We start from the raw sequence: 47,438 nt of genomic DNA, 5'->3' as shown, positions 1-47,438 counted from the left end.
GTTCCGTTCGGGGCGGGTCCGTTCGGGGCGGTTCCGTTCGGGGCGGGTCCGTTCGGGGCGGGTCCGTTCGGGGCCGGGCCGGTCGGCGGACCGGGCCCGGCCCCGGCGGGCTCACCCGGCGGGCTGCTGCTGGGTGGCGCAGTGGATGCCGCCGCCGCCCGCGGCGATGTGGTTGACGGAGACCTGGGTGACCTTCCGGCCGGGGTGGAGGTCGCCGAGGATGCCCGCAGCCCGGTCGTCGGCGGCCTGGTCGCCGAAGCGCGGCACGATGACGCCGCCGTTGCAGACGTAGTAGTTGATGTACGTGGCGAGGAAGTTCTTGCCCGCGCCCCGGATCCGCTCGACGTCGGGCTCGGGGAGGTCGACCACCTTGAGCGTGCGGCCCTTGGCGTCGGTGGTGGAGCCCAGCACTTCCAGGGCCTGGGCGGAGGCGGTGGTCCAGACGTCCGGCGGGGTGTCGGCGGTGGGGCGGTGCAGGACGACGGTGCCGGGCTCGGCGAAGCGGGCGAGGGCGTCCACGTGGCAGTCGGTGATGTCCTGACCGGCGACGCCCTTGAACCAGATCACCTTCTCCACGCCGAGCAGTTCCTTGAGGTCCGCCTCGATCCGGTCGCGGGACTTCCCGGGGTTGCGGTTGTCGTTGACCCAGGAGCTCTCGGTGGCCATCAGCGTGCCGTCGCCGTCGACCTCGATGCCGCCGCCCTCGCCGGTGATCGGCGCCTGGACGCGGGTGATCCGGTAGTGGTCGAGGAGGTAGCGGGCGACCTTGGCGTCGTTGGCGTGGGTCTGCTTGCCGCCCCAGCCGTTGAAGTCGAAGTCGACCCCGGCGAGCCCCTGCGGCCCGGTGACGAAGGTCGGGCCGGTGTCCCGGGCCCACAGGTCGTCGACCGTCAGCTCCAGCACCTCCACCGAGGTGCCGCAGGCCTGCCGGGCCTGGTCGGCCTGGTCCGGGCGGGCCAGCAGGACCACCGGCTCGAAGCCGGCGACGGCCTGGGCGAGGCCCGCGATGTCCTGCCGGACGCCGGCCAGCTGGTCGCCCCACACCTCCTCCAGCGCCGGCCAGGCCATGAAGGTGCGGGTGTGCGGGGCGGACTCGGCCGGCATCGCCCACCGGCCGGCCGCCGGGCTGCCGGAGGCGGCCGCGCCCGGGGCCGTGGCGCTCGGGCCGGGCGGCTCCTCCCCGCCGCCGTCGGAGGAGCAGCCGCCGGTCAGGGCCAGTGCGGCGAGCGCGGCCCCGGACTGCAGGATCGAACGGCGGGACGGCCGGGGGTGAGCCATGGGGCCTCTTCCGGTAGGTGTCTGGTCCGGCTCCGCAGGCTACTGACTGGAGGGTCAGGGTCCGGCGCGGCACGCCTCCGCCGATCGGGGGAATCCCCTCCTGGGGCCCCGCTTCACACTCCGGCCCACCTCCCGCTCGCGCCGCCGGACCCGGGCCGGCTCACAGTGCGCGGCGCGCGGCGGCGATCCGGTCGGGATCCCAGCCGGGCCGGGGGACGGACTCCAGCAGCAGCCGGGTGTAGGCGTGCCGCGGGGCGTCCAGGACCTCGGTGGTGGGGCCCGCCTCGACGATCCGCCCGTGGCGCATCACGACCACCTCGTCGGTGACGCAGCGGACGACGCCGAGGTCGTGGGTGATGAACAGGTAGCCGACGCCGGTCCGTTCGCGGATGTCGGCGAGCAGGTTGAGCACCTGCGCCTGGACCGAGACGTCCAGGGCGGCGACCGCCTCGTCCAGCACCAGCACCGCCGGTTCGACGGCCAGCGCCCGGGCGATGGCGACGCGTTGGCGCTGGCCGCCGGAGAGTTGACGGGGCAGCGCGTCGGCCGCCCTGGTGCCGAGGCCGACCTGGTCGAGGAGTTCCCGGATCCGGGTCGTGTGGTCGGTGCCGGGGAAGTGCAGCCGCAGGGTCTCCCGCAGGACGGCTTCCACGCTGGTGCGCGGGTCCAGCGAGAGGTACGGGTCCTGGAAGACCATCTGCACCTCGCGGGCGCGGGCCAGCCGTTCGGCCCGGCCCCGGGCCCGCCCGGTCCTGGCCCGGCCGCGGACCAGCACCTCGCCCGCGTCGGCCTGTTCGAGGCCGACGACGATGCGGGCGGTGGTGGTCTTGCCGGAGCCCGACTCGCCGACGATGCCGAGCGAGCCGCCGGCCGGGAGGCTGAACGACACCTCGTGGACGGCCCGTACGCTGCCGAAGGCCCGGCACAGCCCGGTGACCTGCAGGACGGCCTCAGTCATCGGCGGGGTTCCCTTCGAGCGGGTGGTGGCAGGCGACCGGCCACGGCCCGGGGGCCTCCTCGTGGCACAGCCCGGTCGCGTACGGGCAGCGGGCGGCGAACGCGCAGCCGGTCAGGTCCTGTCGCAGGTCCGGCGGTTGGCCGTCGATGGCGGCGAGCCGGCCGGGCCGGGCGTCCAGCCTCGGGGTGGCGGCGAGCAGGGCGGCGGTGTACGGGTGTCGGGGCCGCTCGAACAGCGCCTCGGCGGGGCCGCTCTCGACGATCCGCCCGGCGTACATCACGTGGACCCGGTCGCTGATGGCGGCGGCGAGCCCGAGGTCGTGGGTGACGAACAGCAGGCCGGTGCCGAAGCGTTCGCGCAGCTGGCCGAGGAGCGCGATGACCTCGGCCTGGCTGGTGACGTCGAGCGCGGTGGTGGGCTCGTCGGCGAGCAGCAGGACCGGGTCGCCCATCAGCGCCCCGGCGATCATGACGCGCTGGAGCATGCCGCCGGAGAGCTGGCCGGGGTAGCGGCGCAGCAGTTCCGGGCCGAGGCCGACGGCGTCTAGGAGTTCGGCCGCCCGCCGGTCGGCGTCCGCCTTGCCCAGGACGCCGGTGCGGCGCACGCCCTCGGTGAGGAAGTCGCCGATGCGGCGCAGCGGGTTGACGGCGGCGCGGGGGTCCTGGAAGACCATCGCCGCCCGGCCGGTGCGCAGCGCGCGCAGCCGGTCGGGGCCCATGGTCAGGACGTCCTCACCGTCGACGAGCACGCTGCCGCCGGTGGTGGCGCCGGGCGGCAGCAGGCCGAGGGCGCTGCGCGAGGTGAGGCTCTTGCCGGAGCCGGACTCGCCGACCAGGGCGACGGTCTCGCCGGGGGCGACGGTCAGGTCGACCCCGTCGAGGACGGGCCGGGCGGCACCGGGCAGGTGGAGCCGCAGGCCGCGGATGTCGAGGGCGTTCACGCGCTCCTCCGGGTGGTTCACGGGGTCCTCCGGGCTACGCGGTCGGCCCAGCGCTCGCCGACGACGTTGAAGGCCACGACGGTGAGCACGATGAGGACGCAGGGCAGGACGGCGGAGAGCGGGTAGCCGTGCTGGATCGCGGTCTGGCCGTCGAAGACCATCCGTCCCCAGTCGGGGGTGAGCGCGGGCACGCCCAGTCCGAGGAAGGAGAGGCCGGCCAGGTCCATCAGGGCGTACCCGAAGTTGATGGTGGACTGGGCGAGGACGACGGGTGCGATGTTGGGCAGGACGTGCCGCAGGCAGATCTGCGCGGCGGAGTGGCCCTGCACCCGGTAGGCGCTGACGTAGGGCCGTTCCCGTTCGGCCAGCACCAGGGAGCGGGTCAGCCGCGAGACGTACGGCAGGTAGGCGATCGCCAGGGCGAGGACGGGGGCGAGCAGGCCCTCCCCGTACACCGAGACGATCAGGATGGCGAGCAGCATGCCGGGGAAGGCGAAGACCAGTTCGGTGCTGCGGGACAGGACGGAGTCGAGCCAGCCGCCGCGCCAGCCGGCCACCAGGCCGACCAGGACGCCCGCGACGGTGGAGAAGGCGACCACGCCGAGCGGGCCGAGCAGCGAGGTGCGGGCGCCGAGCAGGAGCCGGGAGAGGGTGTCCCGGCCGGCCGCGTCGACGCCGAGCAGGTGGTCGGGCGAGGGCCCGGCGAGGGCGTTGCCGAGGTCGACGGCGTTCGGGTCGTCCGGTGCCGCCCAGGGGGCGAGCAGGGCGGCGAGCACGACCAGGGCGACGAAGCCGAGGCAGGCCAGGTGGAGCGGGGCGCGGGCGGACCTGAGCCGGCCGAGGCCTGGTCGGCGGGTGAGGACGGCGCTCATGCCTCGGACCTCCTCGCGCCGAGGGTGACCCGGGGGTCGACCAGCGGGTGGAGCAGGTCGACGACCAGGTTCACCGTCATGAACAGGGCGACGATGAGCAGCGAGATGGCCTGGACGGTCGGGAAGTCCTTGGTGCTGGTGGACAGTTCGAGGAGCTGACCGATGCCGCCGATGCTGAACGCGGACTCCACCAGGATCGTGCAGACCAGCAGGGTGGAGACGATCAGGCCGCCGGTGGTCAGCACGGTGCCCAGCGAGTTGCGGAACACGTGGCGGCGGATCACCTCCCGCTCCGGCACGCCGCGGCTGCGGGCGACGGCCACGTGCTCGCCGTCCAGGGCCTCCAGCATCGCGGAGCGGGTGACCCGGGCGAGCATCCCGATCAGGTACAGCGCGAGGGCGACCGCCGGCAGGGTGAGGTGCCACAGCAGGTCGGCGAAGCCGTCGCCGGTGCCGCTGGTCGGGAACCAGCCCAGCTTGACCGCGAACAGGCCCTGCAGCAGGACGGCCGCGACGAAGGAGGGGGTGCCGACCGCGAGCGTGGTGGTCAGCAGGATCGTCGAGTCGGTGGCGCCGCCGCGCACCGCGCCGATCCAGCCGAGCGCCAGGCCGATCATGACGACCACCAGCAGCGCCATGGCCACCAGGGTCAGGGTGGCGGGCAGCCGGTCGGCGAGCAGCGTGGACACGTCGGTGCGGTAGGTGATGGAACGCCCGAAGTCGCCGTGCAGCACCTGGCCGAGCCAGCGGAGGTAGCGGACCAGGAAGGGGTCGTCGAGGTGGTACTGCTCGTTGATCGCCTGCAGGGCGGCCGGCGAGGCCGACCGGCCGGACAGCAGGAAGCTCGCCGGGCTCCCCGGCGCGAGGTACATCGCGCCGAAGACCACGAAGGACGCGCCGAGCAGGGTGGCGGCCATCTCGGCCAGCCGCCGGGCGGCGAATCTCAGGAAGTTCACCGCGCGGCTCCCACGTCGGCGGCCCACGGGTAGTACATGTACGCGATGGTGGTGGGGGCGCCGGTGATGCGCTTGTTGAGGAAGACGGCGGTGGGCCACTCGGCGACCGGGATCCAGAGCAGCTGCTCGGAGGCGGTCCGCTGGAGCTCCGCCTCGATCGCGCCGCGCTCGGCCGGGTCGTACTCGGCGGTGGCCCGGTCGACGAGGTCGTCGTAGCGCTGGTCGCTGTAGCCGGCGAAGTTCTGGTAGGCGCCGGTCTTGAAGTTGGTGAGCAGGTCGAGCGGGTCGGTGACCGAGTCGTAGTAGGTCTCGGGGAACAGGTCCAGGCCCTCGCGGGCCTTGGGGTCGGTGAACAGCGAGGTGAACGCGTTCGGCGCGATCGTCCGCAGCCGGACGTCCAGGCCGATCCTCGCCCCGGCGGCCTGGACGGCGGTGGCAAGCAGGGACACGTCCTGGCCGATGGTGCTGGTGGCGACGGTGATCGTCTTCCCCTCGGCGCCGGCCTCCTTGACCAGGGCCTTGGCCCGGTCGACGTCCTGGGCGGTCGGCGTGAGGTGCTCGAAGGCCGACTTCCGGACGGACTCGGGGGCGCCGGCCCAGGCGGCCCGGGTGGTGAGGGAGCCGGTGACGGTGCCGGCCCCGGCGAGGCCGGTCCTGACGAAGCCGGAGCGGTCGAGCGCGAGGGAGAGCGCCTGGCGGACCCGGAGGTCGCCGAGCGGTCCCCGCATGCTGGTGACGTTGAGGTTGACGGTGCTCAGGCCCTCGCCGAAGTACAGCGTGCCCGCGCCGCTCCCGCGCAGCCGGTCGTAGCTCTCGGTCGGGATCAGGTAGCCGCCGTCGACGTCACCGGTGAGCATCGCGTTGGTGCGCGCGGACGGGTCGGTGAGGAAGCTGAAGACGACCTTCTTCGACTTGGCCTTGGTGCCCCAGTAGCCGTCGAAGCGCCGGAGTTCGATCGACTGGCCCTTGGCCCAGGTACCGAGCTGGTACGGCCCGGTGCAGTCGAGGCTGCCGCCGGTGCCGTAGTCCTTGCCCGCTGCCTCCACCCCGGCCTTGGCCGCGACCACGCCGGCGGCCGTCGCCATGTACTGCGGGAACTGGGAGTCGGGCTGCTTGAGCTTGACGGTGACCTGCAGCGGGCCGGTCCTGGTGACGGCGTCGACGTTCTGGAACACCTGGGCCCAGGCCGCCGCGTTGTCCGGGTTGGTCTGCCTGCCGAGGCTGTACACGACGTCGTCGGCGGTCATCACCGAGCCGTCGTGGAAGTGGACGCCGGAGCGCAGGTCGTAGACCCAGGTGGTCGGGTCGGGGTTGGACGCCTTCTCCGCCAGGCCGGGGGCCAGGGTGAGCTGGGGGGTCCACCGCATCAGGCTCTCGCAGACGTTCGCGAGCACGGTGTTCTGCGGGTAGTCGAAGGCCTGGACGTAGTCGAGCGTGGGCGGCTCGGCGTAGGTGGCCCAGGTGAACGAGTCGAGCTCGCCCTTGGCGGGCGGGGTGTCGGCGGACAGCTGAACCGCCGCCTGGCCGGAGCCGCCGCGGGGCGGCCCGGAGCACGCGGCGACCAGGGCGGCCGTCGAGAGCAGGGCGGTGGCGAGGACGAACCGACCGCGGACGGTGGCGCGTCTCGCGGGCGCGGTGGGAGTCATGAGGGTGTTCTCCGTTCGCTGACGGGGGTGAGGTCAGGCGCGGGCGCGGGCGCGGGTGGGGGCGGGGTCAGGCCGGGCGGGCTCAGGCGCGGGCGGCCGGGATCTGCTGGGTGATGCAGTGGACGCCGCCGCCGCCGTAGGCGATCACCCGGGCCCGGACCCCGACGACCTTCCGGTCCGGGTAGGCGGCGGCGAGCACGGCGAGCGCGCCCTCGTCCTCGGGGTGGTCGGCGACCGGCACGACGACACCGCCGTTGGCCAGGTAGAAGTTGAGGTACCCGACCTCCACCTCGCGGCCGTCGACCTCGACGAAGGCGGCCTGGGGCAGGTCGACGATCTCGAACGGCCGGCCCTGGGCGTCGGTGGAGTGCTCCAGCACGGTGCGGTTGGCCCGCATCCGCACGAAGTCCGGGTGCGCGGGGTCGGCCGGGAGCTGCACCACGACCTTGCCGGGGGCGACGAAGGCGCAGACGCCGTCCACGTGCCCGTCGGTCTCGGTGTCCAGCGCGCCGCCGTACGGCAGCCAGACCACCTTGGTGACGCCGAGGCGCGCCTTCAGCTCCGCCTCGATCTCCTCCCGGGACAGGTCCGGGTTGCGGTTGGGGTGCAGCAGGCACTGCTCGGTGGTGATCAGCGTGCCCTCGCCGTCGACGGTGATCGCCCCGCCCTCCAGGATCATCTCGGAGCGGATCGCCGGGGTGCCGAGGTGCTCCAGCAGCAGGCCGCTGATCCGGTCGTCGGCGTCCCAGGGGCTGTGCTTGCGGCCCCAGGCGTTGAAGCGGAAGTCCACGCCGGCCCGGCGGCCCTCGCCGTCGAGGACGAAGATCGGCGCGGAGTCGCGGAACCAGGAGTCGTCCGTCGGCAGCTCCACGACGGTGACGCCCTCGCCGCAGCGGGCGCTCGCCTCCTCGCCGTGGCCGGGCGGGGCCACCATGGTGACCGGCTCGAACTCGGCGATGGCGCGGGCGACCGCCGCGTACTCGCCCTGCACCTCGTCGAGGGTGTCGCCCCACAGGTCCGGGCGGACGGGCCAGGCCATCAGGCAGCCCTCGTGCTCGGTCCACTCGGCCGGCATGCGGTACGTCACGGGATACCTCTTCTGTTCGGGTCCTGGGGTCCGGCCGGGGACGGTCGGGGACGGTCGGGAGGGAGAGTGGTGGGAACGCGAGTCCCCGGCGGCCCGTCTCCGTGGGGGGTACCGGACGGGCCGCCGGGAAGTCTCAGCGCACTGGCGGGACGGCCGGCTGGGACTGGGTGGCGCAGTGGATGCCGCCACCGCCGGAGGCGATGGTGTCGATGTCCAGCTGGACGACGTCACGGCCGGGGAACTCGGCCTGGAGGATCGTGCAGGCCAGGCCGTCGGCGTAGGCGTCGCCGAACTGGGGGACGAACACCGCACCGTTGGCGACGTAGAAGTTGGTGTAGCTGGACAGGAAGTCCTTGCCGCGCCCGCGGATCCGCGCCCGGTCCGGGCCGGGGAGCTCGATCACGGTCAGCGGGCGGCCCTGGGCGTCGGTGGCGGTCCGCAGCACCTGCTTGGCCTGCTCGTAGACCTGGACCCAGATCCGGTCGGTGCCGGGGCCGGGCTTGTCGAGGATGACCCGACCGGGTGCGGTGAAGCGGGCCAGGCAGTCGATGTGGTCGTCGGTGATGTCCTGGCCGGCGAGCCCGGCCAGCCAGATCACCTTGTCCATCCCGAGGCCGGTCTTCAGGGCCCGTTCGACCTGGTCCTGCGACATGCCGGGGTTGCGGTTGGGGTTCACCAGCGAGCTGACGGTGGCCAGCAGGGTGCCCTGGCCGTCCGTCTCCAGCGCGCCGCCCTCGCCGACGAAGGGGGCCCGGACGCGCTCGACGCCGTACTCGGCGAGGAGGGCGGCCGCGACCGCCGCGTCCTCGGTGTAGCGCTGGTAGTACGGGGTCCCGGACTTGCCCCAGCCGTTGAAGTTGGTGTCGACACCGGCGACGGCGCCCGGCGCGACCACGAAGGTCGGGCCGAAGTCGCGGATCCACAGGTCGTCGTTGGCGATCTCGACGACGGTGATGCTGTAGTACGCGCCGGCTCCGCAGTAGTACCGGGCGTCGGCGGCCTGGCCCGGGCGGGCGACCATGACCACCGGTTCGTAGCGGGAGATCTCGTACGCGACCCGCGCGATGTCGTCGCGGACCGCCGACAGCTGGGTCTGCCAGATCGAGGACAGGGCCGGCCAGGCCATGAAGGTGCGGACGTGCCGGTCGCTCTCGGCGGGCATCCGCAGCCTCGCGGTGGCGCCGGCCGTGGTGGCGGTGCCGGCCGTGGTGGCGCCGGCCGTTGAGGCGTCGGTGGTGCCGGCGGCCGTGGCGGCCCGGGCGGTCGCCGGCAGGACGGCGCCGAGGGCGACCAGGGGGACGGCGGCGGCGCCGAACCGGAGCAGGCCGCGTCGGGAGGGGGTGGGGGATCGCATAGCACTCCCTGGATGAGGGGGGGGAGGTGTGGGGGTTGCCCCGCAGGGTTGCCCCGCATCCTCTACCGTACTGAAAATTCAGTCAAGCTTTTGGCTCAAAGCCAGGGCAACTCCCTGAAACGATCATCAGGAACCTGTCTGACCAGCCAGGAGGCCCGGTAGAGTGAGCGACCATGTCGGACCGTCGGACGGAAATACTCAAAGCAGCGACCCGGGTGATCGCCCGCCGTGGCGTACGCGGACTGCGCGTGGGCGAACTGGCGGCCGAGGCCGGGGTGTCCACCTCGCTGATCTACTACCACTTCACCGACCGGGCCGGCCTGCTGCGCCGGACGCTGGAGTTCATCAGCGACCGCGCCGACCACTACACCGCCGACGAGGACCCCGCGCCGCGCACCGAGGACCCCCGCGCCGACCTCGAACGGGTGCTGCTCCGGGAGCTCCAGGACCACCCCGAAGTCCGCGAGAACTCCACCGCATGGGGCGAGTTGAGAGCCACCGCGGTCTTCGAACCGGACCTCCGCGAGGACCTGGCGAGGACCACCCACACCTGGGTGCACGACATCGCCGAACTCCTCGCACGGGCCGACCCGACCGGCACCGCCCCCGCGCACGCGGCCGCCGCCGAACGGCTCACCACCCTCGTCGAGGGCCTCAGCGTCCGGTGGCTGAGCGGCTCGCTGCCCCTCGACCACGCCCGCCGGCTGCTCCGCAGCGCGGTCGAGACCGAACTGCCGTAGCGCCGGCCGCCGAGGCCCGGAGCAGCGCGTCACCGCTATCCTGACCCTACCTCTAAACTTCGCGATGCCGTCAGCGCTGCCGCCCACGCCGCCCAGCGCCGTGGCCGCCCGGGGGGACGCCGTCGTCGCCATACGGCCCCCACCCTCCCCGTCCGCCAGAGAGGCCACCGCATGTCCGCCGACCGATCCCCCTTCACCCTCCAGCCGGTCTTCCAGGAACTGACCGCGGACGACCCGCGCGAGGTCGGCGGCCACCTGCTGTACGCCCGGCTCGGCGCCGGCGGCATGGGCCGGGTCTACCTCTCCTACACCCCCGGCGGCCGGCCGGTGGCGCTCAAGGTGGTGCGGCCCGAACTCGCCGGGGACCCGGACTTCCGGGCCCGCTTCGCCCAGGAGGTGGCCAGCGCCCGGCGCATCCACGGGCTGTTCACCGCCCAGGTCGTCGACGCGGGCGTGGACGCCGCCACCCCCTGGCTGGCCACCACCTACGTGCCGGGCCCCTCGCTCCAGCAGGTGGTGCAGCGCTTCGGCCCGCTCCCGGAACGGACCGTCCTGCTGCTGATGGCCGGGATCGCCGAAGCCCTCCAGGCGATCCACGCCACCGGCGTGGTCCACCGCGACCTCAAGCCCGGCAACGTGCTGATCGCCCCCGACGGCCCCCGGGTGATCGACTTCGGCATCGCCCGCGCCGCCGACGCCGTCCCGCTCACCGGCACCGGCCTGCGCATCGGCTCCCCCGCCTACATGGCCCCCGAGCAGGCCACCGGCCGGCCCGCGACCGCGGCCACCGACGTGTACGCGCTGGGCGCCCTCGCCGTCCACGTCGCGGGCGGCACCCCGCCCTTCGGGGACGGCCCGGACCTGGGGGCGCTCTACCGCACCGTCCACGAGGAGCCCGACCTCGGCCGGGTCCCGGAGGGCCTGCGCGAGCTGCTGCTGCGCTGCCTCGCCAAGCGGCCCGAGCACCGCCCCACCACCGCCGAGGTGATCGCCGCCGCCCGTAGCCACCCGGCGGTGGGCGGCCACCTCCGCTTCGCCGAGGACTGGCTGCCGCAGTCGCTGACCAGCCAGATCGACCGGCACGCCGACCTGCCCCAGGTGCCCGCCGAGGCCGCCGAGGCCACCGCCCGGCCGGGCCTGGACTCCGCGCTGACCGTCCTCGCCCCGGCGGCCGCGCCGACGCCGACGGTGCTCGCACCCGTGCCCGCGACCACTCAGGCGCCCTCGCCGGGGTCCGCCCAGCCGCCCTCGCCGGGATACGCCCGGGTGCCCGGCCAGGCCGGCGGCGACCCGGTTCCGCGCGGGGGCGCCCACGGCCGGGGCCGCCGCGGACGCTCTCTCGGGCGCACCGCGCTGACCGCCGCCGTCGCCCTGACCGTCGGCGCCGCGGCGGCGGTCCTGCTGCTCGACGACCCGGACGCGGTGGAGGCCGCGGCCGACGAGGCCCCGATCGCCGGCCCGACGACGCCGGGGGCGCCCACCCCGGCGCCGGGCACGCCGACGGCCCCGCCCTCCCCCACCCGCTCCGCCACCGCAGCCCCGACCGCCACGCCGCCGCCCGCACCCGCCGCCGACTACGCCGCCGACTACCGCGGGACCGAGCTGACCTCGGCGGACTCCGGCTACGAGTTCGACCTCGCCACCGGCACCGTCGTCCCGGTCGACAGCGTCACCTGGTACGTCAGCCGCGGCGAGAGCGAGTTCCTGGTACCGGAGACCGCCGACTCCTTCATCGGCCGGGACGCCGGACTGGGCGTCGCCGACTGCCTCAAGGGGCTCGGCAGCCGGCCGGCCGGACGGATCCCGTTCGCGGCCGTCGGGCCGCGCGGGGCCTTCTGCGTCCGGTCCGCGGACGGCCGGGACCTCGCCGTCGTGCGGGTGCTGTCGACCGCGCCCGGCGACGGCCCGGTCCGGGTCTCCGTGGACCACTACCGCCGCAACGGCTGAGAGCCGTCGTCGGCCCCCACCGGTGGTGGGGGCGACGACGGCTCTCCGCAGCACGCCCGGGTGCGGCGCTCAGGCAGGCCGCTTCACCTCCGGGGACGCCGGGGTTGCCTGGGTCGCCGGGTGCGCCGGGGACGGCGCGCCCGCGGGCGGCTGCACCGCCGGGCCCGCCGCCGGCTCGGCCGCCGCTCCGCCCGCCGACTCCTCCCGCATGGCCGCCGTCTCGCTCTTCAGGATGCGCATCGACTTGCCCAGCCCGCGCGCCATCTCGGGCAGCTTCTTGGAGCCGAACAGCAGCACCAGGACGGCCACCATGATCAGTAGGTGCCAGGGCTCCAGACCATTGCGCAGCATCGCCGCTCACCCGGCCTTTCGTCGTCGTGACCGGGGCCGCGCGGTCGGCGGCCCGGGTCGTCTCGGGGTGGTTCGGGTGACTTCACCGTAAAGCTTGACTGATTTTTCAGTCAATGCGAGAGTTCGGTTCCGGCGATACCGGACGAACCGGTCCACGGGCTCCATCCCGATCCACGGATCCACCCCGGTCCCCGCGCCCCAGCCGGCCCACCCCCGCCGTTCCACCCCCAGCCCCACCGGAGGACACCGTGTCCCAGTCCCCCCTCGCCCGCCGCACGGTGCTGCGCTCCCTCGCCGGAGCCGGTGTGCTCGCCCTCGGTCTGACCGCCTGCGCCGCCGAAGGCGACGACCCGGCCGACCCGGCGTCCCCGGCCGCCCCCACCACCGCCCCGGCCGGGGACGCACCCGCGCAGCCCCCGGCCCCCGCGCACGGGCGCCGGCTCGGCGGCGAATGGGAGAAGCACGAGCGGACCTTCATGGCCTGGCCCGCCTCCGAGCACGTCTGGGCCGAGCAGCTCGGCGCCGTCCGCAAGGACATCGCCACCGTCGCCCGGGCCGTCGGCGAGCGCGAACCGGCGGTCCTGCTCGTCCGCCCGGGCCAGGAGTCCTCGGCCCGCAACGCCTGCGGCTCGGACGTCGAGCTGCTCTCCGTCCCGGTGGACGACCTGTGGGCCCGGGACACCGTGCCGGTGTTCGTCGAGGAGGGCGGCAAGGTCAAGGGCGTCGACTTCAACTTCAGCGGCTGGGGCGGAAAGCAGGAGCACACCAACGACGCTCGGATCGCCCGCGCCGTCCTGCAGAAGTACGGGATCGAGCGGCTCGAAACCCCGATCACGGCCGAGGGCGGCTCCTTCGAGACCGACGGCCAGGGCACCCTGATGGTCACCGAGAGCTCCGTCGTCAACGACAACCGCAACCTCGGCCGCAGCCGCGACCAGGTCGAGGCGGAGCTCAGGAAGGCGCTCGGCGTCACCAAGGTGATCTGGCTGGCGGGCGTCAAGGGCAAGGACATCACCGACGCCCATGTCGACTGCCTCGCCCGCTTCGTCGCCCCCGGCGTCGTCTTCCTGGACCGGGCCTTCCCCGGCACCCCGCCGGACGTCTGGTCCCGCTCCGCCGACCAGGCCCGCGCCGTCCTCGCCGAGGCCACCGACGCGACCGGCAGGAAGCTCAAGGTGATCGAGGTCGACCAGCCCGACCCGGACAGGATCACCGGGCGCGGCGACGCCTTCGTCTCCTCGTACATGAACTTCTACATCGGCGACAAGGGCGTCTACCTGCCGAAGTTCGGCGACGCCCGGGCCGACGGCCACGCCCAGGAGCTCTTCGGGGACCAGTTCCCGGGCCGCGAGGTCGTCCCCCTGCAGATCGACACCATCGCCTCCGGCGGTGGCGGCATCCACTGCTCCACCCACGACCAGCCCGCCGGCTGACCCCACCGCCCCGCGCCCCCGGCAACCCCGTGCGGCCGAACCGCCTCTACTTCCTCTGGCGTAGCCCCACTCGTCTCCCGGCCGTCGCCAACTCGTCTTTCTTCGCCAGGACTTGAGCCCGGAGGGGCCCGACGGCATCCTGGGCGCTCGGCAGGGCCGGGCGTTCCTCCAGCGGTGCTGGACGGGCCCTCCAGCCGTCGCCAGCAGGCTGGCGGCGACTGCCGGGAAGTGATCACTGCGGAGGAGGAGGCCAGATGCGGGTTGGCGATGTCTTCATCGAAGGAATCGGGATCTACCTGCCGGAGAAGTACAATGCGGCCAGGGCCGTCGAGGAGGGCGTCTACTCGGCCGAGGACTTCGCCGCGAACGAGATCGACGAGGTGCCCGTCGCCGGGGACATGGCGCCGCCGGACATGGCGGTGCGGGCCGTTCGGCACGCCTTCGACCGGTCCGGGGCGAACCCGGCGGACGTCTCCTTCGTCCTGTACGCGACCGGGTTCCACCAGGGCCCCAACGGCTGGAGCCCGGCCTCGTACATCCAGCAGAACACCATCGGCGGCTCGGCGCCGGCGGTCGAGCTGCGCGCCCACTGCACCGGCATGTTCAGCGCCCTGCAGCTGGCCGTCGGGCAGCTGCGCTCGGCGCCGGAGAACGCCTCGGTGCTGGTGGTGGGCGCGGACAACTTCGCCCAGCCGCTGGTCGACCGCTGGTCCCACCTGAACGGGATGGTCCTGGGCGACGCCGCCGTGGCGGTGCTGCTGACCAAGCGGCCCGGGTTCGCCCGGCTGCGGTCGGTGGGCCTGCAGGCCGTGCCGCAGCTGGAGGAGCTGCACCGCTCCGGCGTGCCGATCTGGCCGCCGACGGCCGTCACCGGCCAGCCGATGGACCTGCGCACCCGCAGCGCCCACTTCGTCCAGAACTCGCCGGTCGCCGGGCAGTTGAAGGACCTGCTGGTCGACGGGCAGCAGGAGCTGAACGACCGCACGGTGGCCGACGCCGGGCTGGCCTCGATGTCGGAGATCTCCTGGATCGGGCACATCAACGCCAGCCGGGCCGTGGTGGCCGACCGGCTCCTGCCGCTGTTCGGCTTCACCGAGGAGCGCTCCACCTACCGGCTCGGCCGCGACCTGGGCCACGTCGGCACCGGCGACCAGATCATCGGCTTCGACCGGCTGATCGAGCAGCAGCTGATCAAGCCGGGCGAGACCTACCTGATGGCGGGGGTCGGCCCGGGCCTGCACTTCGGCACGGCGGTGCTGGAGTACCTGTCGACACCGCCCTGGTCGGCCTGAGTGGCCGGCCCCGGCCGCCCGCCCGCGGCCGACCCGGACGTCGCCCGCTGGCGGGCGGAGCACGGCGCCGCCGTCGGTGACACCGTCACCGACAGCGGCCTGCCGGTCCGGCCGCTGTACGGCCCCGGCGACCTGCCGGCCGACCACGCCGCCGGCCTCGGTGTGCCCGGGGCCCCGCCGTACACCCGCGGGGTGTACCCCACGATGTACTCCGGGCGGCGGTGGAGCATCCGCCCGCTGGCCGGGTTCGGCACCGCCGAGGACACCAACCGCCGGATGCGGATGCTGCTGGCGGAGGGCGCCACCGCCGTCAACACGGTGTTCGACTACCCCACCAACCGCGGCTACGACAGCGACGACGCCTGGGGCAGCGCGGACGCCGGGCTCGGCGGCGTGGCCGTCGACTCGGTGGGCGACATGCTCGCGCTGTACGACGGCGTGCCGCTGGACCGGGTCAGCGTCTCGCTGGTGCTGTCCCACCCGGTCGCGGCGGGCGCGGTGCTGGCGATGTACCTCGCCGCCGCCGAGCAGGCCGGGTACGACCCGGCGTCGCTCTCCGGCACCCTCCAGAACGACTTCATGATGGAGACGGTCGTCCTGACCGCGCCGAACACGCTCGCCCCGCACTTCTCCTTCCGGCTGGCGATGGACGTGGTCGAGTACTGCGCCCGGAACCTGCCGCGCTGGCACCCGGTCAGCTTCACCGGCTACAACTACCGCGAGGCCGGCGCGGACGCGGTGCTGGAGGTCGCCCTGGTCGTCGCGAACGCGGTGGCCACCATCGAGGAGATGCGGGCGCGCGGCCTGGCCGTCGACGAGGTGGCCGGTTCGCTGTCGGCCTTCTTCACCGCGGCCGGGGACTTCTTCGAGGAGGCGGCGAAGTTCCGTTCGGCGCGCCGGGTCTACCACCGGGAGCTGACCGGGCGCTTCGCCCCCGCCGACCCGCGCAGCACCCGGCTGCGGTTCCACGTGCAGACCGCCGGGTCCTCGCTGACCGCGCAGCAGCCGCTCAACAACGTGGCCAGGGCCGCGCTGCAGGGCCTGTCCGCGGTGCTGGGCGGCGCGCAGTCCCTGCACCTGTGCGCCTACGACGAGGCGCTCTGCATCCCGTCCGAGGACGCCGCGCTGACGGCGCTGCGCACCCAGCAGATCCTGCTCGCCGAGACGGGCGCCGCCCGGACGATCGACCCGCTGGCCGGCTCGTACTTCGTGGAGAGCCTGACCGACGAGTTCGACCGCCGGATCGGCGAGACGCTGGGGAAGATCGACGCCCTGGGCGGGATCGTGGCCGCCGTCGAGCAGGGCTGGGTGCACACCGAGATCCTCGACCGGGCCTACCGCGACGTCGGCGACGTCGACAGCGGCAAGCGCGTGGTGGTCGGGGTGAACACCGCGGACACCGGCTCCGCGCAGTCGGTCGGCACCTTCGCGGTGCCGGAGACGTTGCCCCGTCAGCGCGCCCGGCTCGACCGGTGGCGGCGCTCCCGGGACGAGGCCGCCGTGGCCCGCGCCCTGCGGCGGCTCGACGCCTGCGTGGTCTCGGAGGGGAACACCATGCCCGTGCTGATCGACGCGGCCCGGGCGGGCGCCACGCTGGGCGAGTGCTGCCAGGTCTTCCGGGACCGGCACGGGGGCTGGCAGCAGCCGCTGAGCTGAGCGGCAACCGTTGAGCCGAGCGGCACCCGAGCGGCACCGAGCGGCAACCGAACAGCAGTCGACGAACCGAGGGGTCAGTCATGCCGATCAAGGTCGTCATCTTCAAACCGGGCCTCGACTCGCACTACCGGGGCGCGCTGGTCGTCTCCCGCTACCTCACCCAACGCGGGATGGAGGTCGTCTACCTGGGCAACCAGCTGGCGGACGGCGCCGTGCGGGCCGCCGTGCAGGAGGACGCGGACGTGCTCGGGATCTCCAGCCTGTCGGGGAACCACCACGCCATCGTGCCCGCCGTGTTCGAGGCCCTGCGCGCGCAGGGCGCCGAGTCCATCCCGGTCGTCCTCGGCGGGATCATCCCGGACGAGGACCGGCCCGCCATGGAGAAGGCCGGGGTCCGGGCCATCTTCGGCCCGGGCACCCCGCTGGAGCGGATCGCCGAGCAGGTCTCACTGGTCGCCGGCCGCCCGGTCGGCTAGGGCCCGTCTTCAAACCCCCGTCGTCCGCCCGCCAGGGCGGGCGGGGCGGCGTTGGGGTGCGTGCATCGCAAGGCGGAGGAGGGAGTCCATGCGGAGCATCGGCGACCGACGACAACGCGGCGAGGCGCGTGCCCCGGCGTCGCCCCGCAGGCGGGGGTTTGAAGACGCGCCCTAGGGCCTCCTCCGGTACGAGAGCGCCGCCCGCCCGGATCCCGGGCGGGCGGCGCTGTCGTACCCGGTCCGGCCGCGGTCAGACACGCCCCAGGGCGATGCCCTCCAGCAGGTCGCCGAGCAGCCCGGGCGAGGGCATCGCGGCCATCTCCCGGCGGATCCGCTCGGCCCCCTCCCGGAACCGCTCCTCGGTGAGGATCTCGCCGAGCGCCTTGCCGATCGCCGCCGGGTCGTCGCGCTCCCGCTCGTCGACGATGCCCCGCCCGCCGCCACTGGCCTCGACCCGCTCCGCGTTGGGCACCAGCAGCGGCCCGTCCTGGGCGAGGACCAGCTGCGGCACGCCGTAGTAGAACGCGGTGAGCGCCGTGCCGGAGCCGCCGTGGTGGATGATCGCGTCGCCGTACGGGAGGCAGAGGTTGACCGGCAGCGGGTCGGCGACCCGGACCGTCGAGGGCAGCGGCCCGAGCGTCTCGCGGAAGCGCTCCTCCAGGAAGAGCACCGCCTCGACCTCGTCCACCTCGTGGACGGCGGCCGCGATGCTGTCCACGATCGAGTCCAGCTTGCCCTGCTCGGCCAGCCGTCCGGTCCCCCAGGCGCCGAGGCTGACGAACACCCGGCGCTCCGGGCGCGGCCCGAGCACCCAGTCCGGCAGCGGCGCCGTCCCGTTGTACGGCACGAAGCGCACGGGCTCGGCCGGGGTCACGTTCGGGGACTGCACGCTGGGCGGGCAGGGGTCCACCACCAGCACCGGATCGGGCAGGCCGTCCGGCGAGCCCAGCCGGACGCACAGCTCGTGCAGCGCCAGCTTGCCGGGCGCGAGCAGCGAGGAGCTCATGTTGTCCAGGCCCCAGCGGTGCACCACCACCGGGACGCCGAGTGCGCCGCCGACCACCAGCCCGCCCCACTCCAGCGGGTCGGTGATGATCAGGTCGGGCCGCCAGGCCCGCGCGAGCTCCAGGTACTCGTCGATGTAGGTGTCCAGCCGGGCCAGCCAGCGCTGCCCCATCTGCGCCCACGGCGGCTCCTCGCTCGGCCCCTTGCTGCCCGAACCGGCCACGGCGAAGGGGGACTTGGCGACCAGCGGCCGGCTCCAGCGCTCGGCGCCGCCGTCCGCCGGGCCGACCCGGCGGCTGGGCAGTCCGGCCCGGCCCGCCGCCCTGGCCACCTCCGCGTCGCCGACCACCAGCACGTCGTGGCCGGCCAGCCGCAGACCCCAGGCGACCGGCACCATCGGCATCAGATGGGTGAGCACCAGGGCATTCACGATCACACGCACAGCAGCTCCTCGATCGGTACGGTCATTGCTCTCCGGCCCCGGGCACCGGGCTCCGTTCCCCGGCTCGTCAGGCTCCGGCCCGCCCGGGGAGGTCCGGGACGGCCAGCACCGGGCTGCGCCGGGAGGTCACGAACTCCCGTACCGATTCGGCGAGGTAGTCCACCATCTCCGGGGTGAGCCGGGGGTGGACGCCGATCCAGAAGGTGTGCTCGGTGACGGTGTCGCTGTTCTCCAGCGTCCCGGCGACCCGGTAGTTCGCGTGGGCGTAGGCGGGCTGGCGGGTGAGGTTGCCGGCGAAGAAGCGCCGGGTGCCGATCGCCCGCGCCTCCAGGAAGGCCACCAGCTCGGCCCGGGTGTAGGGGGCGTCCGGCAGCACCGTGATGACGAAGCCGAACCAGCTCGGGTCGCTGCCCTCGGTGGGGCGGGGCAGCAGCAGGCCGGGCAGCCCGTCCAGCGCCTCGCGCAGCCGGGCCCAGTTGCGGCGGCGCAGCCGGCCGAACTCGTCCAGCTTGGTCAACTGGGTCTCCCCCAGGGCCGCTTGGAGGTCCGTCGACTTCAGGTTGTACCCGATGTGGGAGAAGATGTACTTGTGGTCGTAGCCGGGCGGCAGCGTCCCCATCTGGTGCTCGAAGCGCTTCAGGCAGGTGTTGTCCTTGCCGGGGAGGCACCAGCAGTCCCGGCCCCAGTCCCGGTAGGACTCCACCAGCCGGGCCAGTTTGACGCTGCGGGTGAGCACGCAGCCGCCCTCGCCGGTGGTGATGTGGTGCGCCGGGTAGAAGCTCACCGTGCTGAGGTCGCCGAAGGTGCCGGTGAGCCGGCCGCGGTAGGTGGAGCCGAGCGCGTCGCAGTTGTCCTCGACGAAGTGCAGCCCGTGCTCGCGGGCGAGTTCGGCCAACTCCTCGGCCTGGTACGGGTTCCCCAGCGGGTGGGCGATCATGATGGCCCGGGTGCGCGGCCCGATCGCCGCGGCGACCCGCTCCGGGGTGGTGTTGTAGGTGCCCAGTTCGATGTCGACGAAGACCGGCACCAGGCCGTTCTGGATGATCGGGTTCACCGTGGTCGGGAAGCCGGCCGCCACCGTGATCACCTCGTCGCCGGGGCGGAGCCGGCGCTCGCCGAGTTCGTGCGCGGTGAGCGCCGAGAGGGCGAGCAGGTTGGCCGAGGAACCGGAGTTGACCATGTGGGCCTTGCGCAGGCCGAGGCGGCGGGCGAGCGCGCGCTCGAAGCGCACCGAGATGTCCCCGGAGGTCATCCGCAGGTCGAGGGCGGCCGAGACCAGCGCGACCCGGTCCTCCTCCGCCAGCACGGCGCCGGCCGGCAGCAGCGGGGTGACCCCCGGCACGAACTCCTGCTCCACGCTGATCTCGCGATGGTACTCCCGGACCTGTTCGATCAGTAGATCGCGGCGATCGTTCACCGTCATTCCTCCAGGCAGTAGGCACGGCCGCGGGTTCGCCCGCCTCGCGGGGCCCGTTTCGCGGTCGATGGTGCGGACGGTCGGTCGAAGCCCGTTGGAGTCCCCCCGGGCCGGGGCTCAGCGGAGGCCGGCGGCCCGCTGGATCCCCTCCACCAATTCGGCCTGGCGGAGGGTCAGTTCGCTGTAGCGATCGAGGTTCCGGGCGCCCCGCGCGGCCTCCGTGAAGACGCGCACCAGCTCGGCCCACTGGTCGTCGGCGGGCAGCGTGATCTCCTCGGACCCGCCCTTGGTCTCCACCCGCAGCACCGGCCGGTGGTCGGCCGGCGGGGTGTACGCCCGGTCCAGGACGATCCGCCCCTCGCTGCCGGCCAGCTCGTACGCCGAGCGGTAGCCGTGCGACATCCCGTACGTCAGCTGGGCGCTGACGCCCTCGGTGGAGACCAGCAGGGCGGCGCCGGCCACGTCCACGCCGGAACCGGGGTCGCGCACGGCGACCGCGCCGGCCACCCGCAGGTCGGGGCCGAGGAAGAGCTGGGCGGTGCGGACCGGGTAGCCGCCGACGTCGAGCAGGCAGCCGCCGCCGAGTTCGGGCCGGTAGCGGATGTCGTCGGGGTGCAGCGCCGGTATGGTGAACACCGCCCGCACGCCGCGCAGTTCACCGATCACACCCTGTTCGAGCAGGTCCCGGACGGCCTGGTGCTGGGCGTGGAACTGGAACATGAAGTTCTCCAGCAGCACCAGCCCGCGGGCGGCGGCGAGCGCGGCGAGCCGGCGGGTGGCCGACGCGTCGACGGTCAGCGGCTTCTCGCAGAGCACGTGCTTGCCGGCCCGCAGCGCCGCCTCCACCCACGGCTCGTGCAGGGCGGCCGGCACCGGGACGTAGAGGCCGTCGACGTCGGCCCGGTCCACCAGGGCGCGGTAGCCGGTGACCGCCTCGCAGCCGAAGCGCTCGGCGAACCGGCGGGCCTTGCCCTCCTCCCGGCTGGCCACCGCGACCAGTTCCACCGAGGGGTCGGCGGCCAGCGCGGGCAGGGCCCGGCGCCACGCGATGTCCGAGCAGCCGAGCACGCCCATCCTCAGGGCGGGCGGCTCGAGTCGGTTCTGGTCCATGGTCGCCTCCGCTGTGACCGGGCCCGCGCCGTCCGGCTTGGCCTGTGTTCGGGCCAGCCTGGGGGCGCCCGCTGGAGGCGCCGTCCAGCCCGGACGCCCGCCGTCGCGAACCACCCGGCTTGAACGGCCCTCGAACGCGAGCCCCAAGCATCGTCCCGCCTGGGGCTGGTGTGCGCTCCACCGGGAGCGCACAGCTGCGGACCCATGCTTTCCGTGTCCAGCCGGGGCAAGAGGCTCCGGAGCCTGCCCGGACTGCGTGCCGCGGCGGTGAGGAGAAGGCAACCGTGAGGGCTCTGTTGTTGTCCGGAGGGACAGGCACCCGCCTGCGCCCGCTCACGTACTCGATACCGAAACAGCTTGTCCCGGTGGGGAACAAGCCCGTGCTCGGACACTGCCTGGAGAACATCCGCGACTGCGGGATCGAGGAGGTCGGCGTCATCGTCGGGCCGCACGCCGAGCAGGTCGCCGCCGTGTTCGGCGACGGCTCGGCGATGGGCCTGCGGCTCACCTACCTCCAGCAGGAGCGGCCGCTCGGCCTGGCGCACTGCGTCACGGTCGCGGCGGACTTCCTCGGCGAGGAGGACTTCCTGATGTACCTCGGCGACAACGTGCTGACCGAGGGGGTGGCCGAGGCCGCCGGGGCGTTCCGGGCGGACCGGCCGGACGCCCAGGTGCTGGTGACCAAGGTGGCGAACCCGTCCGACTACGGGGTCGCCTCGCTCGGCGCGGACGGCCGGGTGAACGCCGTGGTGGAGAAGCCCGAGCGGCCGCCGAGCGACCTGGCGCTGATCGGCGTCTACTTCTTCACCGCGGCGGTGCACCGGGCCGTCCGCGCGATCCGCCCCAGCCGCCGCGGCGAGCTGGAGATCACCGACGCCATCGGGGAGCTGATCGCCACCGGCGGTGACGTCCGGGCCCTGGAGTACACCGGGTTCTGGCGCGACAGCGGCACCGTCGAAGGGCTGCTGGACTGCAACCGCGCCGTCCTGGACACCCTGCGCCGGGACGTCCGCGGCAGCGTCGACCGGCATTCGGTGCTCACCGGCGACGTCGTCCTGGCCGAAGGCGTCGAGGTGGTCCGCTCCCAGCTGACCGGGCCGGTCACGGTGGCCGCGGGCACCGTGGTCCGGGACAGCCGGCTCGGCCCGTACACCTCGGTCGGCCCGGGCTGCACGCTGGACTCCACCGGCATCGAGAACTCGATCGTCCTGGAGGGCACCACCATCACCGGGGTGCGGGGACTGGACGGCTCCCTGATCGGCCGGCGGGCCGAGCTGCACGCCGAACCGGCCGCGGCGAGCCAGCGGCTGATCGTCGGCGACCTGGCGAAGGTGCGGGTGGCCCGATGACCCTCGCCCCGCTCGCCGCCACCGGCTCCCGGCACGGCTCCGACGTCACCTACCGCACCGAGCTGATCCGCCGCTTCACCCGCTCCGCGGCCACCACCGACAGCCCGGTGACCCCCAACCGGGCGATCCTCTCCTGGCTGGAGGAGAACCGGCGGATCTTCCGCCACGAGGTCACCCGGATCCCCTTCGCCGACCTGGCCGGCTGGCGCTTCGACGCCGCGAGCGGCGACCTCGGGCACGACAGCGGACGGTTCTTCACCGTCGAGGGGCTGCGCATCCACACCGACGTGCACGACTGGATGCAGCCCATCATCAACCAGCCCGAGATCGGCATCCTCGGCTTCGTGGCCAAGGAGTTCGACGGCGTCCTGCACTTCCTGATGCAGGCCAAGATGGAGCCGGGGAACATCAACTCGGTGCAGCTCTCGCCGACCGTCCAGGCCACCCGCAGCAACTACACCGGGGTGCACCGCGGCCGGCCCATCACCTTCCTGGAGCACTTCGTCCCGCCCACCGCCGGGCAGGTCCTGGTGGACTCGCTGCAGTCCGAGCAGGGGGCGTGGTTCCTGCGCAAGCGCAACCGCAACATCGTCGTGGAGATCACCGAGGAGCCGCCCGAGCTCCCGGACTTCCGGTGGCTGACCCTCGGCCAGATCCACCGGCTGCTGGGCTTCGACGACGTGGTCAACATGGACGCCCGCACCGTGCTGTCGTCCATCCCGCTCGGCCCCCGGGTCGAGGACCAGGGCGCCTACCAGTCGCTCACCGACGTGCTGAGCTGGCTCACCCGGGTGCGGGCGACCAGCGAGCTCTCCCAGCGGTACCGGCCGCTGCGCGAGGTCGAGGGCTGGCAGCTGACCGAGGACCGGATCGGGCACCGGGACGGGCGCTACTTCCAGGTGATCGCCGCGGCGGTGAGCGCCGCCAACCGCGAGGTCGCCAGCTGGACCCAGCCGCTGTTCGAGCCGATCGGGCTGGGCGTCACCGCCTTCCTGGTCCGGCCGATCGGCGGGGTGCTGCACCTGCTGGCGCACGCGCGGGTGGAGGCCGGGCTGGCGAACGTCGCCGAGATCGCGCCGACCGTGCAGTGCTGCCCGGACAACTACGCCGGCCTGCCACCGGAGCGCCAACCACGCTTCCTCACCGAGGCGTTGACCACCACCGGGAGCCTGGTGCGCTACAACACCGTGCTCTCCGAGGAGGGCGGGCGTTTCTTCGAGGCCCGTTCGCGGTACCGGATCGTCGAGGTCCCGGAGGACTTCCCGCTGGACGTCCCGCCGGACTTCGCCTGGATCAGCGTCCACCAGGCGAGCACCCTGCTGCGCTACGACGGCTACCTCAACGTGCAGGCCCGCACGCTCATCGCGGCCCTGCTCGCGACGCTCTGAACCGCGCTCCCACCACTGACGAGGAGGAACACCCGTGCCGTTCACCGAGAAGGAGACCGCCTACCTGCGGTCCCAGCGCATCGGCCGGCTCGCCACCGTCGGCCCCGACGGCCGCCCGCACAACGTCCCGGTCGGGTTCCGGCTGAACGACGACGGCACCATCGACGTCACCGGCCGCGACCTCGCCCGCAGCCGCAAGTACCGGGACGTGGCGAAGCACCCCGCGGTGTCCTTCGTCGTCGACGACATCGCCGGTACGGACCCGTGGGTGGCGCGCGGGATCGAGATCCGCGGTGAGGCCGTCGCGCTCCCCACCGGCGGGCGGGCCCACAACCCGAACCTCGCCGACGAGCTGATCCGGATCACCCCGGCGCGGGTCATCGCCTGGGGCGTCGACGCGCCGTGGCAGGCCGGCAGCAACGGCCGCGACGTCGGCTGAGCGACGACGGACCGCCGGGCCCGGTCCCCGCCCTCGCGGCGGGGCACCGGGCCCGGCGGTCCAGTCGTGCGTCGGGTTCCTCGTGCTCCGGCCCCCTCGCACTCCGGCTTCGGAGCCGGGCGCCTCAGAGGTGGGCGGCGACCGCCCCCGGGGTCAGCGTCTGCTCGCGCAGCCGCTCCTCGGCGGTCTCCTCGATCCGCGCCATCATCCGGCGCAGCAGCGGCGGCGCCATCAGCGAGGTGACGATGGCGACCAGGATGACCACGGTGTACATCTCCTGGCTGAGCACCCCGAGCTTGAGCCCGACCATGGCGACCACCACTTCGATCACGCCCCGGGCGTTCATGCCGGCGCCGAGCGCCAGGCCCTCCCAGTGGCTCATCCGGCTGAGCCGCGAGCCCAGGTAGGCGCCGCCGAACTTGCCGGCGATCGCGACCGCCAGCACCGCCACCCCGGCGAGCAGCACCGAGGGCCGGCCGAGCGCGGTCAGGTCCATCCGCAGCCCGGCGGTCGCGAAGAACACCGGGGCCAGCACGGAGACCACGACGGTCCGCACCGGGGCGAGCTTCTGCGGGTCGCCGAGCCGGGTGCCGCTGAGCGCCAGTCCGCACAGGAAGGCGCCGAAGACCGCCTCCAGGCCCAGCGCCTGGGTGCCGGCCGCGGCGAGCAGCAGGGCGGTGACCAGGAGGGCCGGGTGGGCCTCGATCCGGGGCCCGGCCGCCTTGCTCGCGCGGCGCAGCACCAGGGCCGCCGCCACGACGACCGCCAGGTTGGCCACCGAGTGCAGGATCTGGCCGCCGGACACGCCGACGGTGGCCATCGCCGAGACGACCGAGAGCAGCAGCCAGCCGGCGATGTCGTCGACGGTGACGGCGCAGAGGATCAGCTGGCCGATGTTGCGGTGCACCAGGCCGAGTTCCATCAGGGTCTTGGCGATCACCGGGATGGCGCTGACGCCCATCGCGACCCCCACGAACAGCGCGAAGGTGGGCCGGTCGGAGACGGTGCCGAGGAGCGAGCCGGGCAGCAGGTAGGCCAGTCCGATGCCCAGGCCGAGCGGCACCAGGATCCCGGGGACGCTGACCCGGACGGCGGTCGCCCCTCGGCGCCGGACCAGGCCGAGGTCCATCTGCAGGCCGGTCACCCCGACCATCAGGATGACGCCGATCTGCCCGAAGGCGTCGAGGAGGTGGAATCTCGCGGGGTCGTGCGGGAGCAGCCAGGCGGAGAACCCGGGTGACAGGTGCCCGAGCAGGGAGGGTCCGAGCAGCACGCCGACGAACAGTTCGCCGACGACGGCGGAGAGCCCGATCCGGGTGAAGAGGCGTCCCAGCGCGACGGCGAGCCCGAGCAGCAGGCCCACTTGGAGGAGGAAGACCATCAGGTCATGGGCGGCGAGCGGCGCGACCGGTCCAGCGGCCAACGGCATGGTGACTCCCTTGCGGGGCGGGGTGGTTGAGGGCACGGCGGATCACCGGAGGCCGGTGGCCCGGCGGATCGCCGAGCCACCGGCCCCGGGTGACGGATCAGGGAGCGGGTCGTGCAGGGGTGGTGCGGGAGGGGCTCAGGAACTGACCGAGAGCCTCTGGTTGATCAGGGCGAGCAGGTCGCGCACGGTGCCGATCTCGCCCAGCTCGTCCTCGGGGAGCTGCACGGCGAACTCGCGCGAGATCCGGCTGGTGGTCTCGATGAGGGCCAGGGAGTCGTACCCCAGCTCCTCGAAGCGGAGGTCCAGGATGTCGCCGTCCAGGTCGACGGACTCCTCCTCTCCCGCGCAGTCGCGCATGATCCGCTTGAGGTCCTCGATGGTGAACGCGCTCACGATAATGAATCCTCTCGTCGCATTTCCAGTGGTCAGGGCTGTGGCTGAAGAGTGTTGACCGGACGTCAGATCTGGCGTACGGCAAGGGCGGTGTTGAATCCCCCGTAGCCCCGCGCGACCACCAGGGCGGTGCGCAGCCGGGCCGGACGGGCCTCGGTCACCAGGTCCAGCCGGTACTCCTCGGCCGGCGCGGTGACGTTGACGGACGGCGGGATCACCCCGTCCCGCAGCGCCAGCAGGGCCAGCGCGACGTCGACCGGCGCGCCGCCGGAGCTGAGCCGGCCGAACATGGTCTTCGGCGCGGTCACCGGCACCCCGCGCGGGCCGAACAGGCCGGTGATCGCCTCGGCCTCGGCCCGGTCCAGCTCGGGCACCCCGGAGGCGTCGGCGAACACCACGTCGACCTCCTCGGGGGTCAGGCCGGCCGAGTCCAGCGCACCGCGCATCGCCGCGGCCAGCCGGGACGGCCGCCCCGAGCCCGGCCGCGGGTCGAAGGTCGCGCAGTAGCCGGCGATCTCGCCGTACAGCTGCGGGGCGCCGCGCTCGCGGGCGGACGCCGCGGGCTCCATCACCAGGATCGCGCCGCCCTCGCCCAGCACCTGGCCGCTCGCCCCGGTGTCGAAGGGCAGGAACGCCCGCTCCGGGTCCGGCTGTTCGCTGAGCAGGCCGGACGGGAGCTGGGCCACCAGGCCCCACGGGCAGAGCGAGGCGTCCATCCCGCCGGTGAGCACCAGCCGTACGCCCTTGGACAGTTGGCGCCGGGCCTGGCCGAGCGCGTCCAGCCCGCCGGCCTGCTCGGCGACGGTGACCCCGGTCGGCCCGGACATGCCGTGCCGGATCGACAGCTGGCCGGTGTTGACCGCGTAGAACCAGGCGAAGGACTGGTAGGCGCTGACGTACTCCGGGCCCTGCGCCCAGAGCTTCTCCAACTCCCGCTGGCCGAACTCGAATCCGCCCGAAGAGTTGGCCGTGACCACGCCCATCTCCAGGTCGTCGAACCGCTGCGGGTCGACCCCGGCGTCCTCCAGGGCCCAGCCCGAGGCGGCCAGCGCCAGCTGGGTCATCCGGTCGGTCTGCGGGACCAGCCGGCTCGGCACGTGCTCCGACACCTCGAAGCCCGGGATCTCACCGGCCAGCCGGACGGGGTAGCCGGAGGCGTCGAACCGGGTGATCGGGCCGATCCCGCTGGTGCCGGCCAGGGTGCTGCGCCAGACCTCCTCGGTGCCCAGGCCGTTGGGGGCGGCGATGCCGAGCCCGGTGATCACCGCACTCATGCGCCCACCTCGCTACGCTCGGCAGGGGCATTCGCCCACACGCACCTCTTGATGATTCGCTCGCTTCGCTCACTCATGCGCGCACCGCCCCGGGGCGGGTGAGCACCATGGCGCTCTGGAAGCCGCCGAACCCGCTGCCCACGGTGAGCACGGCGTCGAGGTCGCGCTCGCGGGCGGTCAGCGGGACGTAGTCGAGGTCCAGCTCCGGGTCCGGTTCGGTCAGGTTGGCGGTCGGCGGGATGGTCCCGTGCTCGATCGCCAGCGCGCAGGCGGCGATCTCGATCGAGCCGATCGCGCCCAGCGAGTGCCCGATCATCGACTTGATCGAGCTGACCGGGGTCCGGTAGGCGTGGTCGCCGAGGGCGCGCTTGAAGGCGTTGGTCTCGTGCCGGTCGTTCTGCCGGGTGCCGGTGCCGTGCGCGTTGACGTAGTCGATCGCCTCCGGGGCGAGCCTGGCCTCGGCCAGGGCCGCGTCGATCGCCGCGGCCATCTCCCGGCCGTCGGCCCGCAGTCCGGTCATGTGGTACGCGTTGCTCCGGGCGGCGAAGCCGGAGATCAGCGCGTAGATCCGGGCGCCGCGCCGGCGGGCCCGCTCGGCCTCCTCCAGGACCAGGACGGCCGCGCCCTCGGCGAGCACGAAGCCGTTGCGGGTGCGGTCGAACGGCCGCATCGCGTGCTCGGGGTCGTCGTTGTGGGTCGAGGTCGCCTTGATCGCGTCGAAGCAGGCGACCGTGATCGGCGAGATCGGGGCGTCCGTCCCGCCGGTGACGACGATGTCCGCGCTGCCCTCCCGGATCAGGTCGCAGGCGTAGCCGACGGCGTCCAGGCCCGAGGTGCAGCCCGCCGACACCATGTTGACCGGCCCCTCCGCGCCGGCCGTCCAGGCCACCTCGGCCGCCAGCGAGCTGGGCACGAAGTAGTCCGGCAGGTGCGGCATCGCGTAGGTGTGGTCCACCTCCCAGCGGCGGCCGCTGTCGCTGACGACCGCGTACTCGGCCTCCAGACTCATGGTGCAGCCGACGGCGCTGCCGAGGCAGACCGCCATCCGCTCGGGCCGTTCCTGGGCGAGTTCGAGTCCGCTGTCGGCCATCGCCTCGCGGGTGGCGACGACCGCCAGCTGCGCGGCGCGGTCCAGCCGGCGCACCTCCTGGAGGCCGAGGCCCGCCTGCAGCGGGTCGAAGACGCACTGGGCGGCGACCCTGGAACGGTAGGGCGACGGGTCGAACCCGGAGATCGTCCGGGTGGCGGTGCGCCCCGAGACGACAAGGTCCCAGAACGCCTTCGTCCCTGGATCTCCCGGCGCCACCACGCCTATTCCGGTAATCGCGACGAGCCGGTCCACCGGCAACCTCCTCATGGCAGTGACCCGCGTCCGGTGCGAACCGCCCCGAGTCCCCGTCGGATCTGTGTCTCCGGACGATGGGCCGTGGAGCTCAACCCGCGATCGAGCGCTGGTGGAGGGAGGTGACTCTCCCGGCTGCTCACGGGAGTCCACCCCTCGCCCATCCGGTCTCGTCCGTCCCTCGAACGGCCGTCGCCAGCATCGGCCGGACCGCGAACGTTGCCGAGAGGTGAGCCGTATGACGACGGATCCGACCAGCCGGCCGCACGCCCCGCTGCTCGTGGTGGGCGCGGGCCCGGTCGGCCTGGCGGTGGCCCATGAACTGACCCGCCGCGGGCTGCGCGTGCGGATCGTGGACGCCCGCGAGGAACCCCCCACGACCAGCCGCGCCATCGCCACGCACCCGCGCACCCTGGAGGTCTACGACCACATGGGCATCGTGGACGAGATGCTGGCCGCCGGCCGCCGGATCACCGCCTTCACGCTGTACCAGCGGGGCCGCCGGATGACCCGGCTGGACGCCGACTACTCGGCCACCCCCACCCGCTACCCGTTCACCCTCGCCGTCGACCAGGCCGACACCGAGCGGGTCCTGCGCGGGGCCCTGGCCCGGCTCGGCGTCGAGGTGGAGTGGGGCACCCGGCTGACCGAACTGGCCCAGGAGGACGGCTTCGTCCGGGCCCGGCTGGAGCTGCCGGGCGGGGCGCAGGAGCACATCGGCACCCCCTGGCTGCTCGGCTGCGACGGCGGCCACAGCCTGGTCCGCAAGACGCTCGGCGTCCCGCTGGAGGGCGAGAGCGCCGAGACCTGGATGCTCGCCGACGCCCAGGTGGAGACCGCGCTGCCGGCCGACAGCATCTACTGGGTGCGCACCGGCGGGGTGACCCTGATGGCGGTGCCGCTCACCGAGCCCGGCCGCTGGCGGATGCTGGACACCTCGCCGCGCGACCGCAGCACCGACCCGCAGACCGTCGCCGACCGGCTGACCCGGATGTTCTCGGCCGGCACCGGCACCGGGTTCCGGGTCGCACCGCCCCGGTGGACCTCGGTCTTCACCTTCCAGCAGCGCATGGTCCAGCGGATGCGGGTCGGGCGCTGCCTGCTGGTCGGCGACGCCGCCCACGTGCACAGCCCGGCCTCCGGCCAGGGCATGAACACCGGCATCCAGGAGGCGTACAACCTGGCCTGGAAGCTCGCCATGGTGGTCCAGGGCCAGGCCTCGGACGGCCTGCTGGACAGCTACACCGCCGAGCGGGTGCCGGTCGGCGCCGCGCTGCTGGCGACCACCAAGCGGGCGACCCGGATGATCCAGTTGAAGAACCCGGTCGCCGACCGGCTGCTCCCGCTGCTCTTCGGCGTGCTGCGCACCGTCCACCCCCTGCGGGCCCGGGTGCAGCGGGGCTTCCTGGGCGGCATCTCCGGCCTCAACCTGCGGTACGGGGAGAGCCCGCTGACCGTGCCGTCCGCCGCCGGCCCGGGGCCGGCGCCCGGCGAGCGGATCACCCAGGTGGACGAGGCGGGGGCCGCGTCGCCCGGCTGGCCGGCGCTGCTCGCCGAACTGCGGGACCTCGGCTGGACGCTGCTGGTCTTCGCCGGCCCCGGCACGGCGCACACCGCCGGGCCCGCGGCCGCCCTGGCCGACCGGCACAAGGACTGGCTGTCCGTGCGCACCGTGCCCTGGTCGGCGCAGGACGGCGAGGGCCACCCCGCCCCGCTGCCGCACGACCCCCGGCTGACCGCCGCCCTGGGGGGCCGCCCGGGCGGCTGGATCCTCGTCCGGCCGGACGCGTACGTGGCCGCCCGCGGCGACCGGCTCGACGAGGGGTCGCTCGCCGAGGCCGCCGGCCGGGCCGGCCTCACCCGCTTCCCCTGATCCCCCGACGGCCCCCGACCGCCCCGCACCCGATGTCAGGAACCCGACCACGAGACTGGAGTCGCCCGTGAAACCCGCCGACCCCGCCGGAACCGCCGGAACCGCCGAACCGTACGACGTGATCATCGTCGGCACCGGGCTCTCCGGCACGATGCTGGGCTCGATCCTCGCGCGGCACGGATTCCGCACCCTGCTGCTGGACGGCGCCCAGCACCCCCGCTTCGCCATCGGCGAGTCGACGATCGGCCAGACCCTGGCCCTGCTGCGGCTGATCGCCCAGCGCTACGACGTCCCGGAGATCGGCTACCTCGCCAGCTTCCCGGACACCATCAAGCACGTCGGCAGCTCGCACGGCCAGAAGACCAACTTCGGCTTCCAGATCCACCAGGACGGCCGGGAGCCGGACCCGTCCCAGAGCAACCAGCTGCGGATCCCCGAGGTCATCGGCTACGCCGCGCACTACTTCCGCCAGGACACCGATGCCTACATGTTCCACACCGCCGTCGGCTACGGCTGCGACGCCCGGCAGAACTTCCGGGTCGAGCGCCTGGACCTGCGCAAGGACGGCGTCTCGGTGGCCGGTGCCGACGGCACCGTCTACGAGGGCCGCTACCTGGTCGACGCGAGCGGCTTCCGCTCCCCGCTGGCCCACCAGGAGGACCTGCGCGAGGTCCCGACCCGGCTCAAGCACCAGGCGCGGTCGATCTTCACCCACTTCATCGGGGTGCAGCCGTACGACGACCACATCGACGTGCCCGTCGGCGAGCGCCCCCCGGTGCGCTGGAACGACGGGACGATGCACCACATCTTCGACCGCGGCTGGATGTGGGTCATCCCCTTCGACAACCACGAGAACGCCACCAACCAGCTGTGCAGCGTCGGCATCCAGATCGACCCGCGGATGTACCCGGAGCGCTCCGACCTCACGCCCGAGGAGGAGTTCTGGCTGCACGTCCGGCGCTTCCCGGCGGTCGAGCGCCACCTCGCCGGCGCCCGCCCGGTGCGCGAGTGGGTGCGCACCGGCCGGATGCAGTACTCCTCCAGCCGCACCGTGGGCGACCGCTGGTGCCTGATGTCGCACGCGGCCGGCTTCCTCGACCCGCTGTTCTCCCGAGGCCTGGCCAACACCTGCGAGATCATCAACACCCTGTCCTGGCGGCTGATGGACGCGCTGCGCGAGGACGACTTCGCCCCCGAGCGCTTCGAGTACGTCGAGCGCCTGGAGCAGGGGCTGCTCGACTACAACGACAAGCTGGTCAACTCCTCGTTCATCGCCTTCGCCGACCACCGGCTGTGGGACTGCGTGTTCCGCCTCTGGGGCAGCGCCAGCATCCTCGGCGGCCGCCGGCTCGCCACCGCGATCGCCCGTACCGTCGCCACCGGCGACGACGCGCACTGCCGCGCCCTGGACGACGACCGCTACCCCGGCCTCTGGTGCCCGACCGACTTCTACCACGAGCTGTTCAGCGAACTGGTCGAGGTCTGCGAGCTGGTGGAGGCCGGCGGGATCAGCAGCGAGGAGGCCGCGCAGCGCATGCAGCGGCGGATCCAGGAGTCCGACTGGATGCTCCCCGCCCTCGGCTTCACCGACCCCGGGACCCGTTTCATCGACCCGACCCCGGCCAAGATGCGCGAGGTCGGCGAATGGGCCCGCACCCACCCCAGCAAGGAGCTGCGGGAGTACCTCGCGATCGGCCACCGGGAACTCGACTGAGCCCCTCCCAGGCCGCTCGCCCGTCCGTCCCAACCCCCTTCAGGAGGAACCATGCTGACCATCGTCAACAAGCTGACCGTGACCGGCGACCGGGCCGAGTTCGAGAAGCTGCTGGGTGAGATCACCGGCTACATGAAGAGCCAGCCCGGCTTCGTCTCGCACACCCTGTACAAGTCGCTGAAGGACGAGAACGTCCTGATCGAGACCGGCACCTGGGAGAGCCGCGAGGCGCACGCGGCGGCCCTCCAGGGCGCCGGCTTCCGGGACCGGGTGGGCCTGCTGATGAAGCTCGCCACCGCCGAGTTCGAGCCCTGCCTGGAGATCCCGGCGTTCCCGGCCGGCCAGTAGCCACCGCCCCCACCGCGGCGGCCGGGAGCCCGCGCGTTCCCGGCCGCCGCGCCCGTACGTCCCCGCCCGTACGTCCGAACACCCAGGACTCCGCCCCGAGTTGAGGAGAGGCAGCACATATGAACGACACCGAGGCCTCCGGCTTCACCGCCGTGATGCGACTTCGCGAACTGGCCATGAGCGGCGCGTACGCGGCGACCGTCCGCGCGGCGGCCCGGCTGCGCGTCGCGGACGGGATCGGCGACACACCGACCACCGCCGAGGAACTCGCGGCCACCGTCGGCGCCGAGCCCGGGACCCTGCTGCGGCTGCTGCGGGCGCTGGTCGCCCACGGCGTCCTGACCGAGGAGGCGGACGGCTTCGCGCACACCGACGCGTCCCGGCTGCTGCGCGAGGACGCCCCGCGCAGCCTGCGCAACATGGTCATGTGGGCCACCGAGCCGTGGACCTGGGCGGTGTGGGGCCTGCTCGACGAGTCGGTGCGCACCGGCAAGGGCGTCTTCCAGGACGTCTTCGGCAAGGAGTTCTTCACCTACCTGCACGAGGACGCGCCCGACTCCGCCGAGATCTTCGACCGGGCCATGACCGAGTCCAGCCGCCTCTCCGCCAAGACCGTCGCCGACGTCCTGGACCTGGGCGGCGCCACCACCTTCGCCGACATCGCGGGCGGCCAGGGCCTGGTCCTGGCCACCCTGCTGGAGCGCCACCCCGGGCTGCGGGGCACCCTGGTCGACCTGCCCGACGTGATCGCCGGCGCGGACGGGCGGCTGCGCCCCGGCGGCGCCCTCGCCGAGCGGGCCACCCTGCTGCCGGGCGACTGCCGCGACAGCATCCCGGTGAAGGCCGACTTCTACCTCCTGAAGAACATCCTGGAGTGGGACGACGAGAGCACCGTGACCACGCTGCGCAACGTCCGGGCCGCGGCGCCGGCCGGCGCCAAGGTCGTGGTGATCGAGAACCTGGTGGACGGCAGCCCGGAGATGCGGTTCACCACCGCGATGGACCTGCTGCTGCTGCTCAACGTGGGCGGCAAGAAGCACACCAGGGCCGGGCTGTCCGCGCTGATCGAGGAGGCCGGGCTGGAGCTCGGCGGGGTGCGGCAGATCGGCCCGTACCTGCACTGCTTCGAGAGCACCGTCCCCGCGTCCTGACCGACCCACGAAGCGAGGGCGTGACCCGGGAACCACGGGTCACGCCCTCGCTTCTGACGTATCGTCAGCCCCGGTCGACCGTGGCCAGCAGGCCCGGCGGGTAGCGCTCGCCGGCCGGGCCGTCCGGGGGCAGCAGCTCGTCCAGGGCCTGCCGGAGGTCCTCGTCCAGCCGCAGCTCGGCGGCGGCGAGGTCGGCCGCCAGGTGGGCCCGGTCCAGGGTGCCGGGGATCGGCAGGACGCCGTCCCGCGCGAGCAGCCAGGCGAGGGCGAGCTGGGCCGGCTCGGCGCCCGCCTTCCGGGCGAGCTCGGCCAGCCCCTCGGCCAGCGCCAGGTTGGCGTCCAGGTTGCCGGGGGCGAACCGGGGGTCGCGGTGGCGGAAGTCACCGGGCGGCAGCGTCCGCGGGTCGGTCCGCCGGCCGGCCAGCAGGCCCGAGCCCAGCGGCCGGTAGGCGACCAGCGTGGCGCCCGTCTCCCGGCAGGCGGGCAGGATCTCCGCCTCGACGTGCCGCTCCCAGAGCGAGTACTCGGTCTGCAGCGCGCTGACCGGGTGGACGGCGTGCGCCCGGCGCAGCGTCGACGGCGCGGCCTCGCACAGGCCGACCCGGCCGACCTTGCCCGCCGCGACCAGCTCCGCCATCGCGCCCATCGACTCCTCGACCGGCACCCGCGGGTCGATCCGGGCCAGGTAGTAGAGGTCGATCCGGTCCGTGCCCAGCTGGCGCAGCGAGTCCTCGCAGGCCCGGCGCAGGTGCTCGGGGCTGCCGTCGAGGCCGGGCGGGCCGCCGTCGCGGTGGAGGATGCCGGTCTTGGTGGCGAGCACCACGCCGTCGCTGCGGTGGGCGAGGGCCCGGCCGAGGACCTGCTCGCCGACGCCGCGGCCGTAGTAGTCGGCGGTGTCGAAGTGGGTCACGCCGAGGTCGAGGGCGTGCCCGACGATCCCGGCGGGGTCGTCCGCCGGTCCGTAGGCGCCGGCCTGCGGCAGCCCGCCGAGGCCGATCGCGGAGACGGCCGGCCCGGTCCGGCCCAGGGTGGTGGTCCGCACGGTTCAGTCCTCCAGCAGCGCGACGGCGCGGGACCAGCCGGCCCCGGCCCGGGCCAGCTTGACCGGGAAGCAGGAGACGGTGAAGCCGTACGGGCGGGGCAGGGTGTCGAGGTTGGCGAGCCGTTCGATCTGGCAGTACTCGCGGTCGCGGCCGGCGAAGTGGGCCGGCCAGAGCACCGAGCGGTCGCCGGTCTCCTGGTAGGTCCGCAGGATGTACGGGAACGGCGCGTCCAGGCTGAAGGCGTCGGTGCCGATGACCCGCACCCCGAGGTCCAGCAGGAAGTGCACCGCGGAGCCGTCGAGGCCGGCGAAGTCGGAGAAGTAGGCGGGGGTGCCGAGGTGGCGGTCCGCGCCGGTGTTGAGCAGGGCGATGTCCATCGGGGCCGGGGCGTAGCCGATCCGGTCGAGCTCCTCGGCCAGCTGGTCGGCGCCGACGGCGCCCGTCCCGGCCTTGGTGAGGTCGAGGACGAAGGCGGGCCGGTGGAACCAGTCGAGCGGGAGCTGGTCGATCGTGCGCGGGCCGCCGTCCCGGTAGGAGGCGCGGCTGCCGTAGTGCGCCGGGGCGTCGATGTGGGTGCCGGTGTGCACGGTGAGGGTGAAGGTGTCGTTGTTGAGGAACTCGCCGTCGGGCAGCACGTCGACGTCGAAGTCGACGCCGAAGTGCTCCCGCATCGATTCGGCCATGTGCAGGGCGCCCTCGCGCGGCGACATGGTGACGTGGGTGACCGGGTCGGGCTCCCAGAAGGTCGCGTCCACCGGTGAGGACAGGTCGATCAGCTGCATCTCTACCCCTGGGCTTCGGAGTTGGCTTCCGAGTTGGCGTTGGCTTTGGCTTTGGCGTCGGCTTCCACGCCGACTTCCGCGCCGGCTTTCGCGGTGGCTTCCGCGCCGGCTTTCGCGGTGGCTCCCGGATCGGCTCCCGGATCGCGGACGACCGCGGACGGCGCCGGTGTGATGGCGCGGTTGCCGAAGGCGAGTTCGGCCAGCACCTTGCGGTAGACCGGCGAGCGGGAGAGCAGCGGCGCGAGGACGGGCCGCAGCGCGCCGGCCACCCGGCCGTTGGAGAGCATGCCGCGGCTCTGCAGGACCTGGATGCGCATGATCCGGGCGATGTCCCGCTGCCGGGCGGTGGCGTACGCGTGGACCGGCGCGCTCTGCCCGTCGGCGGCCAGCGAGGCGAGCAGCGCGGGGTGCAGGGCGACGGCGTCCTGCACCGCGAGGTTGATGCCCTGAGCGCCGATCGGGCTGTGGGTGTGGGCGGCGTCGCCGATCAGCACCAGCCCGTCCCGGACCCATTCCCGGGCGACGCCGGAGAACACGTCCAGCAGGGTGAGGTCGCCGAGCGCGGTGATCCGCGCCCGGACCTGGTCGGCGTACATCGGCATCGCGGCGCAGATCAGTTCGCGGACCTGCTCGGTGCCCCGGGCGGCGAGGGTGCGGTAGCCGCCGTGCGGCAGGGTCCAGCCGACCTGGATGGCGTCCGGCACCGCGGTGTACGCGAGGACGGGGTTGCCGCCGGCGCGGAAGATCCGCACCTCGTTCAACGGCCGTCCGTCGGAGGGCAGTTTGAACCAGAGGACGTCCTGGTCGAAGACGTCGAGGCGGCCGGCCCCGATGTCGGCCAGCCGGCGCACCTTGGAGTAGCGGCCGTCGGCGCCGACCGTCCAGCGGGCCCGGACCACCTGTTCGCCGCCGCGGCCGCCGGCGACCACGCCGCGGACCCGGCCGTCCTCGGTCAGCAGGGCGCCCACCTTGGCGCCCTCCAGGTAGCGGAACCCGGACAGCTCCCGGCACTGGCCGAGCAGTTCCTCCAGCACGTGCCGCTGGGGGATGCTCAGCAGGCAGTTGAACGGGCCGGGCAGCCGCCGGTAGTCGCCGTCGATCAGGGTCCGGCCGCGCTCGGACAGCACGAACCGGTCGTGCTCGTGGCTGCCGCGCTCGCGCGCCCCCGCCAGCACGCCCAGGCGGTCGAGCAGGGTCATCCCGCCGGGCTGGAGGATCTCGCCGCGGAACTGCCGCTCGAACGAGCGGGAGCGCTCGACCACGACGACGTCCACGCCGGAGCGGGCGAGCAGCAGGGCGAGGGTGAGGCCGGCCGGGCCCGCGCCGACGACGCAGACCTCGGCCGTCAGGTCGGTCACCGGCCGGCCCTGGCGCTGCGCTCGACCAGCGCCTTGGCGTGCTCCAGGGTGGTGCGGCTGTTGGCGCCGAGGGCGGCGCGCACCTTGTCGCGGGCCTGCGCCAGGGTGGCGTCCGGTCCGAGCAGGGTGGGGACGGCGTCGGCCCGGAGCACCACGGTGTGGTGGGAGGTGGCCGCGACGCCCTCCGCGGTCTCCTCGAAGGTCCACGCGCCGGTGTGGGCGGCCATGATCGGGGGCAGCACGGTCTGCTTGTAGACGATCCGCTCCGGCAGGCAGACCCGTACCGACTCGGTGGTGTGGGTGGTCCCGTCCGGTGCCCGGGTGTCCATCACCATCTTCTGGACGCCGTCCTCCGGCTCGGTCAGCTCCAGCCGGGCCACGTGCGGCAGCCGCTCGGGCCACAGCTCACAGCGGCGGATGAAGTCGTACGCCTCCTCGCGCGGGCCCCGGACGAGCACGGTGTCGTCGAAGGAGAGCAGCAGTTCGTCGAGGCCGGGGCTGCGTTCGGCGATCTCCTTGAGGCAGCCCAGCTCGGAGCGGGAGTTGCGGTCCACGGCCTGGTCGATCCAGGCGAGGTCCGGCGCGCTGTCCCCCACCGCGGCGAAGGTGTGGCCGAGCACCACCTCGGTGCGGCCGTCGGGGGCGGGGGCCATCGTCCAGCTGCCGGTCATCGAGGCGACCGGCGCCTGGGACACCTCCTGGCGGAACTCCACCCGCCGGGTGTCCGGGTCCAGTTCGCGCAGCGAGGTCCAGCTGCGCACCTCGCCGTTGGCGAAGGCCCAGATCCGGATCCGCTCCCGGCGGTCGTCGCCGTCCACCCGTTCGGCGTGGACGGTGGGGGTGAACAGGTGCGGCCAGCCGCCGACGTCGGCGACGAGCCGGTAGAGCGTCTCGGCGGGCGCGGAGACGAGGATGCGGTGATCGGTGTGCCGGATGTCCTGCGCGGGCACGGTGGCCCTCCTTCCATGGGGTGGACTCGGGTGGTCGGACGCGGTCGGCCCGGGGAGCCGGGGTGCCGGGGTGCCGGGGAGCCGGGATCAGTAGTTGCCGAGCCCGCCGCAGACGTTGATCGCCTGGGCGGTGACCGGGTCGGCGGCCTCGGTCGCCAGGTAGCCGACCATCGCGGCGACCTCCTCCGGGGTGCTGTACCGGCCGAGCGGGATCTTCGCCTCGAACTTCTCCAGCACCTCGGCCTCGGTGACGCCCCAGTGCGCGGCGTAGCCCTGCCGGACCCGGCCGGCCATCGGCGTCTCCACGTATCCGGGGCACACCGCGTTCACCGTGATCCCGGTTTTGGCCAGTTCCAGCCCCAAAGCTTTGGTAAATCCGACGACGCCGTGCTTGGAGGCGGAATACGGCGCTCCGAGGACGACGCCCTGCTTTCCTCCGGTCGAGGCGATATTGATGACCCGCCCCCAGCTCCCCTCGCGCATGCCGCCGCGGGCGAGCACCTCGCGGGTCATTCGGAAAACGCCGTTGAGATTGACGTCGATCACGTCGCACCAGGTCTCGTCCGGAATCTCCGCCGTAATCCCGCCACCGCCCCGGCCCGCGTTGTTCACCAGGATCTCGACCGGCCCGAACCGCTCCACGGCCGCCGCCACGGCCACCGCGACCTGCTCGCCGGAGCGGACGTCACAGCTGACGCCGTCCACGTCCAGACCCTGCTCGCGGAGCCGCTCGACCGTGACCGCCACGTCGTCCTCGGTGCGCGCGCAGACGAACACCCGGTCGCCGCGCCGCCCCAGCTGCTCGGCAACGGCGAGCCCGATGCCGCTCGTCCCGCCGGTCACCAAAGCGACCCGCTTGCTGTGTTCCGCCATGTCTCCGCCTTCCCGCCGGTGTCCCCCGCCGCCGGGTGCGGGCGGGGGCTGGTACGTCGTCACGCTCCGGCGGACTCTCCCGGGAACGGTTCAAGACACCCTCAAGGCGCGGCGGAACGGCCGGCCTCCGGCGGCCCGGCTGGACGGCAGCTCCAAGCGCTCTCCAGGCTCCGCTGCGAGAGTCGGGCGCGCCCCGTTCCCCCGTGCCCGCCGGTCCCGGCCGCTCACCCCCCGGACCGTCCGCGCCCGGCCCCGGCCCCCGCGTGACCAGCCCCGGTGCGCGCCGGTCCGCGCCCTTTCACCACCCCTTCGCGCCTGTGCACGACCGTGCACGCCGCTCTGCCCCGATCTGCCCCGAGAGGAATCCCGATGACCGCTCACGACGCCACCGCGCTCACCGACACCGACACCTACCTGCGCGTCCAGCACTTCTACGCCCGCCAGATGCGGCTGCTGGACACCGGGGCCACCGACGACTGGGCGGCCACCTTCGCCGAGGACGGGGTGTTCGCGGCCAACGGCCTGCCCGCTCCGGTCCGCGGCCGTGGCAACATCGCGGCGGCGGCAAAGGAGGCGTCCCGGCGACTCGCCGAGGCGGGTGTGGTGCACCGGCACTGGGTGGGGATGCTGACCACCGAGCCCGCCGAGGACGGCCTGCTCCGGGCGACCTGCTACGCGCTGGTACTGGAGGTGCCGCGCGGCGGGGAGGCCACCGTGCACCGCTCCACGGTCTGCGTCGACCTGCTGGCGCCGGCCGGCGGCGGCTGGGTGGTGGTGGACCGCCGGGTGACCCGGGACGATCTCGCCTGAGCGGCGACCGGGCCGGACCGGACCCTAACGGACGTTCGGTTTTTGCCAAGCTCATGACGCACGCAGGTTGACAATCAGACAGTCTTCGTATTGTCAGGTAATACGACTTCATGGCAGGGTCAGGCCGACAAGATCGGCGCATCTCGACCCAGAGACCAGAGCGGGGGAGAAGAACCGTCATGTCGACCACAAAATGCGCGGAGGCTCCTCTTATCCGACGAAGCGGATTACCAGCCAACGGCCTTCGACGCGCTCCCGGCCGAACTATTGGAAAGATCGTCAGTAACCCGGCCCGTCCCAACGGCAGAACGGTATCGAGATGAAACCGACTGAGTCCGCCCGGGTACTGCTCATCGACGACCACACCCTGCTGCGGCAGTCGCTGCGGCAGGTCCTCGCGGCCGAACCCGACCTCGCGGTGGTCGGCGACACCGGCGACGTCGACGAGGCCGTCGCCCTCGCCGCCGCCACCGCGCCCGACGTCGTCCTGCTGGGCGGCGAACTGCTCGACGCGGAGGTCGCGGAGGCGGTCCGGCGGATCGCCTCCGTGGCACCCGACGCCCGGGTCATCGTGCTGAGCATGAGCGACCGGCCCGCCGCCGTCCGCGACCTGCTGGACCTCGGCGTACGCGGCTTCATGCTCAAGAGCGTGAGCCGTTACGAACTGCTCGCCGCCATCCGCGGGCTGTACAGCCGGGACCAGTCCACGCTGGCCGTCTCCCAGCACAGCCTCGCCCAGCTCAGCACGCAGACCACGGTCACCCTGTCGGAACGGGAGCTCGAAGTCCTCGTCCTCGCCGCCCAGGCGCTGACGAACTTCCAGATCGGCTCCCGGCTCGGCATCGCCGAGGGCACCGTCAAACGCCACCTGCGCAACGTCTTCGGCAAGTTGGGCGCGGTGTCCCGGATCGACGCGGTCAACAAGGCGGTTGCCGCGTCGCTGATCCCCGTCCCCACCCGCACCCGGGGCGCCCCGCTGACCGCGCTCCGGCAGCCCTGACCGCTCCGGCAGACCCGACCCCTTCCAGACCTGACCCCTCCGACCCCGAGGACGGCCGACGCGCTGCCGGGGCAGCCGGTTGCGAACGGCCGGCGACGAGGTGACCGGCCCGGCGACCAACGGTGGTCGCCGGGCCGGTCCCGCGTCCGCGCTCACACCGGGCGGGCCGCCCCGGTCACCTCCAGCGGCCCCTCCGCGGAGGGCTCCGGCAGCTCGCGGCCGTGCACCGCGTCCCGGATCTCCCGGCGCTGGACCTTGCCGTTCTGCGAGCGCGGGATGCTCTCCACCACCTCCACGTACCGCAGGTGCTGGTAGTACGGCATCAGCGCGTTCGCCCCGCGCACCGCCGCCAGCGCCGCCCCCTCCTCGTCGGCGTACGGCTTGGCCAGCACCACCAGCGCGTACGCCACCGCACCGCTGAACCGGTCCGGGCGGTCGACCACCACGCTGTCCGCGACCTCGGGCCGCCCCCGCAGCACCCCCTCGACCTCGGTCGGCGACACCAGCCAGTTGTCGCACTTGAAGACGTCCTTGATCCGGTCGACGACGAACAGGTAGCCGTCCTCGTCCGTGTAGCCGATGTCGCCGGTCGAGAACCAGCCCTCGGCGTCCAGGTGCGCGGTGGGCTCCGCGCCCAGGTACCCCTTCATCAACTGCGGCCCGCGGACCTGGATCTCGCCACGCTCCCCGACCGGCAGCTCCGCCCGGGTGTCCACGTGGACGATCCGCGACTCGGTGCCGGCCGACGGCGGCCCGCAGGAGCCCGCCCGCGGATCGTCCAGCCGGTCGAAGTGCGTCTGCGGGGACGCCTCGGCCAGCCCGTAGCCCTGGCCCACCGGCACCCCGAAGCGGGCGGTCAGGCCCCGGGTCGCCTCCGGCGCCAGCGCCGACCCCCCGGAGAGGACCGCGCGCAGCGTCGGCACCGTCCCACCCGCCGTCGGATCGGCCGCCAGCCGCGACAGCCGCATCGGCAGGCTGTAGTAGTGCGTGGTGCCGCCCTCGCGCGCCGCGGCCAGCGACCCCGGCACGTCCGGGTCGGTCCACAGCAGCTGGGTCGCGGCGGCCTGCACCGCGGCGTTGAGGTGCATCAGGTGGTACGTGGGCAGGTAGTTGAAGACCACCGACCCGGCGTCCAGGCCGTGCGCGTGGGCGGTCTGCGCCGCGTTGACGGTCAGGTTGCGGTGGGTCAGCTCGACGGCCTTGGGCGCGCCGGTGGTGCCGCTGGTGAACAGCAGGTTGGCGACCGCCTCCGGATCCCCGGCGGCCTCCGGGACGGGCTTCCCGGCCGCGGCCGCCAGCACCTCGGCCAGCACCGGCACCCCCTCGTCCTCCGCGGCGGCGGAGGTCAGCAGCACCGTCTCCAGGCGCGGCAGCCGGTCCCGGACGGTGCGCACCCGCCGGTACACCTCGGGCGTCAGCACCGCGGTCCGCGCGCCGGAGGTGGCCAGCACGTGCACCAGGGCCTCCTCCCGCAGCAGCGGGTTGACCAGGGCGGCGATCCGGCCGGCCCGCGCGGTGCCGTAGTACGCGACCGGGAACGCCGGGGACAGCTCGGCGGCGACCGCCACCACGGCCTCCGGGCCCGGCGTCAGGGCGTGCAGGGCGGCGGCGAAGGCGTCGACCTGCCCGTCGAGCCGGCCGAAGGTCAGGACCGACCCGTCGGGGCTGCGCAGCGCCGCGCGGTCCGGGGCCAGGGCCGCCGCGCGGCTCAGCAGGTGATCCACCCGGGGTCCGCCGAGCCGGTCCGCGATCGTGGCCAGCGGAACGCCGGCCACGGCGCTGCTCCGGCGGGCAGTTGGGCTGGACGTGGTCAAGGGTCTTCCTCCTCCGTCCGGTGGGTGCGACCCGCACCCGGTACGGGGACCGTGGCAGGCCGCCTTGGGGCACGGATCGCGGCCCGTTCGAGCGGGCGGGCTCCCTCGACCGGGCCGCGATCGCGCCGGTCCAGGCTGGCCGGCGCACGTCGACGCAGAACCGACCGATGGGAGTAGCGGATGCGCGTGTTGTTCGTGGCCACCGCAGGGGCGCACCTGCCGTGGATCACCCCGCTGAGCTGGGCCTGCCAAGTCGCCGGGCACGAGGTGCTGGTGGCCTCCCGTCCGGCCGCCACCGCCTTCCTCACCGCGGCCGGGCTCACCGTCGCCCAGGTCGGCGACGAGGACGCCATCCGCGCCGCGCAGGCCACCCACCGGGGCCTCGCCTCCACCGGCGGCCCCCGCCGGCTGGCCTCCGGCTGGGTCAGCAACCCCGAACGGCTCGACCGGGACACCCGGCGGCTGCTCGGCACCCGCCAGATCACCTCCGCCGACGCGATGACCGACGACCTGGTCGCCCTCGCCCGCGCCTGGCGCCCCGACGTGGTCGTGTACGACACCGTCGCGCTGGCCGGGCTGGTCACCGCGGCGGCGCTCAAGGTCCCGGCCTTCGGCCACACCTGGGGCTTCTCCTTCGGCTTCGACTTCGAGCGGGACGAGGACCTCCGGGAGCCCTTCGCCGGGCTCTTCGAACGCTTCGGCGTCGAGCCCCGGTTCGCGCCGGACGCCTGGATCGACCCCTGCCCGCAGACCCTGCGCTCGCCGCACCCGGTGCCCTGGGCGCCGATGCGGCTGGTCCCGTACAACGGGCCGCTGGTGCTGCCGGAGTGGCTGCTGGAGCGGCCGGAGCGCCCCCGGGTCTGCGTCACCGGTGGGGTGACCACCACCGCCCTGACCGGGCTGCTGGGCCGGCTGGCCGAGGGCGTGCTGCGGGCCGGGGCCGAACCGGTCCTGACGGTCGCCGGGCACCACGACGTCTCCCCCGCCGACCTCCCGGACGGCGTCCGGCTGTTGAGCGCCTTCCCGATGAGCACCCTGCTGCCGAGCTGCGACGCGGTGATCCACCACGGCGGCGTCGGCACCGGCATGATCAGCGCGGTCACCGGGCTGCCGCAGCTGGTGGTCCCGCACACCGCGATCCAGGACCACTGGGCGGAGCGGATCACCGAGGTCGGCGCCGGCCTGACCCTGGACGTCCCGGACGGCCCGGACCCCGACGCCGTCGCGGAGGCCGTCACCGCGCTGCTCACCGTGCCCGGGCACCGGACGAGCGCCGCCCGGCTGCGGGACGAGAACGCCGCCATGCCGTCGCCCGCCCGGCTGGTGGGGCTGCTGGAGCGCGCCGTGGCCGAGGGCGGCGTGACCGGCAGCGAGCTGGTCGTCCAGCCGTAGCGTCCGTCCTCCCGATCGGGCCCGGTCCGCTGGTGAGCGGGCCGGGCCCGACCCGGTGTCAGGCCCGGGCCGCCGCCGCGGGTGCGGCCTCGTACCCCTCCGCCCGGAGGAAGCCGGCCGCCGCCAGCACCGCCCGCCGGTCGTCGGCGGGGGCGCCGCGCCGGGCCGGCAGGGTGGGGACGGCCGCGCTGCGGCCGGAGACGACCGCCGGCCGGCGGCGGGCCAGCGCGGTGAGGCCCTGCCCCGGGCCCGCCTCGACCAGCACGTAGCGGCCGGAGTCCAGCAGCGCCCCGAGGGCCGGCCCGAACAGCACCGGCGCGGCCGGCTGCCCGGCCCAGAACGCCGGGTCGGTGGCCTGCCCGGGCGTGAGCGGCCCGGCCGTGTACCCGGAGAACAGGACCGGGTCCGGCGGGGACAGCCGCAGCGCGGCCACCGTCGGGAGCGACTGCGCCGCGGCCGCCGCCAGGCTGGGGCTGTGGAAGCCCTGGACCGCCCGGGTGCGCCGGCAGAGGAACCCGTCCACCCGCAACCGGGCCTCCACCCCGGCCAGTTCGTCCTCCGGCCCGGCCAGCACGCACTGCTTGGCGCCGTTCACCACCCCGACCACCACCTGCTCGCTCAGGTACGGCGCCAGTTCCTCGCGCCGGGCGGCCACCGCGAGCATGCCGCCGGGCGGGGCGGTGCTGATCCGGGCGATCCGGTCCATCTGCAGCCGGACCGCGTCCGGCAGCTCCAGCACCCCGGTCAGGACGGCGGCCACCACCTCGCCGACGCTGTGCCCGAGCACCGCCGCCGGCCGGATCCCCCAGCTGAGCACCAGCCGCGCCAGCGCGTGGTCGACGGCGAACAGCAGGGCCTGGGCCCGGGTCACGTCGTCCAGCGGCACCGCGGGCCGCTCGCTCAACCAGTCCGCGCGCACCCGCCCGCCCTCCGGGCCCATCAGCCCGAAGACCTCGTCCATCGCGGCGGTGAACACCGGCTCGGTGCCGTACAGGCCCACCGCCATCCCCTCGTACTGCGCGCCCTGGCCGGGCAGCAGCAGCACCACCGGGCGGGGGCCGGAGTCCGCTCCGCCGGTGGTCGTGGCGGTGGTCCGGCCGGGGAGTGTCGTCATCGCGGTCCGTCCTTCCAGGGTTCGGTCAGACGCGCCCTGGGACGCGCCCTCGTGGCGCCGATGCTGGCCGGGCCGGGTCGAGGCGGTCTCGACCGCCGTTCGACCGGTGGTCGACCGGCCCGGTCCGGCCTCGAACCTCGCTCCACGTCAGGTCGAGGCGCCCGGCCCAGGATGGAGGTCGACCGACCACGCGGAACCCGCGGGACGGTCGACGGAGGACGACCCCGGGCGCGCGCCACAAGCCGCTGTCCGGCCTCGTCCTGGCCGATCACCACGGCACGGTGCCGGGCCGGCGGGGCCGACAGCGCCCACCGCCCGGTCCGGCACCCCGCCCCACGGACGCCCGTGGGCGCACGGACACACCGACACCGACATACCGACACCGACTCATCGACTCATCGACAACGGATTGACATCCTCCCTGCCCTATTGGACGGGGATTCCTCCCGCGCCCGTGGCACGGGCACCCGTGCGTGGCGGGTCGCCGAGGCGGGTTCCCCGTTCGACGGGCCGTGCCCGGCGTGGGATCGCCACGCCGGGTCTTGCCGGCCCTCCAGGGGCGTTTAACCTGTCCGCCTGCCCGGCGGCCAGGATGTTCCGAGCAGCGTTGAGGTCACGGTCATGCAGCACGCCACACGCACCACACGCCCACTCCCTCACGTGCAGGGGCTTGGGCCCGTCACGGTGTCCGCACTCCGAGCAGATCTGGGAGGGCGGGAACGCACGGGGCACGATGCCGACGTGCCGTCCGTAGCGGGCCGCGTTCTCTTCGAGCAGTCGCCGGAAGGTGGCCCATCCGGCGTCGTGGACGGACTTGGCGAGTCGGCCCTGGGCGAGGCCGCGCACGTTCAGGTCCTCCAGGTAGACGGCTTGGGCTTCGCCGATCAACTTGGTGGTCTGTTTGTGCAGCCAGTCCATGCGGGTGTCCGCCACCTTGGCGTGCGCCTTGGCGACCTTGCGCCGGGCCTTGGCCCGGTTCTTGCTGCCCTTGGCCTTGCGCGAGAGTTCCCGCTGCGCGGCCTTGAGCTTCCTCTCCGCCTTGCGGAGGAAGCGCGGGTTGTCGATCACGCTGCCGTCGGAGAGGACCGCGTAGGTGGTCAGCCCGAGGTCGATGCCGGCCTCGGCATCGACCTCGGGCAGGTGGCCGGGTTCGACGTCCACCACGAAGCTCGCGTGGTAGCGGCCCGCCGCATCCAGCACGACCGTCACCGAGGACGGGTCGGCGGGCAGAGCGCGCGACCACTTCACCCGCACATCGCCGATCTTCGCCAGGTTCAGCTTCCCGTTGCCCCGGAGACGGAACCCGTTACGGGTGAACCGCAGCGACTGCCGGCCATCGCGCTTCGACTTGAACCGGGGAAGCCCGATCGGCCGACCGGCGCGCTTACCGGACACCGAGTCGAAGAAGTTCCGGTAAGTCAGAACCTCCGGAGACCGCTCCGCCGCTACGCGGCTCCGCGTCAAACCCCCATTCCTCCCCGGCCTGAAGGCCGGGGCATCCTGGGAGATCAGAGGTGAGGATGAGGTTCGAGGGCCTGTTCATCGCGGGCGCCGCCTTCCATCTGCCACCGCCCGTGGCCGTACGCGACGCCGTCCGCGCGGGCTGGTGCGAGCCGGAGCTGGAGGCGTCCACCCGGATGCTGTCGGTGCGCGTCTCCGACACGCTCTCGGCGCCCGAGATGGCGGTACGGGCGGCGCGCGCCGCGCTGCGGTCGGCCGGGCGCGATCCGGCCGACCTCGCGCTGCTGCTGCACGCCACCGCGTACTACCAGGGACTGGACGAGTGGCCGGCGCCCTCCTTCGTGCAGCGGGAGGTCGCCGGGGCGAGCCACTGCCCGGCGATGGAGGTGCGGCAGATGTCCAACGGCGGCATGGCCGCGCTGGACCTCGCCTGCCACTACCTGGACGGCGCCCCCGAGGACCGGGCCGCGCTGCTGACCGCCGGGGACCGCTTCTGCCCGCCCGGGTTCGACCGCTGGCGCACCGACCCGGGGACGTTCTACGCGGACGGCGCGGCCGCCGTGGTGGTCACCCGCCGGCCCGGCTTCGCCCGGATCGTCGCGCTGGTGTCGCACTCCGAGCCCGGCCTGGAGGCCATGCACCGGGGTGACGACCTGTTCTCGGACGCGCCGTTCACCCATCGCCGGCCGATCGACATGGGCGTCTGGCAGAAGGCGTTCATCGCCCGGCACGGCATGCCGTACACAGCCACCCGGGTGTCCCGCGGCGGGCGCACCTCGCTGGAGTCGGTGCTGGCCGAGGCCGGGACGGACCTGGCCGACATCGACCACTTCGTGCTGCCCAACCTGGGCATGCACCGGCTGGACTCCGGCTACTTCCGCCGCTACGGGATCCCGGTGGAGCGCTCCACCTGGGAGTGGGGCCGGACGGTCGGGCACCTCGGGCCGGCCGACCAGTTCGCCGGGCTCGCCCGGCTGTGGCGGACCGGCCGGCTGGAGCCGGGCCAGCGGGTGCTGCTGCTGGGCGTGGGCGCCGGCTTCACCTGGTCCGGCGCCGTCCTGGAGGTCCTGGCGCAGGCCGACGGGCAGCCTGTCACACACGGGGACGACTACGACTACGGGGGCGGGGCCTGAGAGAGGCCCTCAGCATGACGGAGGCGGCCGGCCCGGGAGCTCTCCCGG

Annotated in this window: 41 protein-coding genes; 17 read left to right on the top strand and 24 right to left on the bottom strand. The window is 73.8% G+C overall.

Annotated elements, in window-relative coordinates:
* Positions 1–111: 111 nt before the first annotated feature.
* The 8 genes from IE332_RS38665 to IE332_RS38630 form a co-directional block, all read right to left on the bottom strand.
* Positions 112–1,278: an agmatine deiminase family protein gene (locus IE332_RS38665; RefSeq protein WP_189926116.1), complete on the bottom strand. Its 1,167-nt coding sequence runs from the start codon at positions 1,276–1,278 to the stop codon at positions 112–114.
* 160 nt (positions 1,279–1,438) lie between these two features.
* The gene (locus IE332_RS38660) at positions 1,439–2,236 is read right to left on the bottom strand and encodes an ABC transporter ATP-binding protein (protein ID WP_189926114.1); all 798 of its coding nucleotides are present in this window, start codon (positions 2,234–2,236) and stop codon (positions 1,439–1,441) included.
* Positions 2,229–3,176 (bottom strand): ABC transporter ATP-binding protein, encoded by a 948-nt coding sequence (locus IE332_RS38655; protein WP_189926112.1) that lies wholly within the window; start codon positions 3,174–3,176, stop codon positions 2,229–2,231. The genes IE332_RS38660 and IE332_RS38655 overlap by 8 nt, the downstream gene beginning before the upstream one ends.
* Positions 3,177–3,193: 17 nt before the next feature.
* Positions 3,194–4,048, bottom strand: coding sequence for an ABC transporter permease (locus IE332_RS38650; protein ID WP_189926110.1), 855 nt, complete (start codon positions 4,046–4,048; stop codon positions 3,194–3,196).
* Positions 4,045–5,004: an ABC transporter permease gene (locus IE332_RS38645; RefSeq protein WP_189926108.1), complete on the bottom strand. Its 960-nt coding sequence runs from the start codon at positions 5,002–5,004 to the stop codon at positions 4,045–4,047. Before IE332_RS38645 ends, IE332_RS38650 begins: the two co-directional genes overlap by 4 nt.
* Entirely contained in the window at positions 5,001–6,650 is a 1,650-nt protein-coding gene (locus IE332_RS38640; RefSeq protein ID WP_189926105.1) for an ABC transporter substrate-binding protein, read from the bottom strand. The genes IE332_RS38645 and IE332_RS38640 overlap by 4 nt, the downstream gene beginning before the upstream one ends.
* An 82-nt stretch (positions 6,651–6,732) precedes the next feature.
* Positions 6,733–7,737, bottom strand: coding sequence for an agmatine deiminase family protein (locus IE332_RS38635; RefSeq protein WP_229929267.1), 1,005 nt, complete (start codon positions 7,735–7,737; stop codon positions 6,733–6,735).
* Positions 7,738–7,870: 133 nt separating this feature from the next.
* Entirely contained in the window at positions 7,871–9,091 is a 1,221-nt protein-coding gene (locus IE332_RS38630; protein ID WP_189926103.1) for an agmatine deiminase family protein, read from the bottom strand.
* A gap of 173 nt (positions 9,092–9,264) precedes the next feature.
* On the opposite strand from IE332_RS38630, the gene IE332_RS38625 reads away from it, so the two are divergent.
* Together IE332_RS38625 and IE332_RS41630 are read left to right on the top strand one after the other, a co-directional pair.
* On the top strand, positions 9,265–9,831 hold the full coding sequence (locus tag IE332_RS38625) for a TetR/AcrR family transcriptional regulator (RefSeq protein WP_189926101.1): 567 nt from the start codon (positions 9,265–9,267) through the stop codon (positions 9,829–9,831).
* A 171-nt stretch (positions 9,832–10,002) separates the two neighbouring features.
* The gene (locus tag IE332_RS41630) at positions 10,003–11,778 is read left to right on the top strand and encodes a serine/threonine-protein kinase (RefSeq protein ID WP_229929266.1); all 1,776 of its coding nucleotides are present in this window, start codon (positions 10,003–10,005) and stop codon (positions 11,776–11,778) included.
* A 69-nt stretch (positions 11,779–11,847) separates the two neighbouring features.
* Here the strand turns inward: IE332_RS41630 and tatA are convergent, their stop codons facing one another.
* Entirely contained in the window at positions 11,848–12,129 is a 282-nt protein-coding gene (gene tatA, locus IE332_RS38615) for a Sec-independent protein translocase subunit TatA (RefSeq protein WP_189926099.1), read from the bottom strand.
* Positions 12,130–12,377: 248 nt separating this feature from the next.
* Here tatA and IE332_RS38610 point away from each other — a divergent pair, with 248 nt between their 5' ends.
* The 4 genes from IE332_RS38610 (at position 12,378) to IE332_RS38595 (ending at position 16,986) form a co-directional block, all read left to right on the top strand.
* Positions 12,378–13,562 carry an agmatine deiminase family protein gene (locus IE332_RS38610; protein WP_229929265.1) on the top strand — a complete coding sequence of 395 codons (1,185 nt, stop codon included), beginning with the start codon at positions 12,378–12,380 and terminating at the stop codon, positions 13,560–13,562.
* Between the two features lie 254 nt (positions 13,563–13,816).
* Positions 13,817–14,854 (top strand): ketoacyl-ACP synthase III family protein, encoded by a 1,038-nt coding sequence (locus IE332_RS38605; protein WP_189926095.1) that lies wholly within the window; start codon positions 13,817–13,819, stop codon positions 14,852–14,854.
* Positions 14,855–16,510 (top strand): acyl-CoA mutase large subunit family protein, encoded by a 1,656-nt coding sequence (locus IE332_RS38600; RefSeq protein ID WP_189926092.1) that lies wholly within the window; start codon positions 14,855–14,857, stop codon positions 16,508–16,510.
* Positions 16,511–16,590: 80 nt separating this feature from the next.
* Positions 16,591–16,986: a cobalamin B12-binding domain-containing protein gene (locus IE332_RS38595; protein WP_189926090.1), complete on the top strand. Its 396-nt coding sequence runs from the start codon at positions 16,591–16,593 to the stop codon at positions 16,984–16,986.
* Positions 16,987–17,236: 250 nt separating this feature from the next.
* Here the strand turns inward: IE332_RS38595 and IE332_RS38590 are convergent, their stop codons facing one another.
* The 3 genes from IE332_RS38590 to IE332_RS38580 form a co-directional block, all read right to left on the bottom strand.
* Positions 17,237–18,427 carry a nucleotide disphospho-sugar-binding domain-containing protein gene (locus tag IE332_RS38590; RefSeq protein WP_189926088.1) on the bottom strand — a complete coding sequence of 397 codons (1,191 nt, stop codon included), beginning with the start codon at positions 18,425–18,427 and terminating at the stop codon, positions 17,237–17,239.
* Between the two features lie 73 nt (positions 18,428–18,500).
* Positions 18,501–19,856 carry a lipopolysaccharide biosynthesis protein RfbH gene (gene rfbH / locus IE332_RS38585; protein WP_189926086.1) on the bottom strand — a complete coding sequence of 452 codons (1,356 nt, stop codon included), beginning with the start codon at positions 19,854–19,856 and terminating at the stop codon, positions 18,501–18,503.
* Positions 19,857–19,967: 111 nt separating this feature from the next.
* Positions 19,968–20,960, bottom strand: coding sequence for a Gfo/Idh/MocA family protein (locus tag IE332_RS38580; RefSeq protein ID WP_229929264.1), 993 nt, complete (start codon positions 20,958–20,960; stop codon positions 19,968–19,970).
* A gap of 170 nt (positions 20,961–21,130) precedes the next feature.
* Between IE332_RS38580 and IE332_RS38575 the strand changes: the two genes are divergently transcribed.
* From IE332_RS38575 to IE332_RS38565, 3 genes are read left to right on the top strand one after another with little or no spacing between them, the layout of a single operon-like run.
* The gene (locus IE332_RS38575; RefSeq protein ID WP_373313952.1) at positions 21,131–22,309 is read left to right on the top strand and encodes a glucose-1-phosphate thymidylyltransferase; all 1,179 of its coding nucleotides are present in this window, start codon (positions 21,131–21,133) and stop codon (positions 22,307–22,309) included.
* Positions 22,306–23,697 carry an NDP-hexose 2,3-dehydratase family protein gene (locus IE332_RS38570; protein ID WP_189926082.1) on the top strand — a complete coding sequence of 464 codons (1,392 nt, stop codon included), beginning with the start codon at positions 22,306–22,308 and terminating at the stop codon, positions 23,695–23,697. Before IE332_RS38575 ends, IE332_RS38570 begins: the two co-directional genes overlap by 4 nt.
* Positions 23,698–23,731: 34 nt before the next feature.
* A complete protein-coding gene (locus IE332_RS38565) occupies positions 23,732–24,136 on the top strand; it encodes a PPOX class F420-dependent oxidoreductase (protein ID WP_189926080.1) in 405 nt (134 codons plus the stop codon).
* A 124-nt stretch (positions 24,137–24,260) separates the two neighbouring features.
* On the opposite strand, the gene IE332_RS38560 is transcribed toward IE332_RS38565, so the two are convergent.
* The 4 genes from IE332_RS38560 to IE332_RS38545 all read right to left on the bottom strand — a co-directional run bounded on the left by IE332_RS38560 (position 24,261) and on the right by IE332_RS38545 (position 28,589).
* Positions 24,261–25,565 (bottom strand): cation:proton antiporter, encoded by a 1,305-nt coding sequence (locus IE332_RS38560; protein ID WP_189926079.1) that lies wholly within the window; start codon positions 25,563–25,565, stop codon positions 24,261–24,263.
* A gap of 135 nt (positions 25,566–25,700) precedes the next feature.
* Positions 25,701–25,958, bottom strand: coding sequence for an acyl carrier protein (locus IE332_RS38555; RefSeq protein WP_229929263.1), 258 nt, complete (start codon positions 25,956–25,958; stop codon positions 25,701–25,703).
* A gap of 65 nt (positions 25,959–26,023) precedes the next feature.
* Positions 26,024–27,232 carry a ketosynthase chain-length factor gene (locus tag IE332_RS38550; protein ID WP_189926077.1) on the bottom strand — a complete coding sequence of 403 codons (1,209 nt, stop codon included), beginning with the start codon at positions 27,230–27,232 and terminating at the stop codon, positions 26,024–26,026.
* Positions 27,233–27,305: 73 nt separating this feature from the next.
* Complete coding sequence (locus IE332_RS38545; protein WP_189926075.1) at positions 27,306–28,589, bottom strand: beta-ketoacyl-[acyl-carrier-protein] synthase family protein; 1,284 nt, start codon at positions 28,587–28,589, stop codon at positions 27,306–27,308.
* 223 nt (positions 28,590–28,812) lie between these two features.
* Here IE332_RS38545 and IE332_RS38540 point away from each other — a divergent pair, with 223 nt between their 5' ends.
* The 4 genes from IE332_RS38540 to IE332_RS38525 all read left to right on the top strand — a co-directional run bounded on the left by IE332_RS38540 (position 28,813) and on the right by IE332_RS38525 (position 33,660).
* On the top strand, positions 28,813–30,447 hold the full coding sequence (locus tag IE332_RS38540) for an FAD-dependent oxidoreductase (protein WP_189926073.1): 1,635 nt from the start codon (positions 28,813–28,815) through the stop codon (positions 30,445–30,447).
* A gap of 67 nt (positions 30,448–30,514) precedes the next feature.
* On the top strand, positions 30,515–32,161 hold the full coding sequence (locus tag IE332_RS38535; protein ID WP_229929262.1) for an NAD(P)/FAD-dependent oxidoreductase: 1,647 nt from the start codon (positions 30,515–30,517) through the stop codon (positions 32,159–32,161).
* A 51-nt stretch (positions 32,162–32,212) separates the two neighbouring features.
* Positions 32,213–32,509 (top strand): antibiotic biosynthesis monooxygenase family protein, encoded by a 297-nt coding sequence (locus IE332_RS38530; protein WP_189926071.1) that lies wholly within the window; start codon positions 32,213–32,215, stop codon positions 32,507–32,509.
* A 119-nt stretch (positions 32,510–32,628) separates the two neighbouring features.
* Positions 32,629–33,660: a methyltransferase gene (locus IE332_RS38525; protein WP_189926070.1), complete on the top strand. Its 1,032-nt coding sequence runs from the start codon at positions 32,629–32,631 to the stop codon at positions 33,658–33,660.
* Positions 33,661–33,724: 64 nt separating this feature from the next.
* Here the strand turns inward: IE332_RS38525 and IE332_RS38520 are convergent, their stop codons facing one another.
* From IE332_RS38520 to IE332_RS38500, 5 genes are all read right to left on the bottom strand, one after another.
* A complete protein-coding gene (locus IE332_RS38520; RefSeq protein ID WP_189926068.1) occupies positions 33,725–34,702 on the bottom strand; it encodes an aldo/keto reductase in 978 nt (325 codons plus the stop codon).
* Positions 34,703–34,705: 3 nt separating this feature from the next.
* On the bottom strand, positions 34,706–35,485 hold the full coding sequence (locus IE332_RS38515) for a cyclase family protein (protein WP_189926065.1): 780 nt from the start codon (positions 35,483–35,485) through the stop codon (positions 34,706–34,708).
* Between the two features lie 2 nt (positions 35,486–35,487).
* The gene (locus IE332_RS38510) at positions 35,488–36,843 is read right to left on the bottom strand and encodes an FAD-dependent monooxygenase (RefSeq protein WP_189926063.1); all 1,356 of its coding nucleotides are present in this window, start codon (positions 36,841–36,843) and stop codon (positions 35,488–35,490) included.
* Positions 36,840–37,793 carry an aromatase/cyclase gene (locus IE332_RS38505; RefSeq protein ID WP_189926062.1) on the bottom strand — a complete coding sequence of 318 codons (954 nt, stop codon included), beginning with the start codon at positions 37,791–37,793 and terminating at the stop codon, positions 36,840–36,842. Before IE332_RS38505 ends, IE332_RS38510 begins: the two co-directional genes overlap by 4 nt.
* 87 nt (positions 37,794–37,880) lie before the next feature.
* Positions 37,881–38,666 (bottom strand): SDR family NAD(P)-dependent oxidoreductase, encoded by a 786-nt coding sequence (locus tag IE332_RS38500; RefSeq protein WP_189926060.1) that lies wholly within the window; start codon positions 38,664–38,666, stop codon positions 37,881–37,883.
* 369 nt (positions 38,667–39,035) lie between these two features.
* On the opposite strand from IE332_RS38500, the gene IE332_RS38495 reads away from it, so the two are divergent.
* Together IE332_RS38495 and IE332_RS38490 are read left to right on the top strand one after the other, a co-directional pair.
* Positions 39,036–39,476, top strand: coding sequence for a nuclear transport factor 2 family protein (locus IE332_RS38495; protein ID WP_189926058.1), 441 nt, complete (start codon positions 39,036–39,038; stop codon positions 39,474–39,476).
* Positions 39,477–39,795: 319 nt separating this feature from the next.
* A complete protein-coding gene (locus IE332_RS38490; RefSeq protein WP_189926056.1) occupies positions 39,796–40,476 on the top strand; it encodes a response regulator in 681 nt (226 codons plus the stop codon).
* A gap of 152 nt (positions 40,477–40,628) precedes the next feature.
* Here IE332_RS38490 and IE332_RS38485 read toward each other — a convergent pair whose 3' ends face one another.
* A complete protein-coding gene (locus IE332_RS38485; protein WP_229929261.1) occupies positions 40,629–42,290 on the bottom strand; it encodes a class I adenylate-forming enzyme family protein in 1,662 nt (553 codons plus the stop codon).
* Between the two features lie 180 nt (positions 42,291–42,470).
* On the opposite strand from IE332_RS38485, the gene IE332_RS38480 reads away from it, so the two are divergent.
* Positions 42,471–43,682, top strand: coding sequence for a nucleotide disphospho-sugar-binding domain-containing protein (locus IE332_RS38480; protein WP_189926054.1), 1,212 nt, complete (start codon positions 42,471–42,473; stop codon positions 43,680–43,682).
* A gap of 58 nt (positions 43,683–43,740) precedes the next feature.
* Here the strand turns inward: IE332_RS38480 and IE332_RS38475 are convergent, their stop codons facing one another.
* Positions 43,741–44,796, bottom strand: coding sequence for an acyltransferase domain-containing protein (locus IE332_RS38475; RefSeq protein WP_189926052.1), 1,056 nt, complete (start codon positions 44,794–44,796; stop codon positions 43,741–43,743).
* Positions 44,797–45,222: 426 nt separating this feature from the next.
* Positions 45,223–46,260, bottom strand: coding sequence for an RNA-guided endonuclease InsQ/TnpB family protein (locus IE332_RS38470; RefSeq protein WP_189926050.1), 1,038 nt, complete (start codon positions 46,258–46,260; stop codon positions 45,223–45,225).
* A gap of 56 nt (positions 46,261–46,316) precedes the next feature.
* Here IE332_RS38470 and IE332_RS38465 point away from each other — a divergent pair, with 56 nt between their 5' ends.
* Positions 46,317–47,390, top strand: a complete 1,074-nt coding sequence (locus IE332_RS38465) for a ketoacyl-ACP synthase III family protein (protein ID WP_189926119.1) — start codon at positions 46,317–46,319, stop codon at positions 47,388–47,390.
* Positions 47,391–47,438 lie beyond the last annotated feature (48 nt).

The organism is Kitasatospora xanthocidica (assembly GCF_014656195.1).
In the GTDB taxonomy this organism is placed as follows: Bacteria; Actinomycetota; Actinomycetes; order Streptomycetales; family Streptomycetaceae; genus Kitasatospora; species Kitasatospora xanthocidica.
This window is presented reverse-complemented; position numbering and strand designations above follow the sequence as displayed.

Coding starts and splice junctions, on each gene's coding strand:
- IE332_RS38480 (WP_189926054.1), top strand. CDS start 42,471: ATGCGCGTGTTGTTCGTGGCCACCGCAGGGGCGCACCTGCCGTGGATC.
- IE332_RS38650 (WP_189926110.1), bottom strand. CDS start 4,048: ATGAGCGCCGTCCTCACCCGCCGACCAGGCCTCGGCCGGCTCAGGTCC.
- IE332_RS38665 (WP_189926116.1), bottom strand. CDS start 1,278: ATGGCTCACCCCCGGCCGTCCCGCCGTTCGATCCTGCAGTCCGGGGCC.
- IE332_RS38515 (WP_189926065.1), bottom strand. CDS start 35,485: ATGCAGCTGATCGACCTGTCCTCACCGGTGGACGCGACCTTCTGGGAG.
- IE332_RS38630 (WP_189926103.1), bottom strand. CDS start 9,091: ATGCGATCCCCCACCCCCTCCCGACGCGGCCTGCTCCGGTTCGGCGCC.
- IE332_RS38500 (WP_189926060.1), bottom strand. CDS start 38,666: ATGGCGGAACACAGCAAGCGGGTCGCTTTGGTGACCGGCGGGACGAGC.
- IE332_RS38540 (WP_189926073.1), top strand. CDS start 28,813: ATGACGACGGATCCGACCAGCCGGCCGCACGCCCCGCTGCTCGTGGTG.
- IE332_RS38660 (WP_189926114.1), bottom strand. CDS start 2,236: ATGACTGAGGCCGTCCTGCAGGTCACCGGGCTGTGCCGGGCCTTCGGC.
- rfbH (WP_189926086.1), bottom strand. CDS start 19,856: ATGACGGTGAACGATCGCCGCGATCTACTGATCGAACAGGTCCGGGAG.
- IE332_RS38560 (WP_189926079.1), bottom strand. CDS start 25,565: ATGCCGTTGGCCGCTGGACCGGTCGCGCCGCTCGCCGCCCATGACCTG.
- IE332_RS41630 (WP_229929266.1), top strand. CDS start 10,003: ATGTCCGCCGACCGATCCCCCTTCACCCTCCAGCCGGTCTTCCAGGAA.
- IE332_RS38465 (WP_189926119.1), top strand. CDS start 46,317: ATGAGGTTCGAGGGCCTGTTCATCGCGGGCGCCGCCTTCCATCTGCCA.
- IE332_RS38570 (WP_189926082.1), top strand. CDS start 22,306: ATGACCCTCGCCCCGCTCGCCGCCACCGGCTCCCGGCACGGCTCCGAC.
- IE332_RS38525 (WP_189926070.1), top strand. CDS start 32,629: ATGAACGACACCGAGGCCTCCGGCTTCACCGCCGTGATGCGACTTCGC.
- IE332_RS38475 (WP_189926052.1), bottom strand. CDS start 44,796: ATGACGACACTCCCCGGCCGGACCACCGCCACGACCACCGGCGGAGCG.
- IE332_RS38640 (WP_189926105.1), bottom strand. CDS start 6,650: ATGACTCCCACCGCGCCCGCGAGACGCGCCACCGTCCGCGGTCGGTTC.
- IE332_RS38580 (WP_229929264.1), bottom strand. CDS start 20,960: ATGGACCAGAACCGACTCGAGCCGCCCGCCCTGAGGATGGGCGTGCTC.
- IE332_RS38605 (WP_189926095.1), top strand. CDS start 13,817: ATGCGGGTTGGCGATGTCTTCATCGAAGGAATCGGGATCTACCTGCCG.
- IE332_RS38495 (WP_189926058.1), top strand. CDS start 39,036: ATGACCGCTCACGACGCCACCGCGCTCACCGACACCGACACCTACCTG.
- IE332_RS38530 (WP_189926071.1), top strand. CDS start 32,213: ATGCTGACCATCGTCAACAAGCTGACCGTGACCGGCGACCGGGCCGAG.
- tatA (WP_189926099.1), bottom strand. CDS start 12,129: ATGCTGCGCAATGGTCTGGAGCCCTGGCACCTACTGATCATGGTGGCC.
- IE332_RS38550 (WP_189926077.1), bottom strand. CDS start 27,232: ATGAGTGCGGTGATCACCGGGCTCGGCATCGCCGCCCCCAACGGCCTG.
- IE332_RS38625 (WP_189926101.1), top strand. CDS start 9,265: ATGTCGGACCGTCGGACGGAAATACTCAAAGCAGCGACCCGGGTGATC.
- IE332_RS38595 (WP_189926090.1), top strand. CDS start 16,591: ATGCCGATCAAGGTCGTCATCTTCAAACCGGGCCTCGACTCGCACTAC.
- IE332_RS38545 (WP_189926075.1), bottom strand. CDS start 28,589: ATGAGGAGGTTGCCGGTGGACCGGCTCGTCGCGATTACCGGAATAGGC.
- IE332_RS38490 (WP_189926056.1), top strand. CDS start 39,796: ATGAAACCGACTGAGTCCGCCCGGGTACTGCTCATCGACGACCACACC.